The organism is Paludisphaera soli (assembly GCF_011064595.1).
GTDB lineage: Bacteria > Planctomycetota > Planctomycetia > Isosphaerales > Isosphaeraceae > Paludisphaera > Paludisphaera soli.
The window spans coordinates 1-57,671 of the sequence record NZ_JAALJI010000025.1 but is presented as its reverse complement, the minus strand read 5'-3'; the positions used below and the strand labels follow the sequence as shown (position 1 = coordinate 57,671).

At 71.0% G+C, this 57,671-nt stretch carries 38 protein-coding genes (1 of these 38 running past the window's edge); 22 read left to right on the top strand and 16 right to left on the bottom strand.

Annotated elements, in window-relative coordinates; all coding sequences use genetic code 11:
- The 5 genes from G6O68_RS24670 to G6O68_RS24650 all read right to left on the bottom strand — a co-directional run.
- Positions 1 to 439: the 5' portion of a fasciclin domain-containing protein gene (locus G6O68_RS24670; protein ID WP_165251324.1), read on the bottom strand. Its footprint begins 44 nt before the window's first position; the window shows 439 of its 483 coding nt (coding positions 1–439); the start codon lies at positions 437 to 439; its stop codon lies beyond the left edge, outside the window.
- 274 nt (positions 440 to 713) lie between these two features.
- The gene (locus tag G6O68_RS24665; RefSeq protein ID WP_165251323.1) at positions 714 to 1,796 is read right to left on the bottom strand and encodes a hypothetical protein; all 1,083 of its coding nucleotides are present in this window, start codon (positions 1,794 to 1,796) and stop codon (positions 714 to 716) included.
- 99 nt (positions 1,797 to 1,895) lie between these two features.
- Positions 1,896 to 3,167 carry an alpha/beta hydrolase-fold protein gene (locus tag G6O68_RS24660; RefSeq protein WP_165251322.1) on the bottom strand — a complete coding sequence of 424 codons (1,272 nt, stop codon included), beginning with the start codon at positions 3,165 to 3,167 and terminating at the stop codon, positions 1,896 to 1,898.
- Between the two features lie 31 nt (positions 3,168 to 3,198).
- The gene (locus tag G6O68_RS24655; protein WP_165251321.1) at positions 3,199 to 4,659 is read right to left on the bottom strand and encodes an MFS transporter; all 1,461 of its coding nucleotides are present in this window, start codon (positions 4,657 to 4,659) and stop codon (positions 3,199 to 3,201) included.
- A gap of 1 nt (position 4,660) precedes the next feature.
- Complete coding sequence (locus G6O68_RS24650) at positions 4,661 to 5,134, bottom strand: flavin reductase family protein (protein ID WP_165251320.1); 474 nt, start codon at positions 5,132 to 5,134, stop codon at positions 4,661 to 4,663.
- Positions 5,135 to 5,428: 294 nt separating this feature from the next.
- Here G6O68_RS24650 and G6O68_RS24645 point away from each other — a divergent pair, with 294 nt between their 5' ends.
- Positions 5,429 to 6,046, top strand: coding sequence for an RNA polymerase sigma factor (locus G6O68_RS24645; RefSeq protein WP_165251319.1), 618 nt, complete (start codon positions 5,429 to 5,431; stop codon positions 6,044 to 6,046).
- Complete coding sequence (locus G6O68_RS24640) at positions 6,021 to 6,245, top strand: hypothetical protein (RefSeq protein ID WP_165251318.1); 225 nt, start codon at positions 6,021 to 6,023, stop codon at positions 6,243 to 6,245. Before G6O68_RS24645 ends, G6O68_RS24640 begins: the two co-directional genes overlap by 26 nt.
- A gap of 82 nt (positions 6,246 to 6,327) precedes the next feature.
- On the opposite strand, the gene G6O68_RS33455 is transcribed toward G6O68_RS24640, so the two are convergent.
- The gene (locus tag G6O68_RS33455) at positions 6,328 to 7,800 is read right to left on the bottom strand and encodes a hypothetical protein (RefSeq protein ID WP_315852140.1); all 1,473 of its coding nucleotides are present in this window, start codon (positions 7,798 to 7,800) and stop codon (positions 6,328 to 6,330) included.
- A 275-nt stretch (positions 7,801 to 8,075) separates the two neighbouring features.
- Here G6O68_RS33455 and G6O68_RS24630 point away from each other — a divergent pair, with 275 nt between their 5' ends.
- Positions 8,076 to 9,185 (top strand): tetratricopeptide repeat-containing glycosyltransferase, encoded by a 1,110-nt coding sequence (locus G6O68_RS24630; RefSeq protein ID WP_165251317.1) that lies wholly within the window; start codon positions 8,076 to 8,078, stop codon positions 9,183 to 9,185.
- 231 nt (positions 9,186 to 9,416) lie between these two features.
- Here G6O68_RS24630 and G6O68_RS24625 read toward each other — a convergent pair whose 3' ends face one another.
- Positions 9,417 to 10,526 (bottom strand): tRNA adenylyltransferase, encoded by a 1,110-nt coding sequence (locus G6O68_RS24625; RefSeq protein ID WP_165251316.1) that lies wholly within the window; start codon positions 10,524 to 10,526, stop codon positions 9,417 to 9,419.
- 431 nt (positions 10,527 to 10,957) lie between these two features.
- Here G6O68_RS24625 and G6O68_RS24620 point away from each other — a divergent pair, with 431 nt between their 5' ends.
- Both G6O68_RS24620 and G6O68_RS24615 read left to right on the top strand, forming a co-directional pair.
- Positions 10,958 to 11,605, top strand: coding sequence for a DKNYY domain-containing protein (locus G6O68_RS24620; protein WP_165251315.1), 648 nt, complete (start codon positions 10,958 to 10,960; stop codon positions 11,603 to 11,605).
- Between the two features lie 318 nt (positions 11,606 to 11,923).
- Positions 11,924 to 14,728: a hypothetical protein gene (locus G6O68_RS24615; protein ID WP_165251314.1), complete on the top strand. Its 2,805-nt coding sequence runs from the start codon at positions 11,924 to 11,926 to the stop codon at positions 14,726 to 14,728.
- A gap of 11 nt (positions 14,729 to 14,739) precedes the next feature.
- Here G6O68_RS24615 and G6O68_RS24610 read toward each other — a convergent pair whose 3' ends face one another.
- The 4 genes from G6O68_RS24610 to G6O68_RS24595 form a co-directional block, all read right to left on the bottom strand.
- The gene (locus G6O68_RS24610) at positions 14,740 to 15,435 is read right to left on the bottom strand and encodes an endonuclease III domain-containing protein (protein WP_165251313.1); all 696 of its coding nucleotides are present in this window, start codon (positions 15,433 to 15,435) and stop codon (positions 14,740 to 14,742) included.
- Positions 15,436 to 15,531: 96 nt separating this feature from the next.
- Positions 15,532 to 17,073 carry a sialate O-acetylesterase gene (locus tag G6O68_RS24605; protein WP_165251312.1) on the bottom strand — a complete coding sequence of 514 codons (1,542 nt, stop codon included), beginning with the start codon at positions 17,071 to 17,073 and terminating at the stop codon, positions 15,532 to 15,534.
- Between the two features lie 285 nt (positions 17,074 to 17,358).
- Positions 17,359 to 19,014: an ankyrin repeat domain-containing protein gene (locus tag G6O68_RS24600; protein ID WP_165251311.1), complete on the bottom strand. Its 1,656-nt coding sequence runs from the start codon at positions 19,012 to 19,014 to the stop codon at positions 17,359 to 17,361.
- 64 nt (positions 19,015 to 19,078) lie between these two features.
- Positions 19,079 to 19,723, bottom strand: a complete 645-nt coding sequence (locus tag G6O68_RS24595; RefSeq protein WP_165251310.1) for a PEP-CTERM sorting domain-containing protein — start codon at positions 19,721 to 19,723, stop codon at positions 19,079 to 19,081.
- Between the two features lie 477 nt (positions 19,724 to 20,200).
- Here G6O68_RS24595 and G6O68_RS24590 point away from each other — a divergent pair, with 477 nt between their 5' ends.
- Positions 20,201 to 20,404 carry a hypothetical protein gene (locus tag G6O68_RS24590; RefSeq protein ID WP_165251309.1) on the top strand — a complete coding sequence of 68 codons (204 nt, stop codon included), beginning with the start codon at positions 20,201 to 20,203 and terminating at the stop codon, positions 20,402 to 20,404.
- A gap of 85 nt (positions 20,405 to 20,489) precedes the next feature.
- Positions 20,490 to 21,578, top strand: a complete 1,089-nt coding sequence (locus G6O68_RS24585) for a DUF1559 domain-containing protein (protein ID WP_165251308.1) — start codon at positions 20,490 to 20,492, stop codon at positions 21,576 to 21,578.
- Positions 21,579 to 21,627: 49 nt separating this feature from the next.
- On the opposite strand, the gene G6O68_RS24580 is transcribed toward G6O68_RS24585, so the two are convergent.
- Positions 21,628 to 22,377 carry an SDR family oxidoreductase gene (locus G6O68_RS24580; RefSeq protein WP_165251307.1) on the bottom strand — a complete coding sequence of 250 codons (750 nt, stop codon included), beginning with the start codon at positions 22,375 to 22,377 and terminating at the stop codon, positions 21,628 to 21,630.
- A gap of 221 nt (positions 22,378 to 22,598) precedes the next feature.
- Here G6O68_RS24580 and G6O68_RS24575 point away from each other — a divergent pair, with 221 nt between their 5' ends.
- From G6O68_RS24575 to G6O68_RS24560, 4 genes are all read left to right on the top strand, one after another.
- Complete coding sequence (locus G6O68_RS24575; RefSeq protein ID WP_165251306.1) at positions 22,599 to 23,492, top strand: AraC family transcriptional regulator; 894 nt, start codon at positions 22,599 to 22,601, stop codon at positions 23,490 to 23,492.
- Positions 23,493 to 23,587: 95 nt separating this feature from the next.
- A complete protein-coding gene (locus tag G6O68_RS24570; protein ID WP_165251305.1) occupies positions 23,588 to 24,925 on the top strand; it encodes a Gfo/Idh/MocA family protein in 1,338 nt (445 codons plus the stop codon).
- Positions 24,926 to 25,311: 386 nt separating this feature from the next.
- Positions 25,312 to 25,644 carry a hypothetical protein gene (locus G6O68_RS24565; RefSeq protein ID WP_165251304.1) on the top strand — a complete coding sequence of 111 codons (333 nt, stop codon included), beginning with the start codon at positions 25,312 to 25,314 and terminating at the stop codon, positions 25,642 to 25,644.
- A 665-nt stretch (positions 25,645 to 26,309) separates the two neighbouring features.
- A complete protein-coding gene (locus G6O68_RS24560) occupies positions 26,310 to 27,968 on the top strand; it encodes a hypothetical protein (RefSeq protein ID WP_165251303.1) in 1,659 nt (552 codons plus the stop codon).
- A gap of 211 nt (positions 27,969 to 28,179) precedes the next feature.
- Here the strand turns inward: G6O68_RS24560 and G6O68_RS24555 are convergent, their stop codons facing one another.
- Complete coding sequence (locus G6O68_RS24555; RefSeq protein ID WP_165251302.1) at positions 28,180 to 29,652, bottom strand: phytoene desaturase family protein; 1,473 nt, start codon at positions 29,650 to 29,652, stop codon at positions 28,180 to 28,182.
- Between the two features lie 181 nt (positions 29,653 to 29,833).
- Here G6O68_RS24555 and G6O68_RS24550 point away from each other — a divergent pair, with 181 nt between their 5' ends.
- Positions 29,834 to 31,015 (top strand): hypothetical protein, encoded by a 1,182-nt coding sequence (locus G6O68_RS24550; protein ID WP_165251301.1) that lies wholly within the window; start codon positions 29,834 to 29,836, stop codon positions 31,013 to 31,015.
- Positions 31,016 to 31,109: 94 nt separating this feature from the next.
- Entirely contained in the window at positions 31,110 to 31,802 is a 693-nt protein-coding gene (locus G6O68_RS24545; protein ID WP_165251300.1) for a hypothetical protein, read from the top strand.
- A gap of 139 nt (positions 31,803 to 31,941) precedes the next feature.
- Here G6O68_RS24545 and G6O68_RS24540 read toward each other — a convergent pair whose 3' ends face one another.
- Positions 31,942 to 32,157, bottom strand: coding sequence for a hypothetical protein (locus G6O68_RS24540; RefSeq protein WP_165251299.1), 216 nt, complete (start codon positions 32,155 to 32,157; stop codon positions 31,942 to 31,944).
- Positions 32,158 to 32,257: 100 nt separating this feature from the next.
- On the bottom strand, positions 32,258 to 35,233 hold the full coding sequence (locus tag G6O68_RS24535) for a M61 family metallopeptidase (RefSeq protein WP_165251298.1): 2,976 nt from the start codon (positions 35,231 to 35,233) through the stop codon (positions 32,258 to 32,260).
- Between the two features lie 272 nt (positions 35,234 to 35,505).
- Here G6O68_RS24535 and G6O68_RS24530 point away from each other — a divergent pair, with 272 nt between their 5' ends.
- The 4 genes from G6O68_RS24530 (at position 35,506) to G6O68_RS24515 (ending at position 40,831) form a co-directional block, all read left to right on the top strand.
- Positions 35,506 to 37,779, top strand: a complete 2,274-nt coding sequence (locus G6O68_RS24530; protein WP_165251297.1) for a M48 family metallopeptidase — start codon at positions 35,506 to 35,508, stop codon at positions 37,777 to 37,779.
- A gap of 30 nt (positions 37,780 to 37,809) precedes the next feature.
- On the top strand, positions 37,810 to 38,838 hold the full coding sequence (locus G6O68_RS24525) for a Gfo/Idh/MocA family protein (RefSeq protein ID WP_165251296.1): 1,029 nt from the start codon (positions 37,810 to 37,812) through the stop codon (positions 38,836 to 38,838).
- 241 nt (positions 38,839 to 39,079) lie between these two features.
- Positions 39,080 to 40,411 (top strand): MFS transporter, encoded by a 1,332-nt coding sequence (locus tag G6O68_RS24520; protein ID WP_165251295.1) that lies wholly within the window; start codon positions 39,080 to 39,082, stop codon positions 40,409 to 40,411.
- Positions 40,412 to 40,420: 9 nt separating this feature from the next.
- Positions 40,421 to 40,831, top strand: a complete 411-nt coding sequence (locus tag G6O68_RS24515; RefSeq protein ID WP_165251294.1) for a hypothetical protein — start codon at positions 40,421 to 40,423, stop codon at positions 40,829 to 40,831.
- Positions 40,832 to 40,850: 19 nt separating this feature from the next.
- Here G6O68_RS24515 and G6O68_RS24510 read toward each other — a convergent pair whose 3' ends face one another.
- Positions 40,851 to 42,779, bottom strand: a complete 1,929-nt coding sequence (locus G6O68_RS24510; protein WP_240911495.1) for an ABC transporter ATP-binding protein — start codon at positions 42,777 to 42,779, stop codon at positions 40,851 to 40,853.
- Positions 42,780 to 42,898: 119 nt separating this feature from the next.
- Here G6O68_RS24510 and G6O68_RS24505 point away from each other — a divergent pair, with 119 nt between their 5' ends.
- The 5 genes from G6O68_RS24505 to G6O68_RS24485 all read left to right on the top strand — a co-directional run bounded on the left by G6O68_RS24505 (position 42,899) and on the right by G6O68_RS24485 (position 57,514).
- A complete protein-coding gene (locus tag G6O68_RS24505; protein ID WP_165251293.1) occupies positions 42,899 to 45,118 on the top strand; it encodes a fused MFS/spermidine synthase in 2,220 nt (739 codons plus the stop codon).
- Positions 45,119 to 45,807: 689 nt separating this feature from the next.
- The gene (locus G6O68_RS24500; protein WP_165251292.1) at positions 45,808 to 48,336 is read left to right on the top strand and encodes a PSD1 and planctomycete cytochrome C domain-containing protein; all 2,529 of its coding nucleotides are present in this window, start codon (positions 45,808 to 45,810) and stop codon (positions 48,334 to 48,336) included.
- Between the two features lie 403 nt (positions 48,337 to 48,739).
- Positions 48,740 to 50,203 carry a DUF1501 domain-containing protein gene (locus G6O68_RS24495; protein ID WP_165251291.1) on the top strand — a complete coding sequence of 488 codons (1,464 nt, stop codon included), beginning with the start codon at positions 48,740 to 48,742 and terminating at the stop codon, positions 50,201 to 50,203.
- Between the two features lie 155 nt (positions 50,204 to 50,358).
- Positions 50,359 to 52,932 carry a spermine/spermidine synthase domain-containing protein gene (locus G6O68_RS24490; protein ID WP_165251290.1) on the top strand — a complete coding sequence of 858 codons (2,574 nt, stop codon included), beginning with the start codon at positions 50,359 to 50,361 and terminating at the stop codon, positions 52,930 to 52,932.
- Between the two features lie 148 nt (positions 52,933 to 53,080).
- Positions 53,081 to 57,514: a PVC-type heme-binding CxxCH protein gene (locus G6O68_RS24485; protein ID WP_165251289.1), complete on the top strand. Its 4,434-nt coding sequence runs from the start codon at positions 53,081 to 53,083 to the stop codon at positions 57,512 to 57,514.
- Positions 57,515 to 57,671: the final 157 nt, after the last annotated feature.

Below are 57,671 nucleotides of genomic sequence, written 5' to 3'. Positions count from 1 at the left end.
CGCCGTTGCTGCAGGCGATGTCGGCCTTGATGACCTTGGCGTCGTTGATCATGACGGTCTTGCCGTCGACCGAGACCTTGACGGCCCCGCCCTGGACGCTCTTGACGGACTTGCCGTCGAGCTTCACCACGTCGGCGGCCATGGCCTTCGAGGGGATGACGTGGTAGGTCAGGACCGCGATCAGCTTGTCCTTGTTCTCGGGCTTCAGCAGGGACTCGACGGTCCCCTCGGGCAGCTTGGCGAACGCCTCGTCGGTGGGGGCCAGGACCGTGAACGGGCCGTCGCCCTTGAGGGTCTCGACGAGCCCGGCCGCTTTGACGGCGGCGACGAGCGTCTTGAAACTGCCGGCACCGACCGCCGTATCGACGATGTCCTTCTCGGCGGCGAACGCCGGGGTAGCCAGGGCGAGGAGGGCGACCGATGCGAAGAACTTGTTCATAACGTTGCCTCTAATAGGTGTCCTGCGGGATGACTCAGACGGTGGAACTATACGGGTCGGTCGCGACAAGAAAAGGGGTTTCGACGAAAATGACCGAAATTCCCGTAATAACTAGCATTCCGTATGCGCATTAAGATCCTTTTATGGATCTAAGTTTCGGTGCGCGAGCGGTTTGCGGTCGTTTCGCAGGGGTTCGCTCGCGGCGCGAAAGGTGCACGTCTGCGACCCTCTAAGGGGGGCGACGCGTCGGCTCGAGGTGAGGGAGAGTCCGGGCTCAGTCGCGGCGGGCGAACTCGCCGGATTCGAGGCCCCAGTCCTCGCCGAAATAGCCGGCGGCCACGGCGCGGGGGGGGCGGTCGGCGTCGCCGGCGCGGAGGAGGGTCAGGTCGGGGAACCCGGTGCCGGAGACGAAGTACGGGAGCGTGGCGGTGAGGCGGAGGCCCTTCATGCCGGTGCCCGCGACGACGCCGACGGAGGCGACGTCGCTGCCGGGGCGAGGGCGGACGAACAGGCAGGCGAGGTCGTCGCCCGCGACCTCGCGGTCGCCGATCCGCGCGACGCCTCGGCCGACCCGCACGGGCCCGTCGCCGAGGAGCGGGCCCCAGGCGGCGTGGCTCTCGGCGTGGCCGTAGAGGATCACGCTCCGGTCGCGGAATTCGTCGGCCCGAGCCGGGTCGAGGAACGCGACGTCGGCGATCACGTCGACCGAGCCGTTGCCGCGATACCAGAAGGTCTCGGCGTCGAAGCGGGCGCGCGCCAGCGACCAGGCGTTCTCCTCGGGCGTCCCGGCCGTGCCGTACACGAGCAGGAACCGATGGTGGAACGCCTCCTTGAACGGCCCGGCGCGGTGCGGCCCCTTGTGCGCCAGCGGCGACGGCGCGTCCTGGATCGACCAGGCGCCGTCCTTCGATCGCGCGAGCCGCAGCCGGCCGCCGTCGGGGGTCGCGCCGGCCACCGCCTGGCCGTCGAGCGCGACCTCGAACGGGCCCGACGCGCCGGGGGCCGCCGCCGCGACGTCCAGGGTCAGGCGGGCGACGTTCTCGGTCGCGCCTTCGAACCGGCGCTTCTCCGGGTCGAAGGCCAGGTGGATCGCGGTCGGCTTCATGGCCTGCGTCTGGGCCTCGATCGTCGCCCAGTCCGAGCGGGCGGAGACGGCGGGGCTCATCGTGACGAAGTCGACGCGGCGGAGTTGGTCGAGGGGCTTCGTCGCATGTTCGCGCAGGAAGGCGAACAGGGGGGGCCAGTCGACGCACTCGTTCCCCCACCAGTGGCCCGCCCCAGGGCGCTCGTAGTAGGCGAAGTCGGGGTGAAACGTCGCGAGCTGCTCGCGCATGGTGCGGGCCTGGGCGACCGGCACGTTGTCGTCGGCGTCGCCGTGCAGGACGTAGACGCCCCGCCCTTCCAGGTTGCGGACCAGGGCGAGGGTGTCGCTCGGGTTGACCGCGCGGGCGATCAGCTAGTCCACCAGGTCGGGCGCCTCGGCGCGCGCGGCGCCGGCGTAGCTGAACATGCTGACCCATCCGGCGCTGGGGGCGACGGCGGCGAAGCGGTCGGGGAAGGTCACGCCCAGGTGCCAGGTGCCATGGCCTCCCATCGAGTGGCCCGTCAGGTAGGTCCGCGCGGGGTCGACGCCGAGCGTCGCGGAGGCCTTCTCCAGCACCTCGATCGCGTCCTTGCGGCCCCAGTCTTCCCAGTCGAAGCCGTAGGGCCGGCGGTTGGTGGGGGCGACGACGGCCAGCCCCGCCTTGGGCCGATACGCCGCCGCCTGGCCGATCGCCTCGACCGACGCGCCGTGGAGCGAGAGGACGATCCCGGGGCGGGCGCCCGAGGGGTCGGGAGCGGCCGGGACGAGGCCGTAATACTGCACGGAGCCGTCGATGTCGCTGACGAACGTGACCTTGCGCTCCTGGTCGGGGCGTCGGTTCCGCAGCGGGATCGTCGCTACGTCGAGCGTCGTCCCCCGGGCGTCGACGAGCCGGACCTCCAGCGGACGGTCATCCGAGCCGACTTTCGCCTCGGCGCGGATCGCGAACCGGGCCTTGCGGGTGGCGAGCGGCGGCAAGGTCGGGACGGGCGTGCGGACCTCCGCGCCGCCGTCCACGCGGGCGAGGACGGCCAGGCCCTCGGCGGGCGCGTCGGTCGTGTTGAGGACGATCAGGGCCGCGTCGGCCTCGGCCCCCTGCCCTTCGATCAGGTCGGGCGCGGTGACGTCGCCCGCGTTCAGCTCGGCGGCGGCCTTCGGCTCGGCCAGCCTGACCGGGATCGGTCGCCCCCGGCCGCCGAGGAACAGGATCGGGTTCGACCCCTTGCGGAGCCGGATCGGGAGGCGGACGTAGCCGTTGGCGTAGACGTCGCCCGCGCGGGGCTCGTCGCCCACGTAGGCCGCGCCGTGGCCCGTGGCCTCGAGGATCGCCGTCCGGTCCTCGGGCGAGGCGGCGTCGACGACGAGGTACGAGCCCGGCGCCGCGCGGAAGCCGCCGTCGCCGGCCTGGATCGGCTCCCATTTGCGCTCGCGGCCGTCGCCGAGGTCCGCCGCCTCGCCGGCCTTCGGTAAGGCCCACGTCCCGGCGACGATCCGCGCGACGATCGGGTCGGCGGGGATCGCCTCGCGACGGCCGCGACGGCCGCCGGGGAGGACCAGGCCCTCGCGAATGACGAGGGGCTCGGCGGCCGAGACGGCGACGGTCGCGATCAGGAACAGGAGCGACGCCGGGAGCGGGCGGATCATGGGCGAGTCTCCTCGGTTCGGTCGGCTCGGATCAATCGGGCAAGGGCCGGCCTCGGGTCTCGGCGGCGAACGGGACGACGACCAGGCCGAAGACGTAGATGAACGACATGAGGATCGCCGCGCGGGAGTATCCGCCGGCGCCGATCGCCAGCCTCCCCAGCAGGACCGGGGCCCCGGCGGTCAGGTAGCGGGCCATGTTGTAGCAGAAGCCCATGCCGGTCGTCCGCAGGCGGGTCGGGTAAAGCTCGGGGAGATACAGGACGATGACGCCGAAGATCCCGCAGGTGCAGAAGCCCAGCAGCGGCAGCATCCAGTAGACGTCGCGGCCCTGCGACATGCCGCCGAAGACCAGCCAGACCGAGGCCATCGCCATGGCGTAGGCCGTCGCGAACGCGCGCCTTCGGCCGTAACGGACGGCGATCCAGGTGCAGAAGGGGGCGCCGAAGAGCGAGCCGACGTCTTGCAGGAGCGTCCCCCAGCCGACGTAGCCGTCGGCCTCGGCCTTCCATCGGGCGACGAGCGCGGCGGGGTCGGCCCCGGTGCTCGCGGCCGACTCGCGGGCCAGGGCGTCGAGGCCGCCGGCCGTCGCCGCCGAGGCGGCCCCTCCCCTCCCCGCCAGCTCCGCCGCGACGGCGGCGCGGCGCTCCAGGAAGAGGGCGTCGCGGACGAGTTCCGGCGTATAAAGGCCGATGCTCCAGAGGCCGACCTGGCCGACCATGCCCAGGGTCATGCCGATGAGGGTGCGACGGCGCAGGACGGGGTCGGCGAAGATCGCGCGGACGTCGCCCAGCTTGCGGCCGGGCTCGGGGTTCTGAAGGGCCTCGTCGCGGGCGCGGAGCCAGCGGTCGGGCTCGGGGACCCGGAATCGCAGCAGGACGAGCAAGACGCTGGGGATCACGCCGAAGAAGAAGAGGACCCGCCATCCCGCGTAGCCGCCGACGCGCGACTGGGGGCCGATCAGCACGCTCAGGCCCGAGCCGATCATGGCGCCGACCGAGGAGGCCGCCTGGACGAGCCCCAGCGCGAAGGCGCGGGAGCGGGCGGGCATGGCCTCGGCCACCAGGGCGACGCCCGCGGCGTACTCGCCGCCGATGCCCATGCCGCAGAGGAAGCGGTAGGCCGCGAACTCCGGCCAGCTCCGCGCCAGGCCCGAGAGCCCGGTGAACACGGAGTACATCAGGATCGTCAGCCCCATCGTCCGCACCCGGCCGAAGCGGTCGCCCACCAGGCCGAAGGCCAGTCCGCCGGTGGCCCAGCCGGCGATGAACAGGGCCGTGGCCCAGCCGGCGAGCGTCGGCAGGTCGGCCGGGTCGGTCCCGGGGGCGAGGTCGCGGAGGGCCGGGGTCCGGGCCAGGATGAACAGGCGTTGATCCATGGCGTCGAACATCCAGCCGAGCGCGGCGGCCGCCAGGATCCACCAGTGGGACCGGGAGAAGCCGAGCCCTCGGGGCGACGCCTCGGGCTGTTCGGGGGGCGTCGTCGTCGCGGCCACGTCAGCCGCCCAGCCTTCGATAGCCGCCGGCGAAGTAAAGCAGCGGCTCGCCATCGTGCGCCGCGCCGCCGACGACCTCGCCGACGAAGATCTCGTGGTCGCCGCCGGGGAGGACGTCGTGGAGCCGGCAGTCGACGTAGGCGAGGCAGCCGGCGATGATCGGGGCGTCGGTGGCGTCGGTGGTCAGGTCGAGGCCGAGGAAGTCCTTGGGCCCGGGCCGGGCGAACCTCTGGGAGATCTCCTCCTGATCGAGCCGGAGGATGTTGACGGCGAAGCAGCGGTTGGCCTTGATGAATTCCAGGGTCTGCGACCGCCTGTCCACGGCGACGAGGATCAGGGGCGGGTCGAGCGAGAGCGAGGTCACCGCGTTGGCCGTCAGCCCGTGCAGGCCCATCGAGCCGCCGGTGGTCACCACCGTCACCCCGGTCGCGAACCGCCCCATCACCTTGCGCTGGATCAACGCGTCGATCGCCATGCTCGGCCTCCGGCCCCTCGCCACCCCGCCCCGTCGCGCGGCCCCATCGGGCCGGCGTCCCATTCTACCGGCGTAATCGAGGGATTCCGACCCCGCGGTGTAAGGTCGAGGCGAGGTCGGCGTATCCGGGGTTGGCCGGTGTGCGGGGCGGCTCAAGGTTGCGAACGCGGTGGAGAACATTCCCGGATTTTTTCGTGCCGCACCCAATGGTTGTTGGTATCTTGTCGGCTGGAACGGAACGTGGGGCCAATGGGAAACGTCGGAACATTCCCCTGTTACAGCCGGACTCACATCATGGCCAGTACCGACACGCCGACCAGATTCTCGATCATCGAGGGGGTGCGGGACCGGGACCCGGACCGCTGGCGGGAGTTCTACCTCATCTACAAGCCCATGCTGATGGGGTTCTTCCGCAAGCAGGGGCTCTCCGAGGGGGACGCGAACGACCTCGTGCAGGACGTCTTCCTCAAGCTGCTGAAGAAGATCCAGACCTACGACCGCTCCCAGACGCGGTTCCGGACCTGGCTCTTCACCGTGGCCCGCAACGCGCTGATCGACCGGGTTCGCCGGGAGCACTCGCAGCGCAAGGCTCGCGACGGCTGGGCGAGGCGTGTGCTGGAGATCACCTCGGACGAGGAGGCGGAGCAGCGCCGGGAGTTCGAGCAGGACCACCGCCGCCAGATCCTCCGGTTCGCCTTCGACAAGGTGAAGCGGCGGAGCTCGGAGCGGGTGTGGAACTGCTTCGAGTTCTCGGTGATCCAGGGGCGCCCCGGCGGCGAAGTGGCCGCCGAACTGGGCCTGACTGCGAACGCCGTGTACGTGAACTCGTGGCGGGTCCTCAAGGCGGTCAAGGACCTCTGCCGTCGCTACGACGAGGACCTCAAACATGACCCGGACGATCGCCTGCCCTGAGAACACCGATCTCCTGGCCTTCGCCGCCGGCGACCACGCCTCCCCGGTCGTGCGATCCCACGTCGACGCCTGCCCGAGATGCCTCCGGGCCGTCCGGCGGCTCCGGGTGGAGATCGGCTGCCTGCGCTCCAGCCTGGGGCCCGAGCCTCGCGGGCCGTCGCCGGCCCTCGCCCTGCCGAAGGCCTCGTCGGGGGGCTGAGCCCCCCCGGCGCGACGAGGCGGGCGCCCCGGCCGCACTCGCGACCGGACCGCCCGCCCGCCGATGATCCCGCGGCCGACCGTCAGGGCGTCGGCGCCGCGTCCGCCAGGAACGCCGTCAGCATGCTGTTCGTCGGCGACACCGCGCCGAGGAGCCCGTAGAAGAAGACGCTGACGTAGTAGTCGCCCGCCGCCAGGTTCGTGAAGACGCCGTTGAGCGAGAAGGCGTTCCTGGCCTGGTCGGCGTCGATCCTCACCTCGCTCAACGTGTCCACGGCGTTCGGCGAAGTGGAGACCGTCACGCCGACGCTGACCAGCAAGCTGCTCGAGAGCGTCACGTCCCACATCACGACGATCTCGTCGTCGAGGCTGTCGACCGTGAACGGGGTCGCGATGTTCGCCGTGGTGTAGGAGGTCCCTCCGAGGGTCACCGCGACGACCTCGCCGCCCGCCCTCTGGAACCCGACCTCCGTGACGCCGCCCTCGCCGGTGGCACCCGTCGCCCCGGTGGCCCCGGTGGCTCCGGTGGCCCCCGTGGCACCCGTGGCCCCGGTCTCGCCCGTCGCTCCGGTGGCGCCCGTGGCCCCGGTGGCCCCCGTGGCACCCGTCTCGCCCGTGGCCCCGGTGGCGCCCGTGGCCCCCGTCGCTCCGGTGGCGCCCGTGGCCCCGGTGGCCCCCGTGGCACCCGTGGCCCCGGTCTCGCCCGTCGCTCCGGTGGCGCCCGTGGCCCCGGTGGCACCCGTCGCGCCCGTGGCTCCGGTGGCCCCCGTCGCGCCCGTCTGGCCGATAGCGCCGGTCTCGCCCGTGGCCCCGGTGGCGCCCGTGGCCCCCGCGCCGGTGGCTCCGGTGGCTCCGGTGGCTCCCGTAGCTCCCGTAGCTCCCGTAGCTCCATCGGCCCCCGTGGCGCCGGTGGCCCCGTTCAGGCCGTCGAGCCCCGGGTCGCCTTGCGCGCCGGCGGGGCCGGTGGCTCCCGTGGCTCCCGTGGTGCCGGTCGCCCCGGTGGCGCCGGGGGCCCCGTCCTCGCCCCGAGGGCCGGGGATGTTCATGAACGACAGGCCGATCGGCTGGAGCCGGCCGGTGCCGCTGGGTCGCGAGGAGCCGAGTCGGGTGTAGGTGACGTACCGCGACTGGCCGCTGGCGAAGACCTCGGCCGGGAGCCCGCCGGGCGTGGCGGCGCCGAGCGAGACGTTGAAGGTCCGCGAGCTGACCACCACGGTCTGCGTCTCTTCAAAAATCACGTTGCCCCGAGGGCGGTCGTAGACCCGGAACGTCAGCGTGACCTCGCCGTTGGACACGCCGGTGATCCGGCCCCGGAATCCGGCGACCGGGATGCCCGTGGCGGACGGGTTCGAGCTCAGGGCGGCCGTCGAGGCCCCCGGATCGGCCGACGGGGCCTCGATCATGTTCCGCACCTGGCGGTGCCTCGCCATCCAGGGGCGGACCTCGGCCGCCAGCAGCCCCGACTCCGCGAGCGGGTTGGAGGCGTTCAGCACCATCCGCTGCTCCAGCACGTCGTTCAGGGTCGCACGATACTTCATGCTGCGTCGCTTCTTCATCGTATCGCTCTCAGGTGGTGTGTGTCATGAAGGTGGCACGCCGACGATGCGGCCGGATCAACTGGTGTAAACCTTAGAACGAAAAATCCGCCGGTCGGACCCGGGCGGCTGAATTTTGTTTTCTTCATGAAGCACCCTCGTTGGACGAATCGGGCGTAGCTTGTCCTCGATCGGCCCCGCCGCGTCGTATGGTCTTCCTCGGACGTGCGATCGTGAGGGTCCGCGAGGCGGACTCGCGGCGTGGCGATCTCTCGGAGGCTCGACAGGAGACGGCGATGAACGCCCAGGATTCGACCATCTGCCTCGGCATGATCGTGAAGGACGAGGCCCCGGTGATCCGGCGCTGCCTGGAGTCGGTCCGCCCCTTCATCGACACCTGGGTGATCGCCGACACCGGCTCGACCGACGGCACCCAGGAGCTGATCCGCGAGACGCTCGGCGACCTGCCGGGGACGCTCCTGCAACGCCCGTGGGTGGACTTCTCCCACAACCGCAACGAGGTCCTCGACGCGGCCCGCGACCGCGCCGCGTACACCTTCACGATCGACGCCGACGAGACCCTGGCGTTCGACGACGGCTTCGCCCGGCCGAGGCTCGGGGCCGACTCGTACGACGTGTCGGTCCACTACGGGTCCACCTGCTATCACCGCAAGCAGGTCGTCCGCTCGGCCCTCCCCTGGCGGTACAAGGGGGTGCTGCACGAGTACCTGACCTGCCCCGAGGCGCGGACCTCGGACTTCCTCCCCGGCCTCCGCACGGTCGTCACCCACGACGGCGCCCGCGCGCACGACCCGCTGACCTACCGCCGCGACGCCCTCCTGCTGGAGAGGGCGCTGCTGGAAGACCCCGACGACGCCCGCAACGTCTTCTACCTGGCCCAGAGCTACCGCGACGCCGGCGACCTGGACCTGGCCATCCGCAACTACTCGCGACGGCTGACGATGGGGGGCTGGGCCGAGGAGGTCTGGTGCTCGCTCTTCCAGATCGCCGTCCTGAAGGAGCGCCGCGGCGACGCCTGGCCCGAGGTGCTGGCCGCCTACCTGACCGCGTTCGAACGCTCGCCCGATCGCGCCGAGCCGCTGTACAAGATCGGCATGCACTACCAGGCCGCGCGGGAGTTCCACACGGCCCGGATGTTCTTCCGACGCGCCCTGGACGTCCCGCGTCCCGACCCCCGCCGGCTGTTCGTCTGGCGGACGGTCTACGACTACCTGCTGGAGCTGGAATACGGCGTCTCGCTCTACTACACAGACGGCCACGCCGAGGCCGTCGCCGTCGCCGACCGCCTGCTGGCTCGCGGGAACCTCCCCCCCGACCTCGCCCAGAAGGTCGCCGCCAACCGCCGGTTGAGCCTCGACAAGCTCCCGGCGGTCATCCGGGTCTGATCCGAGAGCCTGTAGGGCCGGATGTAGGGGGAAGACCAGCACGGGCGCGGTCGGAGAGATCGAGCCGGCCGTCGCGAATCGTCCTTCTCCCCTCGTGGGAGAAGGTGGCCGAAGGCCGGATGGGGGGGGGAAGAGCCGTCGCTCCCCTGCGAAGTCCGCCTTGACGGTCCCCCTCATCCGCCCCTACGGGGCACCTTCCCCCACCAGGGGGGAAGGGAAGACACGCGACGCTCAGCCCTCGTTCTCCTCGGCGAGATCGCGGAGGAAGTCCAGGGCCTCGTCCAGCTCGCAGACGATCGCGCCGGGCTGGCGGCCGCGGGTGTCCAGCTCGCGGAGGAGCATCAGGTCCTCGAACTCCTCGGACTGCTCCAGCCGCAGCCGGGCGCGGGCGCCGAGGGTCCCCTGGCGATAGGCGAGGGCGTCCATGTGCAGGGCGATCAGGGTCTCGGTGCGGGGGGTGATCGTCCCTTCGAGCGCCTGGAGCCCGGCGCCGACGTGGTCCGACGGGTCGATCGCCTTGCCGACGTCGTGCAGCAGCGCGGCGAGGAGGAACTCCTCGTCGTAGGCTCGGTCGTCGCGGGCCAGCTCGAAGACCTGGAGGCTGTGGTACAGCGCGTCCCCCTCCGGGTGGTATTTGGGGTTCTGCTTCACCGACTCCAGCGGGCGGAGCAGGAGCCGGTACAGCTCGAAGCGGTCGACGTGGTCCTCGACGCGCTCGACCTCGAAGTCCAGGTCGATCTCCGGGTCCTCGGCCTTCAGGAACGCCTCCAGCTCGGCGATCGAGGCGCGCTCGATGGCCTTGCCGGTGATGGAGCTTTTGAAGACGTACGAGAGCTTGTCCTCGGGGTAGAGGGTCAGCTCGAAGGGGTGGCGGTCGTCGACGTGGACGTGGGTGAAGACCCGCTCCTCGCCGAACTTGACGATCCGCTTGTGCTGGACCTCGTACGCCAGGCCGTGCTCGTCGAGGACGTCGGTCACCAGGGCGAGCGAGTCGGAGAAGACGTGCAGGTCGATGTCGGAGCCCTGGCGGACGTGGCCCGTCCAGACGCTGCCGATCAGCCGGGGCCGGAACCGCGCGAGCTTGCGCATCATGCGGAGGGCCTCCAGCCTCATGGCGCGGAGGTTGTCGAGCCGCTTGGGCCCCTCGTGCATCCGGGCCATGGCCTGGATCTGGTCGCGGATCTCGGAGTTGGAGGGGAGGTCGCCGGGCCGGAATCGATGCTCGACCCCGAGCTGCTTGGCGGCCTTGCGCTTGGCGGTGAAATACTCGGACTCGGTCCGATTGTACATCAGCTGGGCGGCGAGGAAGGCGATCTGCCGCCGGAGGCGTTCGTCGGCCATGGGGGGAAGGTGCGTCGATTCAGGCCCATCGAGGCGACGCCGGGCATGGAGAGTCGCGTCGCCGCGGTCGGATCGACCGTCGGACGCGGCGCGGCTCGGGAAAGGAGTCGGGAAAACCGGAGGGATCATAGGCCCGGCGCCCCCTCCCGGTCAAGTCGCGAGCTCCAAAGAAGGCGGTCCGGGGCTCCCGACGGCTTCGAGACGAGGCCCACGTCCCGAATCGGCTCGATTTCCCGCGGCAACGCCGCGTCGATGACCCAGAATCCTTGAGAGGGACCTGGCCCGCGTGCTCGGCGGCCGCGGGGCGGGCCGTCCTCCACGCCGCCGGGCCGGGGACGGCGGGAGCCGTCGTGAGCGTGGGGCCCACGATGCAGCGAGACGGGTTTCGCAGCAGTCACACGACGCCGATCGCGAGAGGGCGAGGATCCGCCATGCCACTCAGGCTTTCCGTCTGGTCCACCTTGGCCCTGGCGTGCGCCGCGTCGTCCGGATGCGGCACCGGTTACACGAAAAGCGGCGGGGAGTGGTCGTACGTCATCCTCAACGAGTCCGTGGGGCGTGAGGTGCGGAAGGTCGACGCCGACGTGGCGACGTTCCGCGTCCTGGAAGACCCGAAATACGCTCGCGACAAGAACCACGTCTACCGCAGCGGCCTCGTCCTCGAAGGCTTCGACGGCGGCAGCTTCGAGTTCCTGCCGGGCTGCAACTACGCCCGAGATAGGAACCACGTCTACTACCGCGATTCGATCGTCGTCGACGCCGACCGGGATACGTTCCGCGTCCTCGGCTTCCCCTACGGCCGCGACGCGAAGAACGTCTACTGCGGCAGCCTCCGCATGAACGTCGAACGGCCGGCGGACTTCCGGGTCCTCCAGGAGGGCGACCCCTTCGGGACGTCCTACTTCGATTCGACGGACGACCTCGTGCTTCGGCTCGGCGAGGAATTCTCGGGGCGTCGGGTGGAGTATGAGGCGAAGGGGGGGGACGACCGCTACCGCATCGCCGCGACTTGCTCCGGGGCCGCGACCGACGGCGTCTGGATCTTCGACGGGCCGAAGCGATCGCGCCGCGTCCCGTGACCTCGCGTCCGATCCGACGAGCGAGGAGGCGGATCGGCCCGCGAAAGCGGCCCGGGTCGTTCCGCTGCCCCGCCGTGCGGCGAAACGACCTCCGGGGAGCCCGGAGGCTCCGCCGGGCGGGATGGGCGTTTCTCGGCGTCCGGGGGCGTCCCGCAGGCCGAGTCCGGGGCGTCGGGGCCCGCTCCGGCCCCGGTCCGCGTCCGATCGATCGCTCTTGATTTCCCCGGGCTCCTGACGCATTGTGGGGGTCCATTCGAACACGAACTCGGCAGGGACGCCGACGTCGCGGGAACGCTTGAAGTTAAGGACGGCCGGAGCATGGCGGACGCCGCATCGACGACGCAGGAGCGCCCGTGGCGCGGGGACGGCTGGGGCTTGCGCATGGCGGGCCTGGCCTGGATCATCATGGCCCTCGCGCCGTTCTACCTGGCGTACTGCCTGTCGTTCGCCGCGGAGGGCTCCGGGGGGGGCCCCCGGACGAAGGTGGACCCGCAGAAGCTCCTGAGCGTGGCGCGCGGGGGCGCGAGCGGGGCCGATTCCAACCTGCCGACGGTGGCGCGGATCTTCCTGGACTCGCAGTGGACGATCCTGACGCTGGTGCTGGGCCTGACGGCGGTCTCGACGTGGCGGCTGTACCCGATCCTCTGGCGGCTCGTCCACACGGGGCTGGCGAACCACATCCTGCTGCTGGGGGTGGCGCTCCTGCTCTGGCTGGTCTACGGCGGGCTCTCGGGCATGGGGATGCCGGGGCTCTTCTGGAGCCCCGAGCCCAGCGACCAGTTCACGGCCGCCCTGGGCGTGACCCTGTTCATGTTCTGGATGCTGTACCTGCTGTTCGTCAGCGACTACGAGGCCCATCGCGAGGACCCGGAGCATCGGGCCTGGGACAGCCTGGCGCCGACGATTCGGCACTTCCTGCCGCCGGTGCTCGACCGGTTCGTCCCGACGGAGCCCTCGGCCAGCGAGCAGATGGGCTGGTTCGTCTTCTTCGCGGCCTCGCCGATCATCACGGTGCTGGCGCTGCCGGCGGTCCTCCCCACGATCCGCGCCGGCGCCGTGCAGGAGATCGTGGCGAAGCCCTGGCTGCTGGGCCTGGCGGCGGGCGTGGCGACGGCCCTGGTGGTGGTCGTCACCCGGATCCCGACCCGGCTCAACGAGCTGCGGCGGCAGCTGATCCACCGACGGATCGACTTCGCCCAGCTCTGGCGGCTGGACTCGGACCGGCTGGACCCGGAGGGCAACGCCAAGAACATGCTGATCATCGTCGGGATCCTGTACCTGGTGGCCTGGATCTTCCCCGGGACCACGCAGCGGATCTTCCCCCCCGCGTTCTCGCTCTGCATCCTGCTGGGGGTGCTGACGACGTTCGTGGTCTGGCTGGGGGTGCGGCAGCACCGCAAGTCGCGGGTGATCGCCGCGGTCTCGATCGTGACCCTGGTGGCCGCGTCGGGGATGCTGGACTACGACGTGGAGGTCCGCGACCTGGCCGGCGTGACCCCCGGCTCGCCCGACCTCTACCCGCCGTTGCGGGAGCAGTATCGATACCACCTGAGCCTCAGCCAGTCCAAGCCGGAATCGTACGGCAAGGTGGTGGACCTGACGAAGTTCCAGAAGTCCCGGGCGCTGGCCGACGTCGCGGCGGACTTCGCGGCTCGCCAGAAGCTGCTGGACCGCTGGCTGGCCGGCATGCGCTGGGGGGGCTCCGACTCCGCCGGGCCGGGCGCGGGGGGGCGGGGCAAGCCGATCGTCGTGGTGGTGACGACCAGCGGCGGCGCGCTCCGCGCGGGGGTCTGGACCCAGGCCGTGCTCCGCCGGCTCGACGAGACGTTCCCCGGCTTCCACCGCCACGCCCGGCTGATCACCGGCGCCTCCGGCGGCATGCTCGGCGCGGCGCGCTACGTGGCGCTGCACGCCGAGAGCCCGGACGATCAGGTCATGCCCGGCGGCGGCGACCACCCGGACTTCCTCGGCCCCATCGCCTGGCAGATCGCCTTCCGCGACTTCCTCCCCAACGCCCTCATCCCGTTCCCGGTCTACAACCGGGGCGACAAGCTGGAGGACGTCTGGCTCCGGTACGCGCCCGAGCTGGCGCGGACGTTCGGCGACCTGGCGGAGAAGGAGCGGGCCGGGATGATCCCCTCGATCGTCTTCTCGCCCATGCTCGTGGAGGACGGCCGCCGGGTCCTGATCGGCAACCTCCCGCTGGCCGACCTGACCGTCCACCTCAACGGCGTCCTGCTCGACGAGAGCCGCGAAGCCCTCGTCAAGCGCTACATGGCGACCAAGCCCAAGAAGGACGGCCGCCTCAAGACGGTGGACGAGGTCGACGACTACGACCTGGAATACCCCGCCCTCAGCTCGTTCTCGTCGATGGAGTTCTCCAAGCTGTTCGCCGAGCATCAGGCCCTGGAGCACCTCCGCCTGGCCTCGGCCGTGCGGATGAGCGCCACGTTCCCGTTCATCACCTCGGTCGTCACCCTCCCCACGTTCCCGGCGCGCCACGTCGTGGACGCCGGCTACTACGACAACTACGGCGTGAACCTGGGCTCGGCCTGGATCAACAGCCACAAGGACTGGCTCCGCCGCAACACGGGGGGCGTCCTCGTCGTCCAGATCCGCGCGTTCCGGAACGAGAAGCGGCTGAAGATCCTGGACCAGGAGGTCTACGCCCCGGCCAAGCCCGCGGCTGAGACGACCGTCGGCCTGTACGACTGGGTGGCCTGGGGCGTCGGCCTCGTCCCCCAGTTCCTCACCCTGATCCACGACGGCGCGCGCTCGGTGGCGATCCCGGCACAGGGGGTCGCCATGGCCCGCGAATCGTCCATGTTCTTCCGCAACGACGAGAACCTGGCGGTCCTGCACGACGTCTTCAAACGCCTGACCGGCGACGACGAGTTCTTCCGCACCGTCGTCTTCACCTGCGACACCATTCAGGTCGGTCAGGCGGCCCAGAACGTCGAGACCCTCAACTGGTACATCGACCCCGTCGAGTACGACCAGATCGAGCGCAACATGGACCGCTTCGACGCCGCGACCCAGTCCGGCCGCGAGCGCAACTACCTCCGCCTCGAACGCCTCAAGCAGTGGTGGCGGTCGCGCGGCGGCGTCGTCGCGCCCGACTGATCCGACCGGGGCTATCGGCTCGCCGTCACCCCGACCCGTCGGCACATCGACAGGAGCCGGCACGTCGAGCACCGGGGGGCGACCCCCGTGCAGACGAACTTGCCGAACGGGACGAGCCGCTCGTTGGCCTCGATCCAGTAGCGCTCCGGCAGGGCCGCCTCCAGCGCCGCCTGAGTCGCCTCGGGGGTCCGGGTCGCGACCAGGCCCCAGCGGTTGGCGATGCGATGGACGTGGACGTCCACCGGCACGATCGGCGTGCCGAAGGCCACGGCCAGCGTCAGCGCGGCGATCTTCGGCCCCACCCCGCGGTACGCCGTCAGCCCCTCGATGGTGGCCGGGACCTGGCCCCCCTGCTCCTCCACGATCCGTCGGGAGATCTCCAGGATGTCGCGCGCCTTGGGCTCGGGGAACGTCGCCGGGCGGATCAACTCGGCCAGCCGGGCCTCTCCCAGCGCCAGCGTCGCCTCGGGGGTCGGCGCGATCGGGAACAAACGGAGGCCGACGGCGAGCGTCGTCTCGTCGCGGGTTCGGGCCGAGATCAGGCTGGCGACCAGCACCTGGAAGGGGCTGTCGAACCCTCGGTCGCGGAGGTCGAAGACCGCCGCCTTGGGGTACTCTCGCACCGCCTCCCGAAGCCGCCGGAACGCCTCGTCGGCGTCCCAGGGCTCGGTTCCGGCCAGGGCCTTCGGGTCGCTGGCGGTCGGCATGGGAGGGAAGTCCCCCGAGGCGGCGCGCCGGCGCCGCCCGGGAGTCGGGCGGGTCGCGGCGTCGAGGGGATCGACGCCGCAACTCGGGCGCCGATCTCAGCGGGTGTTCTTCTCGGTCACGCCCGGCCAGTCGTCGGTGCGGAACGGGGTGGCGGGGAGGCCGGCGGCGCTGTAGAGGTTGCAGACCGGGTTGTCGGCCCAGGCGTAGCGGACGGCCTCGGGCTGGGGGACCTCGTCGGACCAGACCTCGACCTTGTCCGGGCCGACGACCTTGGCCTTCGCCCAGACGAACTTCTTATCCGCGCCGGCGATCGCGAAGCCGCTCAGCTCGGGCACGTCGAACGGCCGGAAGCCGCCGGCGACGTGGTCGAACGTCAGCACGACCTTGCCGTCGTGCTTCTCCATCGCCTTGTAGGTCGGGCTCTGGTAGGGGACGCTCACGCCGTAGTCGCGGGCCAGGGCCCACCGGGCCAGCCGCTTGCCGACGTCCGCCTTGTTCTTCGGGTGGATGTCCTTGACCTCGCCGATGTCGATGATGACGGCCTCGCCGGTGTTGGGCAGGCGCTTCATGGTCTGGGTCTGGGCCTCGCGCAGCTCGGCCCAGGCGCTGTCGCCCGGCTCGGGCTTTTCGGCCATGAAGTCGGCGAGCTGGACCCAGTAGAACGAGAAGTCGCCCTGGCCCCACAGCTCGCGCCAGGTCTGGATCATCAGCGGGAAGAGGTCGCGGTACTGGTACGCGCGGCCGGCGTTGGACTCGCCCTGGTACCAGATCACCCCCTTGATGCCGTAGCCGATCGTGGGCAGCAGGACGCCGTTGAAGATGTTGCCGGGGCGGTAGTTCCCGCGCATCTGGGCCGCGGGGTCCTCGTTCGGACGGGGGCCGGGCTTGCCCTCGGCCTTGGCCGTCTCCTTGGCGTCCTCGTAGGCCTTCTTGGCGGCCTCGTAGCCGTCCTCGCGCTCCTTCCACGAGGCGAGCAGGTCCGCGTACCTGGCGTCGGCGGCGAGCTTCTCGCGCGGGACCCAGGCCTCGCAGGCCGAGCCGCCCCAGGCGTCGTTGATCAGGCCGACGGGGACACCCAGCGTCTCCTGCAACTGCTTGCCGAAGAAGTAGCCGACCCCGGAGAACGGCGCCACGGCCTCGGGCGAGCAGACCTTCCACTCCCCCTTGAAATCGTTCTGCGGCTCCTGCGTGCCGACCTGCGGCACCGAGATCAGCCGGATGTTCGGGTTCTTCGCGGCGGCGATCTCCAGGTCGCCGTCGAACGAGTTCGCCAGCGACCACTGCATGTTCGACTGTCCCGAGCAGATCCAGACCTCGCCGACGAGCACGTCGTTGAACGTGATCGAGTTCTTGCCCGAGACCACCATCTCGAACGGCCCGCCGGCCCCGACCGGGTCCAGCACGACCTTCCACTTGCCGTCGTCGCCCGCCTTGGCGGCCTTCTCCTGGCCGTGGAACTTGACCGTCACGTCCTCGCCCGGCTCGGCCCAGCCCCAGACGTTGAGCTTCAGGTCGCGCTGGAGGACCATGTGGTCGCCGAAGATCGCCGGCATCTTGACGTCCGCCCGGGCCGTCCCGAGCGCCGCCAGCGCCGCGGCCAGTCCCGCCGCCGCCCGGAGTTTCCCCATTCGAAGCATCGCGCCGCCCTCTCCTCGCATCGACATGCGATGGAATCCCTCGATGACGCCGGGAGCCACGCCGCCCCGGCCCAAGGCCTGCACTATACGACGCGCCGGGCCCGGTTTGAAGACGCCGCCGGGCCGCAGCCGCCCCCCCTCCCCCGCCCGTTGGGAGAAGGCGGCCGAAGGCCCGACGAGGGGGACCCTCAAGGCGGACATGCAAGAAGGCGACGACTTTCGGGGGCGCCCCTCCCCTACGCTGCCGCGCGGCGCCTTGCCCCGCCGGGGGAAGGGACGGCCTTTTCAGTAGTCCCACCGCAGACGTTCGTCCGCCTCTACGCGCCTGGCGTGCAGGAACTCGGCGATGCAGGCGTGGCCTTCGCGCTCGGCCAGGTCGACCGGGAGCAGGCCGTCGTAGCGGGGCTGGAACGGATCGGAGCCATGGTCGATCAGGAGCTTGACGACCTCCAGTCGGCCCGAACTCACGGCCTCGAAGAGGAGGCTGCCGGCCAGGGGGCTCGGCTCCAGCCCTCGCCTCCGTCTGGGCAGGGACTCCAGGACCATGCGGAGGATGTCCAGGTTCGCCGTCCGGACGGCCAGGTCCAGCAGTTCAAGCTCTTGTTCCGGCGCATGCTCATGCGAATCCAGGAAACCGGCCACGGCGGCCGCATCGCCCAGGACGATGGAATCCAGCAGGCCCCGGCGGGCCCCCCGGTCGATCAGCAGGCGGACGACTTCCGCGCGCCCGTGCTCGGCGGCTAGCGCCAGCGGCGTGCAGCCGGGCAGGACTTCGTGGTCGAGCGCGGCGCCACGGTCCAACAGCAGGCGGACGACCTCGTCGCGCCCGTGCTCGGCGGCGAGCGCCAGCGGCGTTCGCCCGGTCAGGTCCTCGTAGTCGATCGCGGCACCCCGGTCCAGCAGAAGGGCGACCACGTCCGCCCGCCCTTCGAGCGCCGCGACCGACAGGGCCGTCCACCCGAAGTCGAACTCGGGCTCACACGCTTCGAGGTCCGCGCCCGCGTCGAGCAAATAGCGGGCCATGTCGGGGTGCCCGTGCATGGCGGCGACCTTGAGGAAGGTCATATCGGAGATGTAGCGGGCGTCGCCGGAGAGGTCGATCGAGGGATCCTCGTCGAGGAGCTTCCGAGCCAGGTCCACGTCCCCGAGGATCACGGCCTCACGCATGCCGAGCCGGCCGCCGGCCGCCAGGAGCATCTCCAGAGGCCGGGGATCGGGTGCATGCTCCCCCGCACAGTCCGCCGCCCGGGACGCCGCGGCGGTCGTCGGCGTACGTGTCTGCCAACCGGGGGCGTTCGGGTCCGCCCCGCGATCGAGCAGGAGTTGCATCATCGCCAGGTCGCCGTCCCTCGTCGACCTCGCCAGGGCGGTGAAACGGGCCCGGTCCCCGGCGTCGGGGCGGACGCCCCGATCGAGCAGGTCGCGGACGGCGTCCACGTCCCCGCGTTCGACGGCCGGCCACCATTCCCGCATCAGCGGGATGCGGTCCAGCGTTCCCGCGTCGATCCGAGGGGAGACGCCCCGGAGGACGTCCTCGACGGCTTTCGCCAGGTCGACCGCGAACAGCTCGTCGTCGAGCCAGAGGTGGTCCCCGACGTCCCAGTGGGTCGCCCTCACCGCAGCCATCGTCTCGTAGAAGACGCGGCCGTGAGAAGGTGCGGCCGAGGTTTTCGACACCTCGTCGTCCAACTCGTGGACCACGGCTTCCAGGTCGGCCAGCAGGAGGTCGAGCGTCGCCTCGTCCGCGACGATCCGCGAGACGGGGAACACCGCCAGCGTACTGTCCCAGGACGTATCCAGGATCGCCGCCGCATCGGGGCGTTTCCTCGCCTCCGCCAGGCTGCGGAACGCCTCGTACTCCACGCGATCCGCACTGTGCTCGGCGGCCCAGCGGCGGAGCTGGTTGTGGTGCTGCGGGATCTCGCCGGTCTCGTCGTTCATAGCCGTGCCCTCCCCGGGCGCCGATCGTATCGCGGCGGCGCCGGGGGGGGAAGTCGGCCGGGGTTCAGGCGGCGAGGCGGCGACGCCGGGCCAGGCCGAGCGCGGCGAGGCCGCCGAGGCCCAGCAGGGCGAGGCTCGACGGCTCTGGGACGGCGACGGCCGTCGTGTCGATCGTCCCGGTGAAGATGTCGAAGACGTTCCCCACCGTGTTGTTGGAGAAGCGGAGCTGGCCGTCGGTGAACCAGGATGCGTCGAGGCTGGTCGGCAGGTCGGTCGAGCCGAGGGCGGTGCCCGTGCTGTCGACCAGGATGAGATCGATCGTCGGATTCAAGGCGCCGGCCCCCGGGCTCGCCGCCGACGCCTGGGCGAGGAAGGCGTCCGGGTACGCCGGGTTCGACGCCAGGTCGTTCTGGATCGTCGCCAGCATGCCCCCGGTGTAGCGGGCGTCGATGGTCACGCCGTTGAGCGTGAAGGAGATCCCCAGCGGCGAGGCGAACGGCGGGGTGGACGCGCCCGTGTCCAGGTACTGCGCCGGGTTGGAGCCCGGGGTGCCGATGGCGGCGGTGGTGTCGTAGACCACCGTGCCCGTGAACGTATCGCCGACCGCCGCGCCGGCGAAGACGCCGGTCGGGTCGGGGATCGACGTGACCGTCCCGGTGAATCCGACCGTCACGAGCCCCGCCTGGGCCGTGAAAGCCGGGACGAGCATCGCGAGAGTCGCCAGAGCCCCCCGGACGATCCTTCCTTGATCACGCGTTATCACGATCTCCCGCGTTAAGTCATATGTGCTAACGAAGCGAGGGTTCACAATTGGATCGCTGTGATGCAAGCGGAGATTGTGCGGCGGCCATGCCGGCGTGTCAACGGTCACCCATGTTGCTCCTCGAGAATCATCCCTCGCACTCGGATGAACCGCGAGGGGGAAGTCGTGAACCACGCCCCCCTCCTTCGCCGAGGCACGGCTCTCGAACGCGACGAAGAGTCGCACGAGAATGCGGGTAGGTTTTCACGAATCCGAATCTTCGCGCTGGATATCCGTCGAGGGGTCGGGTATGAATCGAGCCTACATATGCGAGATACGGCGATCAGTGGCGGCCTCGGATGCGTCCGCCCGCGTGGAACCGTAACGCCGTTCGGCGGACCGCATCGCCCCTCACGCCCAGTCGACCTATTGGAGCTGACACCCATGCGTCATGGATCCCGGCCGATCCCGTGCCGAGTCCCCCTCTTGCTAGGGACCCTCGGCCTGCTCGTCACGCTCGGCCCCGGCTGCGGCGAGGTGCCGCCAAGCGGCGACGCGCCCGCCGGCGTCGACCCCGCGCTCAAGAAGTCGAACGACCAGATGGAGAACTTCATGAAGTCGCAGATGGAGGCCAAGAAGAAGCGGTGAGCCGGGCGACGCGCCCGGAGCGCCTCGAACCGGCCTCGCCGAACGTCCCGATCCGTCCTTCGCCCCTTTCCCGAGGAGGATTCCCTTGCGACATGCGACCAAGAGAGGCTTCACGCTGATCGAGCTTCTGGTGGTGATCGCGATCATCGCCGTCCTCATCGCCCTCTTACTGCCCGCCGTGCAGTCGGCGCGCGAGGCGGCCCGCCGCGCCCAGTGCCTGAACAACCTGAAGCAGATCGGGCTGGCGATGCACAACTACCACTCGGCGCTCAACTCGTTCCCGCTGGGGGCGAGCCTGAACCCTTACACGACGAACCCCAACGACCTGCCGATGTGGAACAACTGGAGCGCCCAGGCCCTGTTGCTGGGCTACATCGAGGGGGGGACGATCTACTCGGCCTGCAACTTCAGCTTCGCGCCGGAGTGGGCGAACAACTACGGGTTCCTCGCCAATTCGACGGCGACGTACACGAAGATCAACGCGTTCCTCTGCCCCTCGGACGGCAACGCCGGCAAGCAGACGACCGGCGAGTCGTTCGGGGCCAACAACAGCTACGCGGCGAGCATGGGGACCTCGACGATCGGCTACCCGGAGGCGACGCCGAACGCGACCAACGCCCAGGTCAGCTCCGGCCTGTTCGCGTACCAGCGCTCGTACGGGGTGCAGGACGTGACCGACGGCACGTCGAACACGATCGCCTTCTCCGAGTGCATCGCCGACGACAGCGACGGCAACTACTCGAAGCGGCCCGGCAAGGGAACCGGCGGGGCGGGCAACCTGACGGCCGTCTACCAGATCGACGTCAACAGGGTCGGCCTCCCCGCCGTGATGGCCGACATCCAGGCCTGCACGCTCAAGTACCAGACCGACGGCGGCGGCACCCAGGGGGCGGGCTTCCGGTGGTCCACCGGCGCGATGGGCTACACGATGTTCAACACGGTCGTCCCGCCCAATGGCGGCGGCTCCGTCCGGTGGGGCGCCTGCCGCAACAACTGCTGCCCGCAGGCCCGCCACGCCGACTACGTCAACGCGTCGAGCTTCCATTCCGGCGGCGTCAACGCGGCGATGGGCGACGGCAGCGTGAGGTTCATCAAGACCTCGGTGTCGATGCCCGTCTGGTGGGCGATCGGCACCCGCGCCGGCGGCGAGGTCATCAGCTCGGACTCGTACTGACCGCGACCCGGCGCGCGGCCCCGGGGGGGGCCCCGGGGCCGGCGTCGGTTCAGAGCGTTTGCGCCGTCGGCCGGACGATGATCTCGTTGACGTCGACGGTCGCCGGCTGGCGGATCGCGTACAGGACCGCCTGGGCGATCGACTCGGCCGGGATGGCGATCGACTCGAACGACCTGATCGTCTCGCGGAGGCCGGCGTCGGTGATGTGGGACGCCAGCTCGCTCTCCACGGCGCCGGGGCAGATGATGGTGCTGCGGATGTTCGGCCCGGACTCCTGGCGGAAGCCCTCGGAGATCGCCCGGACGGCGAACTTGGTCGCGCAGTAGACCGTCGCGCCGGGGAAGACGACGTGGCCGGCCACCGACGACACGTTGACGAGGTGACCCCGGCCCTGCTCTCGAAACCGGGGGTAGACGGCCGAGATCCCGTGCAGCACCCCCATCACGTTGACCGAGACCATCTGCCGCCACTCGTCGACCTTGCCGGCCGCGAGCGGCGAGAGCGGCATCACGCCGGCGTTGTTGACCAGGACGTCGACGCCGCCGAAGTGCGCGACCGTCGCGTCGACGAGCGCCTGGAAGTCCTCGGGTTTCGTCACGTCGACCGCGTGCGCCAGGGCCTGGCCGCCGGCCTCGCGGATCTCGGCGACGATCTTCTCCAGGCGGTCGACCCGGCGCGCGGCCAGGACGACGCGGGCCCCTTCCTTCGCGAGCGTCCGGGCGACGGCCTCGCCGATGCCGCTGCTGGCCCCGGTGACGACGACGACCTTCTCCTCGACCTTCTCATTCCAGTCGGACATTGCCGGATCCTCCGAGACGGGCGTGCGACCGATGCGAGGCCTCCCCGCATCCCGGGGGGATTCTAGGCGGGACGCCCGCCGCATCGGTAACCCGATCCTCGGCGGTTCTTGCCCGATCCTCCGGCGGTTTCCGGCTTCGCCGTAGCCGCGCCGGGGCGGCGTCCCTAGACTTGTCCGGGGACCACGGCCTGTCGGACTTGAGCGAGAGGAGCGGAGGGGAGATGCCCGCGAACGAACTGGCGGCCTTGATCGGCCGGATCGCCGCGACGGACGGCGTGCACCCGACGGCGATCGGGCCGGTCACGCTGTATCGCTCGTCGATGGCGAGCGAACCGTGCGACTGCGTGTATGAGCCGGCGCTCTGCGTCGTGGCCCAGGGGAGCAAGCGTGTGCTGCTGGGGGAGGAGGCCTACGTCTACGACCCCTCGCACTTCCTGCTGGTCTCGGTCGGCCTGCCGGTCGTGGGACAGGTCACGACGGCCTCCTCGGAGGAGCCCTACCTGGCGGCGAAGATCGACCTGGATCTGGGGCAGGTCGGCGAGCTGATGGCCGACGCGCCGGTCGCGATCGACGCCGAGCCGCCGGGCCGCGGGCTGACGGTGAGCACGCTCGACCCGCCCCTGCTCGACGCCGTCTCGCGCCTGGTCGGCCTGCTGGAGACGCCCCGGGACGTCCCCGCGCTGGCCCCGCTGGTGCTGCGGGAGATCGCCTATCGGCTGCTCACCGGCGAGCAAGGTGGGCGGCTGCGTCGGATCGCCGCCGAGGGGGGGCTGTCGCAGCGGGTCGCGCGGGCGATCGAGTGGATCCGCCGCCGCTACGCCGAGCCCTTCCGCATCGAGGACGTGGCGAAGGCCGCGCGCATGAGCCCTTCGACGCTGCACCAGCACTTCAAGGCCGTGACGGCGATGAGCCCGCTCCAGTACCAGAAGCGGCTGCGGCTGCAGGAGGCGCGGCGGCTGATGCTGGTGGGCGGCCTCGACGCGGCGGAGGCCGCCTACCGCGTGGGCTACGAGAGCCCCTCGCAGTTCAGCCGCGAGTACCGGCGGGCCTTCGGCGAGCCCCCCGCTCGCGACCTCGCCCGGCTGCGGGCGGCCCCCTCCCCCGCCGGCGCCTGATCGGGCGGGCCGCCCCTGCCGAGTTGCACGGGAGGGCGGCGGCCCTTAGGATGGCTCCATCCCGCCTTCCCGTTCCAACGCACGGAGATGTGTTCATGCCCGCCCCCGCCCACCAGATCACCCGCCGCTCCGCCCTCCGGGGCCTCGCCGCCGGCGCCGCCGCCCTCGCCGCGCCGGGCGTCTTCCGCAAGCACGCCCTCGCCGCCCCCAGCGAGACGCTCCGCCACGCCAGCTTCGGCGCCTCGGGCATGGCCCTGGCCGACGTCCGCAGCCTGGCCGCCAGCCCGCACTTCAAGCTGGTCGCCGTGGCCGACGTCGACCTCTCGCGCACGGGCGAGATCAAGAGCCTGTTCCCGGACGTGACGGTCTACCAGGACTGGCGCGAGCTGCTGGACAAGGAGAAGGGGCTGGACTCCGTCAACGTCTCCACCCCCGACCACATGCACGCCCCGATCGCCATGAGCGCCCTCCAGCGCGGGCTGCACGTCTATGGCCAGAAGCCCCTGACCCAGACGATTCATGAGGCCCGCCGGCTCACCGAGGCCGCGGCGCGCGAGACCAAGCTGGTCACCCAGATGGGCATCCAGATCCACTCGCACCCGGTCCATCGCCAGGTCGTCGCCACGATCAAGTCGGGGGCCATCGGCAAGGTGAAGGAGGTCCACAGCTGGAGCGGCAAGGATTGGGGCGATCGCAACCCCCGCCCGGACCGCACCGACCCCGTTCCGGCCGGCCTGAGCTGGGACGGCTGGCTGGGCGTGGCCGCCGAGCGGCCGTTCCTCGACGGCTACTATCACCCCGGCAACTGGCGCAAGCGGCTCGACTTCGGCACCGGCACCTTCGGCGACATGGGCTGCCACATCCTCGACCCGGTGTATGAGGCCCTCGCTCTGACCGCGCCGAAGTCCGTCCGCTCCGACGGCGACACCCCCGGCGCCGACAGCTGGGGCCTGGACAACCGCGTCCACTACGTCTTCCCCGCCACCCCCCACACCGCCGAGGAGCTTTCGCTCCACTGGTACAACGGCGCCCACCGCCCCTCCGACGAGATCAAGGCGCTGCTTGGCGGCCGCGAGATGGCGGGCCAGGGCTCGATCTACATCGGCTCCGAAGGGGTCCTTTACTCCCCCTACATCGACGCCCCGGTGCTGCTGCCCGAGGACAAGTTCAAGGAGACCAAGCTCCCCGAGGTCCAGGGCGCGGACCACTACGTCCAGTTTCTCGACGCCTGCCGCGGCGAGGGCCAGGCCTCGGCCCCCTTCGCCTACGCCGGGCCGCTGACCGAGATGGTGCTCCTGGGCTGCCTCGCCACCCGGTTCCCCCAGACGACCCTCGAATGGGACGCCCCGTCCCTCAAGGTCGTCAATTCCCCCGAGGCCACGGCGCTGGTCCGCAAGAAGTATCGCAGCGGCTGGGAAGTCGAGGGGCTCTGAGCCGGTCGACGCCGTCCGCAATCTGTGGTCGCGTCACGCGTGGCGACCGGAAGATTGGAGGGAATGGGACGCTCATTTGGTCTTGTCGATGAGAAGTTGGCGGAAGCCGACCCTTTCTTGAGAAGCTGCCGAGCGTCCGATTCCATCTCACCGAGGGCTGTTTCGATCTCAGCTCGTCCGAGGCAGTCGCAAGGACGTTTCCATTGCGCCGCAAGCGGTCCTGGCGCTATCACCCCGGTCCCGTAGCGAACCCTATCACCGCGTGCTGACGACCTCGAGCATGTTCGTGAATCAGGCGCGGCCGATCGACCCGGTGCGCCTGGACGGGGCCTGGGTTTGGCGCGGAGTTCTGCGGCAGCGCCGCCGTCGCCCGGGCGTACGAGCGGATGTCCCGCCAGATCGCGTTCATCGGGCGCGAGGCCGACGGGGGCCTAGTCGGCTATTGGCTGCGGCGCGAGGGGGGGGCGGTCGAGGAATCGCCGATCGTCGTCCTGGACAACGACGGGCAGTTCCAGTGCACCGCCACCACGTTGCAGGACCACTTCGTCCAGTCCGCCAACGACACGGAGGCGGTCGCCTCGATCCGTCGCTGGTTCCAGAGACGGGGTATCGAGACGAGGCGGTCACCGGAGGCGGTATGGGAAGCCATCGGCGGGCTGCCCGATCCGAACGAGCTGTCCTGGCGGTGTCAGAGCGAGGAGGCGGCCGGAAGTCCGTGAGGCCGGATCGGCGGTTCATCAAGAACGAGAGCCCCGTTTCGCACCGGTAACCAAGTACCGGCTTCCTTTACCTAGCCTCGTCCCGCTTCGTAGCGAGTTGCCAGGACGATTCTGCGCTCTATGGTTACAGCCAGACGGAGGCGTCGAAGACGCCGTGGTCGAGGCTCTCGGCATATCCCAGGTAACTTGGAGACCGTCTCAGAAGGTCGGTGACCAGCCGAAGCGAGCCTTCCCCTCCTTTCGGGGGGAAGCTGGCCGCCAAGCGGCCGGATGAGGGGGCGATCGATGTCGGGTTCTCGCCATGTTCGCGAAGCCGGAACCCTCCGTGCATCCCCCCGTCATCCGACCTTCCGGGCAAACTATTCGGCAAGAGCTTCGGACGGCGACCGGCCGTTGCGTCAAGCGCCCGGCAAATCGTGCCGAACAGGATTGTCCTACGGGCCAACCTCCCCCGCGAGATGGATGGCTCAATCGGGCCCGCCTATGGATAGATGGGTTGGATTTTTGGCGTTGGCATGGCCCATCCATCTCGTGTTGAGCGATAGACGTCGATGAGAGCATTTTTCGGTCCGTCGTCGATCCGGGACGAACGAACTCGCGGGCGAACGCGTCCCGTCGCCCTCACGCGGCGTCGGGCGGAGATGGAGGTCCTCGAAGGGCGGCTGATGCTTTGCGCGTCGCCTTCGCCCTTGGCCTTGCCGGGCGTCGGCTCGCAGGCGCGGGAGGCCGTGATCCGGACCTATGAGACGCTTGTGAGCGAGTCGCCGAGCCTCGCCGAGCAGAACCGACTCCTCCGCATCGAAGCCAGGTCGGGCCAGAATGCGCTCGTGCCCGCCATCGTCGCCACGCCCGCCTTCTACAACAGGACCGCCAAGGGGGACCCTGTCGGCTATGTGACGTTGGCTGCGGCGACGCTCGACCAATTCCCCTCCCAGGCCGAGATCGATCGGCTGTCCGGGCGGATCCTCGTCCAAGGCGCCCGCCCCCAGGTCTTGAATCGCGTGGTGCTGAGCCTGAATCCCCCCGGATCGAAGTCGCCTCAGCCCGCCGGCCCGACCAATCCGTTGTACAGGTCCCTTCAGCAAGACGTCCTCATCAACGCCGACTACTATGGCGATACGCCGAGCATCCTCGGCGCATCGCTCGGGTTCACGAACATCCTGGGCGTCCCCGGGCTGGGCGTCAGCTCCACATACGGCCAGGCGCTGGCGCGCAGGGCCGGCGGGTCGTGGGAGACCCTGAGCAGTTCGTCCGCCGGCGCCGCCTCCTTGCGAGCCTACACGTCGGACGCCGCGGTGAGCGGCATCGCGACGAATTACGGCTACCCGGTGAAGTACACCGATGGCTTCCCGATCGAGTTCAGTTGGCCCGTACTCCCGAGTTCGGTCTCGGGCGACGACTTCCGCGTGGTGCTCAACACCGGCCAGGTGGTCACGCCGCTGGCGGCCTCGATCACGCCGAACTTCGAGTACAACGAGCGCAGTACGGTCGTGATCCTGGGCTATTTCGGCAACCGAATCGCCCCCGGGCGGCCGGGCGCGATCTATCCCGTGAAGCTGGAAGTCGCGCGATCACACGATCCGCTGAAGCTGGTCGGGCCGGGGGGCGTCGTGGTCTCGGCGGCGGGGCTCGCGTATGGAGACGGCAGCACGCCGATGACCGCCTACAACCCGGGATCGGGGCCGAAGCTGGTCGGGGCGAAGCTGAGCGTCATGTCGACCGCCGGTGAATCGGCTCCCGCAGCCTTCTCCGGCTCCCTCCCCAACGACGGCGTCTCGCTCTACGGCTCGGCCGCGCAGTACCGGCTGCGAGTCTTCACGAGCGGCGGCTTCTCGCCGGATGGGGTGCGATCGGTCTACCCGACGGACTTCTCGCGATTCTTCCGGATCGAGACCGTCGACGCCGACGGCGAGGTCCGATGGCTCACCCAGACGGGCGTCCCCTACCAGCTGCCGAGCGGCACGATCACGGTGGTGGGCCTGGCGGACCTGGGGCCGGTTCAAGCCAGTTACGACGACTCCTACGTCGAGGACCACGACAACCAGATCGACATCGTCCTCTCCGGCGACGAGGCGGCCATCGCCACGATCAAGGCCGTGCAGATCCCCGCGTCCGGGGCTTATTCCCCGTTCTACAACCCTGGCGGCCCGGGGAACGACCCGACGCCGGGCGTCGTCTACAGCCAACCGGGGCCGAGCCTGACCCAACCGGTGATCCAGGCGCTCGTCGATCCGATGACGGTCACCTACATCGCTCCTCGCGCGGCCGCCAAGTACGCACTTCACTCTCGTTCGGGGTCGCCAGGAACCGGAACATCCTCGTAGACGAGTGCAGCGGCGGCAGTGGCTTCCGACGAGGTTCCGTTCCCCCAGCGGCTGTTCACCGGCCGTTCGAGCGAATTCGCGACGAGTCCTGGGAGGCGGAGCTGATATGCGTTCCGTCTTTCTCGCTCGACCCCGCACGGGACGGGGCGATGAGAGGAGACGAGACGAGCAAGCGAGTGGACCGCGATTGATCTTGAGATCGCCGCGACTCTCACCGCCGGCCGGTCACGTCGTCGGCGATGATGCGGCTGCCGAGGCAGCAGGCGACGGTGCCGAGGCCGGGCCAGGTGCCGTCGCCGGCGAGCCAGACTCCGCGGACGCCCACGTCGTGGGGCACGGCCTTCTGGTTGGCGTTGGCCAGGCTCAGCTTCGCGCCGCCGACGGCCCCCCGGGGACGCCGCGTGAAGCGTTCGTAGGTCCGGGGCGTGGCGAACTCGCGGACCAGGGCGTCGCGCGTCAGGTCGGGATAGACGCGGCGGGCCAGGCCGATCAGCCGCTCGCCGGCCGCGTCCTTCTTCGCCTCGTACGCCTCGGGCGAGAGCCCCTCCCACGGCGCCAGCTCGCAGTGGGTGGAGATCACGACCGTGCGACAGCCTTCCGGGGCGCTCGCCAGGTCCCCCGCGCCGGAGACGGAGATGAACATGTTGTTGCCGTCGCCCAGGGGCTTGTCGTAGTCCTCCAGGACCAGGTGATGCTGGAAGACCTGGCCGGCGACCTCGGACTCCGGAACGCCCAGGTAGGCGACCACCGCCCCGCCCACCGCCTCGTCGTCGCGCCTGCGATAGGGTGCAACGGCCTCAGCCAGGCCCGGCGGGCCGATCCTCGCCGCGGCCGGGATCGGGACGGCCAGGACGACCCGCGCGGCCTCGACCGTCTCCTTGCGGGTGACGACACGGAAAGCCCCCTCCCGCCCCTCGACGCGCTCGACCGCGCGGCCGACGCGCAGCTCGCCGCCTAGCTCCCGATACCGCGCCGCGAGCCCCTGCCAGAACCCGCGCATGCCCCCCTTCGCCCGGCTCTGGCCGGCGCCCCAGATGGTCACGCCGAGGGCGGCGTTCACCAGCGGGGCGTCCTTCACCGTGCTGTGGACGGCGTTCTCGATCAGCATGCCGAGGATCGCCGTCAGCGGCTTGTCGTCCTCCAGCCCGGCCCGTTTGAGGGCGTCGGCCAGCGTCCAGTTCAGGTAGCGGGCCAGGCCGAGGTTCCGCAGCCCCAGCGACCGCACGGCCTGGATCGCGTCGGCCGGGCCCCGGATGGGGAGCCTCACGCCGCGACGGCTCGCCTGCCAGAAGGCCGACGCCAGGTGGTCCAGCAACGCCCAGAACTCGCGGTGCGCCGGGGTGTCGCCGAACGCCCGGGCGCGCTCGACGGCCCAGGCCGCCGGGTCGCGGTCCAGCGTGACCACGCGGTCGGGCATCCAGGCGACGTATCCCTGCAGTTCCTCGCGCTCCAGCGGCGGCGCGCCGATCTCCTCCAGCAGCTCGCCCCCCACGCCTCCGGGGCCGAAGTCGACGAGCGTCGTGGCGCCGACGTCGAACGAGAACCCCTTCCGGCGGTAGAACCCCGCGCACCCGCCGGGCTGGCCGTGGGCCTCCAGCACGACCGTCGAGAGCCCCCGCCGCTGCAACCGAGCCGCCGTTGCCACCCCGGCGATCCCCCCGCCGACGATCGCCGCGTCAAACATCCCCTGACTCCGAAGCCCCGAACCGGCCGCGACGCTCGCAGGCCGCGTCGTATTCTATGCGGGCGGGGAAATCGGCAAGGCCTTTCGTGGGCCCGCCGCCGCACGCCCCGTGATTCGACGGCCGGATCGTTGTACGATCGGCCCGGTTGCGACGCGATGACGGTCGGTGGGAGACTGGGACATGGCCTGGCGAATCGTGCTGGCGGCGGCCTTGCTGACGACGTGGAATCCCTCCTACGCCGAGGACGCGTTCTTCCCCCTGATGGCCTGGGGGCACTCGCCGAACGACCCGGCGGTGCTGAAGCGGATGAGCGAGTGCGGGATCACGGTGGCCGGGTTCGTCGAGCCGGCGGCGCTGGACGCCTGTCGGGACGCCGGCTTGAAGGCGATCGTCAGCGACGCCCGGACGGCCGGCTACGACTGGTCGAAGGTCGACCCGGCCGTCGCGCGGCCGAGGGTCGAGTCGCTGGTGAAGGAGGTGAGGGAGCACCCGGCGGTCTTCGGCTACCTGCTCCGCGACGAGCCCTCGGCGGCGGTTTTTCCGGGGCTGGCGGTGGTGGCGGACGCGATCCGGGAACTCCACCCCGGCGCCTGGCCGTACATCAACCTCCTCCCCAACTACGCCGACCCGGAGCAACTCGGGACGCCGGACTACGAGTCGCACCTGAAGGCGTTCGTCGAGGCCTGCCGCCCGCCGATCCTGAGCTACGACCACTACGCCCTGTTCGACGGCGGCGGGCTGCGAGCAGGCTACTTCGCCAACCTGGAGTCCATGCGTCGGGCCGGGCTGGAGCACCAGATCCCGTTCTGGAACATCGTGCTGACCACGGCCCACTTCCATTATCGCGAGTCGACCCCGGCGGACATCCGCTTCCAGGTCTACACCTCGCTGGCCTACGGGGCGCGCGGGATCGCCTACTTCACCTACTTCAGCCCGCCCATCGGCAACTTTCGGATGGGCCCGATCGACCAGTTCGGGAACGAGACGCCGACCTGGGGGATGCTCCGGAACGTCAACCTCCAGGTCGCCCGCCTGGCCCCGACGCTCCTGAAGCTGCGCTCCGATTCCGTCTACCACTTCGGCGAGGTTCCGGCCGGCGCGAAGGCACCCGACGAAGCTTCCCTGGTCGAGTCGATCGAGGGCCCGATGCTCGTCGGCGACTTCACCCACGAGGACGGCACGCGCTACGTCCTGATCGTGGACAAGAGCTTCACCGCATCGACCCCGTGCCAGCCGAAATTCCGCACCCCGCCTTCGAAGGTGGAGCGCGTCTCGCCCTACGACGGCGCCCTGCAACCTTACGGCGGCGAGGACATCTGGCTCGCCCCGGGCCAGGGGGTGCTGCTGCGGCTGACCCTCTGATCGAGAGCCGTGAACTTGGCAGCCCCTCTGAGGTCGAGCCCTCCGGACCAGGGTAGCAATTCTCATGGCCGACGATTTCGGAAGGTACGAGTCGATGCGAGCCGGAGGTGCCTCGCCGCAGGCCGTCTCCCGGGAGGCCCGGCGTGAAGGGCTCGACGCGATAGCCCGCATCCGACTCCTGCGGTCGGTCTACGCGATGCCTTTTCGCGAGGCGGTCGAGCTTGATGCGTTGGCCGCGGCTGAGGAGGCAGCCATCTTGGCGGCCGGCCTGGAACGGCGTCATGTCGCATCGCACACCCCGACCGCCGTGTTGACGAGGGAGCTTGACGATTCCGACTTCCGGCCGATGAGCGAGTTCCCCTGGGCCTGGATGTGGACCGATCCGAGGTGGAACGTGATCCCGCCGGAGCGATTGTCGAGGATCCGCCCCCTGGCCGAATCGCGCGCGATCCCGCTGCACGACCGGGCCCTGGCGTTCTTCCACGCGCTTCACCTGCGCAGCGACCTGTTCTCGCAGATCGCGAGGTGCGACGATCCAGGCGACGATCGGTCGGAGGCGGCCAAGGGCTGGCTGCGGGGCTTGCCCCCGGCCGAGGAAGAGGCGGTGATCGTCCACTTCGGCCGGGAGGGCGTCGTCCTCACGGATTGGGCGACGGTCTGCGACTACTGGGACGATCTCAACTACGCGACGCCTCATCTAATCGCGTGGCCGATCTCCGAGGAGTGGACCCTGCATCACCACGACGATCGCCTGACCTTCGGGATGCGAGCCGGGCTGGAATCGTAGCCTCGACGATCGGGCGGACTGCCCCCGCGTGATCCGCAGCCGGCCCCAAGGAGCGGCGTGTCTACGGGGATCGCAGGCGAACCCGCGACCGACCGCCTCGGTCCGTCCGTCGAGGCCGACACATTCGCTCGCGACCGACTCAGTCGTCGAATCGCCGCTCCTGGCGGGTGCGCTCGCCGAGGTGGCGGCGGGGGTTGCCGCACATCCAGCAGGAGCAGGGCTTGCGGTCGACCGCGTAGGCGAGAGCCACGCGAGGGGGATCCAGGGAGAGGCCGAGCAGCCGGACGAGCCGGACGGCCCGGGCCTTGGCCCTCTGCCACTGTTGACGGCGATAGGCGCGGCCTCGTTCGATCATCGTCGACCCTCCTTTTAGCCTGTGCTGTAAAGGAGACATAGCCCCGGAACGCCCGATCGGCAAGGCCGGGAGGCGGGCGACCGGGGCGAGGGCGCCGGATTTATGGCTTGCGTCGGAGTCGCGAGTCCTGACGCACGGTCCAGGTCTGAGGTTCGCCATCCTCGGGGGTGAACGCGATCGCGGCCTCGTAGCCGTCGTCGGTGCGGGTCAGCGTCGCGGCGGGGACGCCGGCGGGAGACGCGGGGAGGTCCAGCGGGTCGAGGCGGTCGGACCAGGCGCCGTTGTTCCGCTTGTAGGCGTTCTGGGCGTGGTAGACCTGCATCAGCCGCCGGCGGACGGGCTCGGCCGGGTCGGGGCGGAAGGCGACGGGCTCGCCGCCGGGCTCGGACTTCGCGAACTGGACGTAGCCCCAGGTCTCGGGCCGGTGCATGTCGACCACCCCCTGCGGCGACCAGACCCAGTTGGCCTCGGGCGTCTTGGGGACCTTCCTGTACTGGCCGTCGACGACCTCGTGGAGCCACTCGACGCGCGAGAAGTTCACGCGCCACTGGTCGCCGTCGGCCGGGGGCGCGGGGCGGTTGGCGTGCTCGGCCAGGACCTTCCAAGGGAAGGCCAGCTCCACGGTCCACGACTCGTCGGCGTCGGCCGGCGCGTTGAGGGTCCCCTGCACCGCCACGCCGGTCTTCAGGCCGGGGATCTCCCACGAGTTGTCGGCCGGGCCGCCGTCGCGATAGGGCTTGGGGAGGAACAGGTCCCAGCCGGTGTTCAGGGCGTTGATCTCGAACTCGTAATACTCGTGGTTGTCGCCGTCGGGGTCGAGGAAGACCTCGAAGTCGTTGTCGTGGAAGATGACCGCGTCGTGGTCGGTCAGGGTCCCCCAGACGTGGGGCTCGTCGAGCTTCGCGGCGATGTAGAAGAACTCGTCGTCCCAGAGCATCCTGGCGCGGGTCGCGAACCGAGGGGCCGGCTTGCGGTCCCCCTCGATGTCGACGAAGAGGTCGGTCCAGGGGGCGTCCTTCCAGGCCTCGTCGTCGAGCTTGCCGTCGACGACGATCGGCCCGGGCGCGCGGTAGGCGACGTAGCCCTTCGGATGCTCCGGGCCGGGCGCGGGGGCGGCCTTGACTTCGCCGGCCGTCGCCTCGGGCTTGGCCTCGGCGGTCCTGTCGCGGGGCTTGAGGATCTCGCCGAGGAGGTCCGGCTTCGACTCGTCGCGGACGAGGGCCAGGTTCTTGACGCCGTCGCGGTAGGCCAGCGAGAGGGGCTTGAGGCGGCCGCCTTCGGTCAGCAGCAGCTCCACTTTGCCGCGTTCGACGCTCTCGGTCAGGGCGTCGCGCAGGGCGTCGGGGCTGAAGAGGCGGTCGTTGATCGCGACGACCTTCCGGCCCTTGACGAGTCCCGCCTTCTCGGCGAGCGAGTCGATGGCGACGTCGACGATCGTGCCGTCGTCGCCGAACGTCAGCCCGAGCGAGTGCCGGGCCGACGCCCCGCCCCCGCCGCCGCGACGCCCGCGCGAGGTCGCCTGCGGCCCCGCGCCGAACTCCAGGCGATAGCCCAGCCTGGCCGCGAAGTCCAGCGGCAGCGATTCCAGCGGCTTCGTCACGCGGTCTTCCAGGAACGTCTTCCAGTCGTGCTCGGCCACGCCGTTCAGGGCCGCGACGACGTCCTCGAAGGTGTACGGGTCGACCTTCTCGGGCTTCGTCGGGCCGCCGAGGAACGCCTTGCAGAAGTCGTCGAGCGACCTCGCGCCGGCGGTCTTCTCGCGGATCATGGCGTCGATCTCCATCCAGATCAGGGCCCCCTCCAGGTAGTAGTCCTGGCTGCGGCGGAGGACGTTCCAGTTGGGGCTCGGGGCGCGGAGGAACGACGTGGCGGCGGCCGTGTCGTCGAGCGGACGCCAGCGCCGGCCGGCCTGGAACATGAGCCCCTCGATCTGGGCCGTGAGCGTCTTCTTGTAGTCGTCCGGGCTCACCAGCCCCGAGCGGACCATGAGGACCTCGCCCAGGTACTCGGTCAGCCCCTCGTAGACCCAGAGGAGCCGCGTGGCCATCGGCTGGTGGTAGCTCTGCGTCGCCATGCCGGCGGGGAGGCGGTACTTGCCGCACCAGGAGTGGACGTACTCGTGCGGGAGCAGGTTCGCCACCCATCCCACGCGCCGGGCGTCGTCGATCAGGTCGCGCTCCTTGACGCCGTTGATGCTCGACGCCAGGTGCTCCAGGCCCAGGTAGCCCAGCTCGTCGCTCAGGGTGGTCAGGAACTGGAAGTCGTCATAGTGGAACGAGCCGAACAGGGCCCCGGCCTCGCGGACCACGCGGGAGTACTTGCCGATGGTTTCCGGCGACAGCTCCAGCGCCTCGGGGTTCTCGGACGTGACGTGGAAGAACGCCGGGGGGTACGGCCCGACGTCGAGCTTCGTCGTCTTGAGGTGCGTCCCGCCGATCAGGGGGGAGTCGATCAGTTCGACGAGCGAGACGGGCTCGAAGCGGACCAGACCGCCCTCGTTCGATTTCGCCTTCAGGGCCGTGGCGTGCTTCCAGCCCTCCGGGAGCCGGGCCGAGAGGGCGACGATGGTCTCGGCGGCGGTCGCGCCTTCGGGGTAGAGGATGCAGGTGGACCAGTTGACGACGCCGACCTTGTCGTTGCCGAAGGTCAGGTGGCCGCTGGCCTCGACGGTGGCCTCGTTGCAGATCGTGTCGAGCGCGACGCGGACCCGGGAGGCGCCCTCGGGGACCTGGCAGATGATCCGGTAGAGTTCCAGGTCGTCGCGGCGCCAGGGGACGACCGCGCCGTCGGGGGTGGTGATCCGCAGGCCGGCGACGGCCTCGTTGGCGCCGCAGGGGGCGTGCGTGCCGGGGATCCACTTGGGATGCCAGAGGGCCAGCTCGGCGCCCGGCGTGCAGGGCACGTCGAGCGTCGCGTGGACGATCCGTTTCGGCAGGTCGCGCAGGTCGACCTCGGCCGTCATCGACGGCTCGCCGGCCCGCGCGGCGGCCGGAGACCAGGCCGAGACCGCCGCCAGCAGCATCGCCGTGGCCCATCGCCGGGCCGATCCGAGGGAGAGAGAAACGCTCAAGGACATGAACCGCTCCGTGCATGAGGCGTCGAGGCCCGCGCCCTGGCGCGCGGGGACGCTTCATCGTAGGAGAATCCCCGCCGGGTTGAGAACGGGGCGGCCGATTTTGCGGCGTAACGCCTCGCGGCTGCCGGCCCGAATGGGGATGATCGTAAGAACATGGCCGAATCCATCATTGAGTCGACCGCTCCGGCCCGGTAATCTGTCGTCGCGGTGCGTCGCGACGGCGTCGGGGAGGCGACGGCGCGGGCGCCCCGGGCCGAGGGGGCGGACCTGCGATGAGCGAGACGGAGCCTGATCGTCCGGAATTCCACGGGGGCGTCGCGACCGCGGCGTCCTCCCCCGAGGCGGGCGTGACCGACGCCGGCCGCGTCTTCACCCCCGAGGAGGTCCGCGCCGCGTTCCGGGGGGCGATCCCCCCCAAGAAATTGCCGGCCTCGTACCGGGTCTGGGCGCTGATCGTGGCCTGCGTGATGGTGGCCCTGCCGCTGATCTACGTGGGGATCGTGACGGCGGCCGGCTACGCGATGTACTGGCACGCCACACACAACCACGTCGTCTTCCAGACCATGCGCGGCAAGGCGGCGGCGCTCTCCTACTTCGGCCCGCTGCTGGTCCTGGGGATCGTCGTCCTCTTCCTGGCCAAGCCACTGTTCGCCCGCCGGGGGAGGTCGGCGGCGGGGATGTCGGTCACGCGGGAGGAGGAGCCGGCGCTCTTCGCGCTGGTGGACGGCGTCTGCGAGGCGGTGGGCTCGCCCCGGCCGGTCCGGGTCGACGTGGACTGCCGGGTGAACGCGTCGGCCGGGGCGGAGCACGGCCTGGTCTCGCTGCTGCGGAGGAGGCTGGTCCTGACGGTCGGGCTGCCGCTGGTCGCGGCGACCGAGGCCGACCAGTTCGCGGGCGTGCTGGCGCACGAGTTCGGCCACTTCGCGCAGTCGGCGGGCATGGGGCTGACGTACGTGGTCAACTCGGTCAACCACTGGTTCGCCCGGGTCGTCTACGAGCGGGACGCCTGGGACGAGAGCCTGAACGAGTGGGCGACCGCGGGGAACCTCTACTCGATGCTGCTGGTGAACCTGGCCCGGCTGATGGTCTGGGCCTCGCGGCGGGTCCTGTGGGTCCTGATGCAGGTGGGCCACGCGGCGAGCTGCACGATGTCGCGGCAGATGGAGTTCGACGCCGACCGCTGCCAGGCGATGCTGGCCGGCTCGCCGATCGTGGCGTCGACCATGCGGAGGATCCGGGCCGCCGCGATGGCCGAGGGGGGCGCCATGAGCGACGTCTCCGAAAGCTGGAAGGACGGCAAGCTCCCCGACGACCTGCCCCGGCTGATCGAGGCCAACGTCCCCCAGATTCCGCCGGCGGCGCTGCGGGCGATGGACGAGTCGCTCGCGGCCGAGAAGACGGGGGTCTTCGACACCCACCCCGCCGACAAGGACCGGATCGCGGCCGCCTCGCGGCTGGACGCCCCGGGCGTGTTCCACCTGGAAGGGCCGGCGACCGGCCTCTTCCGCGACTTCGAGGCCGTCTCCCGCGCGGCGACGGCCGAGCACTACCGCGGCCTGCTGGGGGGGCCGGTCGAGCCCGGCCGGCTCGTCCCCTACCGCGAGGTCGTGCGCGGGGTCGAGGACCGGCAGGCCGACTACCAGGCCTTCAACCGGGTCTATCCCGGCACGATGGTCTTCCACCGCCCCATCCCGATCCCGGAGGCCCTGCCGCCGACGCCCGACGACGTCGACGCGGCGAGGGCCGAGCTGGAGCGGATCCGCGCCGAGCAGGCCGCGACCCGCGCCGAGCACGATGCCCGCGCCGAGGCCGACCGCGAGGGCTTCGCCGCCCGCGCGAAGGCCCAGGCGGCGGCCGTGCTGATGAACGCCGGCTATCGGCTCCGGCCGGCCGCCTTCGGCATCGAGGCCGCCACGCTCGACGCGTCGCGGTCGGCGCTCGAAGCCGCCGAGGCGGCCGGACGCGAGCGGACGCCGGCCCTCGACCGCTTCGACGGGCTGTGCACCCGCCGCATGGCCGTGGCGCTCGGGCTGCTCGGCCGGGACGACGTGGCCGGGGCGATCGAGGGGGGCGAGGCGGCCCGCGCCGAGGTGGTCGCCCTGCTCCCCGCCGCCTCCGCGCTCGCGGGCCCGTCCTGGCGGGCGCTGGCCAAGGCCCTCCAGGCGCGAGCCGTACTCTTCTCGGTCCTGGGCGAATACCAGGGGAACGAGAGCGACGAGAAGCTCCGCAAGGCGATCTTCGAGGCCGCCTCGGACCTGCACGGCCGCCTCGTCGGCCTGAGCGCGGCGCTCGGCGGGACGCCGTACCCGTTCGACCGCGGCGGCCAGGGGAAGACGCTCGTCGACATGGCCGTGCCGGCCGTGCCGGACGAGGACGACGTCGGCCCCTTGCTGCAGGCGGCCGAGCACGCGAGCGAGCGGCTGGTGTCGGTGTACGTGCGCTGCCTGGGCCGGCTCTCGGCGGTGGTGGAGCGAGTGGAGGCTCATCTGGGGCTCCCGGCGCTGGCCTTCGATGACGAATCCGGGGATAATCGCGCCCTCGGATGAGTTCGTCTGGTTCGGTCCAAAGGAAGCATCATGAACGTTCGGATCGCCTCGTCGGTCGCGCTGTGCCTCTCGTTCCTCGCCGCGTCGGCGACCGTCGCGCAGGAGGAAGCCCCGGCGGAGAAGCCGCTGCGGGCGGGGATCATCGGCCTCGACACCTCGCACGTCGTCGCCTTCACCAAGCTGTTGAACGACCCCAAGGCGCCGCCCGAGGTCGCCGGCGTGAGCGTCGTCGCGGCCTATCCCGGCGGCAGCCCGGACGTGCCTTCCAGCATCAATCGCGTGCCGGAGTACACGAAGACGCTGAAGGAGACCTACGGGGTCGAGATCGTCGACTCGATCGAGGCCCTGCTGGAGAAGGTCGACGTCGTGCTGCTGGAGAGCGTCGACGGCCGGCCCCACCTGGAGCAGGCGAGGCCGGTCTTCGCGGCCCGCAAGCCGATGTTCATCGACAAGCCGGTCGCCGGCAGCCTGGCCGACGCGATCGCGATCTACGAGCTGGCGCGGGAGACGGGCACGCCGGTCTTCTCCAGCTCGGCGCTGCGGTTCGGCCCCGGCATCGCCGCCATGCGGGCGGGCAAGCTGGGCGCGGTGGCCGGCTGCGACGCCTACGGCCCGTGCGAGCTGGAGGAGCACCACCCCGACCTGTTCTGGTACGGGATCCACGGCGTTGAGAGGCTTTACACGATCATGGGCGTGGGCTGCGACACGGTCGCCCGGTCGTCGACCGAGGGCTCCGATGTGGCCGTCGGCGTCTGGAAGGACGGCCGGATCGGCACCTTCCGCGGCATCCGCGCCGGTGCCCCGCACGACTTCGGCGCGACGGTGTTCGGCGCCAAGGGGATCGGCCCCAGCGGCGGCTACGCCGGCTACGCGCCGCTCGTCGCCGAGATCGTCAAGTTCTTCAGGACCGGCCAGGCCCCCGTCGCCCCGGAGGAGACGCTGGAGATCTTCGCCTTCATGGAGGCCGCCGACGAGAGCAAGCGCCAGGAAGGCCGCCCGGTGACCATCGAGAGCGTCATCGCCAAGGCCCGCGCCGAGGTGGCCTCGCGCGGCAAGTGAGGCGGGCCTGAGCGAAGTTGGAGACCCAGGCGGGCCGTCGCAATCGTCCTTCCCCCCTGGTGGGGGTAGGTGGCCGAAGGCCGGATGAGGGGGAGACGAGCACGAACACCGTCGCCCTCCCGTCACGTCCGCCTTGATGGTCCCCCTCATCCGGCCCTGCGGGCCACCTCCCCCCACCAGGGGGAAGGGGTGGAGCGAGGACGTTCGTCGATGAAACAGATTATGAGGAGCCCCTGATCCGATGATGGATACCCACGAGGCTCCGACGCGCGTACGGTTCGGCGTGCTGGCGTTCCTGGCGGCGATGACGTTCGTGCTGTACCTGGACCGGGTCTGCATCGGCCAGGCCGCGCCGGCGATGCAGGAGGAGCTGGGGATCTCGGACACGCGGATGGGCTGGGTGTTCTCGGCCTTCAGCCTGTCTTACGTCCTGTTCGAAGTCCCGACGGGGCGCTGGGGCGACCGCTACGGCTCGCGCGGGGTGCTGACGCGGATCGTGGTCTGGTGGTCGGTCTTCACGGCCTTGACGGGCGTGGCGGGCGGCTTGATGACCCTGCTGGCGGTGCGCTTCCTGTTCGGGGCGGGCGAGGCCGGGGCCCTGCCCAACTCGGCGAGGGTGCTGCGGGTCTGGTTCTCCGACGCCGACCGGGGCCGGGCTCAGGGGATCGTGGCGACTTCGATGATGCTCGGCGGGACCTTCGCGCCGGTGGTCAGCCAGCGGCTCATCGACCAACTCGGCTGGCGGGGGACGTTCTGGGCCTTCGGCCTGGTCGGCCTGGCCTGGGCGGCGGCCTTTTACTGGTGGTTCCGGGACGATCCCGGTTCGCACCCGGCGGCGAACGAGGCCGAGCGTCGCCTGATCGCCGAGGGGCGGAAGGGCGAGGACGTCTCGACGACCCACGCGCCGATCCCCTGGCCGCTCGTCTTCCGCTCGCCCGACGTCTGGCTGCTGGGGCTGGCGATGGTCACGATGGCGGGGATCTACAACCTCTTGATCTCGTGGTATCCCAAGTACCTCCAGCAGGCGCGCGGGGTCTCGGCGGGGGATTCGGCGTGGTACTCCAGCCTCGTGCTGGGGGCGGGGGCCGTGGGCTGCCTGCTGGGCGGCTGGCTGACCGACCGCCTGACGCGCGGGCCCGCCGGCCGCCGCTGGGGGCGGACGCTCCAGGCCGTTCTGGGCGCGGCGCTCGCCGCCGGGGCGCTGGCGGGGAGCCTCTCGGTCGACTCGCCGAGGCTCTCGGCCTGGCTCGTGGCCCTGGCGCTGTTCGGCGTGCAGGTCCAGGTCCCCGCCTGGTGGGCGGCCGCCACGCAGGTCAGCGGCCGGCACGTCGGCGCGCTGTTCGGACTCATGAACATGATCGGGAACGTCGGCGGGATCATCTCCCCCACGTTCCTGGGCTGGTTCGTCGACTCCATGAAGGCCGCCGGCCGCAGCGGCCGAGCCCAGTGGGACCCCGGCTTCTGGATTTACGTCGGCGTGGCCCTCGTCGGGATGGTCCTGTGGCTGCTCATCGACCCGCGACGGGCGGTCGAGCCCAAGCCCAAGCCCGAGGTCGAGGCCGATTTCGCATGAGGTCCGCCCATGTCGGCATCGAGTCGGCGCGCCTGGCGGGGCCTCGGGGCTGCGACCATCCTCGTCGCCGCGGCCCTGCTGACGGCGCCCTGGATCTCGGCGACGTCCTGGCTGTTCGACGGGCCCGATCGGAGATTCCGCGGGCTTTCCCGGGTCGCATCCCTCGGCCTGTCGCTCCTGCTCGCGATCGAGGCGGGCCGGCTCGCGATCGCACGCCTCCGGGGAGGGCGGCGGGCCGATCGCGCGGCCGGCCTCGTGCTGGCGGCCGGGGCGGCCGGCCTCCTCGCCGTGCACCTGAGGATTCACGGCGAGGAGTTCCGGGAGGCTTCGTCGTGGGCCCTGGCGGCGTGCGCGGGGTTCTTCGGCCTACTCTGGGCCGCCTCGATCCTGGCCCCGGCGAGCCGGCGGCCCGAAGGATGAACCGCCGACAGGCTCACCGCTACCCGCCGAGGCTCTGCAGCTCGACCATGTCGCGGTAGGGGCCGGCGGCGGCCATGAGGTCCTCGTGGGCTCCGGCCTCGACGACGACGCCGTCCTCCAGGACGAGGATGCGGTCGGCGCTCTTGATGGTGCTGAGGCGGTGGGCGATGACGAACGAGGTCCGGCCCTTCAGCAGGCGCGCCAGGCTCTGCTGGATGAGGCGTTCGCTCTCGCTGTCGAGGTTGCTGGTGGCCTCGTCCAGGATGAAGATCCGGGGGTCGGCCAGGATGGCGCGGGCGATCGCGAGCCGCTGGCGCTGGCCGCCGCTGAGGCGGACGCCGCGCTCGCCGATGAAGGTGTCGTAGCCGTCGGGGAGGCGTTCGATGAACTCGGCGGCGTTGGCGGCCTCGGCGGCCTCGATGATCCTCGCCATCGAGGCGGAGCGGTCGCCGTAGCTGATGTTCTCGGCGATGGAGCCGTCGAACAGGAAGACGTCCTGCTCGACCACGCCCAGCAGCCGGCGGTAGCTCTCCACGTCGTACTCCGGCAGCGGCACGCCGTCGAGCCGGACGGTACCCGAGGTGGGGTCGTAGAACCGCGCGACGAGGTTGCAGAGCGTGGTCTTGCCCGACCCGCTGCGGCCCACCAGGGCGATCGTCTCCCCCGGCTCCACGTCCAGGTCCACGTCGCGGAGGACCAGGCGGTCGGAGTTGGGGTAGGCGAACGAGACGTCCTGCAGGGTGATCCGGCCTTCGATGCGGGCCTTCTCGACCTTGCGGGTGCCGGGGCGGTCGGCCATCTCGCGAGGCTCGGCCAGCAGGTCGAGCACCCGGTCGAAGCCGGAGAGCTGGTTCTGGAACTGGGTGACGCTCGTCGCCAGGACGGCCATCGGCTCCAGCAGCATGGTCAGGTAGACCAGGAACATCATCATGTCGCCCAGTGAGAGCTTGCCCGCCAGGACCTGCGTCCCGCCGTAGTACAGCAGGCCCACCGAAGCCAGCGGCACCAGCAGCTCCCAGACCAGCTCCACCACCCGCGAGACCCACCAGACGAACAGCTCCAGGCGGGCCATCAGGTGGTTCTCGATCATGAACCGGGTCGACTCGGACTTCTGGCGGCCGAAGGCCCGGACGACCCGCATGCCGCCGAAGACCTCGGTGGCCTCGGAATCGATCTGCTGGCGCTTCTTGCGGACCTCGCGGTAGATCGGCCGGATCCGGCGGTTCCAGAAGCGGTCCGACAGGTAGAGCCCCGGCAGCAGGACCAGGGCCCCGGAGAGGAGCCGCCAGTCCACCCAGGCCAGCACGATCAGGCCGCCAATGAACTGGACCACGGCGCGCCAGGGGTTGTAGATCATGCTGAAGAGCAGCTCGCCGACCCCCCCCGCGTCCTCGCGCAGGAGGCTCGACGCCCCGCCCGACTTCAGGGCGTAGACCCGGTGCAGCGGCAGCCGCATGGCGTGGTCGTAGACCTTGCGGCGGACGTCGATCTGGACCCGCTTGGTCGTCTTGGTGGCGATCCAGCGGCTCCAGAGGCTGGCGGCCGTGGCCAGCAGCGTCACCGCCGCCACGGCGGCGACCAGCAGCTGCAGCCGGACCCGGGGCGATTCCGGGATCGTCACGGGGGACGACCGGACGATCGCCTCGGGGATCGGGTTCCCCAGCAGGACGTAGTCGATCGCGGCCTTGGTGGCGGCCGGCGGCACGAGCTTGAGCACCGTGGCGAACGAGAGCATCAGGAGCGCCAGTCCGATCGCGGCGCGGCGGCCCTTCAAGATCCCGTACAGCTCGCGATAAAGCTCGGCCAGCGAGCGGTGCCGCAGGGCCGGGTGATTGCGGTTCCGGTCGTCGAGCGGGGCGTCCTGGGGCTTGCGCCTCAGGGCCTCGCGCTGGGAGCGGAGGAACGACCGGAATCCCCGGCGGCTGCCGGGCCAGTGGTGGTGGGACAACTTCGGTGGCTTCCTTATCCTGTCGGGGCGCCGCGGCGCGTTGATCCTGGGCGGGTCCGGGGGCGATACTGGCCCTTCCGCTCTTATTGTAGGAACCGGACGGCCGACGGCGAGGGGTCATGAAGACGAAGGGCTTGATCGGGCTGTTCGGGGCTGCCGTGCTGGGGGCCTCGGCGCTCCTGTTCGCGGTCCAGCCGATGGTGGGCAAGATGCTGCTGCCGGCCTTCGGCGGGACGCCGGGGGTCTGGAACGCGTGCATGCTGTTCTTCCAGGCCGCGCTCCTGGCCGGCTACGCCTACGCACACGCCAGCACATCCCGGCTGGGCGTCCGGGGCCAGGCCGCGCTGCACGGGCTGCTCACGGTCGCGGCCCTCGCCTTCCTGCCGATCCGGCTCCCGGTCGAGGGCCCTTCGACCTCGGACGCCGGCGCGGGGCCGGGGCTCTGGCTGTTCGCCAGGCTGGCCGCCTCGGCCGGGCTGCCGCTGGTGCTGATCGCGGCGACCTCCCCCCTGCTCCAGCGCTGGTTCTCACTGACGGCCGACGCCGAAGGCCGGCCCGCGCGCGACCCGTTCGCCCTCTACGCCGCGAGCTGCGCCGGGAACCTGGCGGCGCTGGCGGCGTACCCGCTCCTGATCGAGCCGCTGTCGACGCTGGCCTGGCAGACGCGGGCCTGGGCGGTCGGGTTCGGGGCCTCGTCGGCGTTGACGCTCGCCTGCGCCGCGACCGCCTGGCGGTCCGGCGGGCCGGCGGTCGAACGTCGCGCCCCCCCCGTCGCGGCCGGCGACCTCCTCCGCTGGGTGGCCCTGGCGGCGCTCCCCGCGCTCTGGCTCCTGGCCCTGACGACCCACCTGACGACCGACCTGGCCCCGATGCCGCTCCTCTGGACGATCCCGCTGGGGGTGTACCTGGTCACCTACATCCTGGCGTTCGCGGGCGTGGGAGGGCGCTGGACCAGGACGCTGGGGCCGACCTTCCCCTGGCTGGCGGCGGCCCTGGCGCTGGTGCTGGGGGCGGGGTTCGTCCACCTGGCCTGGGCCCCGCTGCACCTGGCGACGTTCTTCGTCGGGGCCCTGATCGCCCACCATCGGCTGGCGGAGTCGCGCCCGGACGCCCGTCGGCTGACGGCGTTCTACCTGGCGATCGGCCTGGGTGGGGTCCTGGGGAGCCTGTTTTGCGCGATCCTGGCCCCCCTGCTGTTCGACCGGATGGTGGAGTATCCCCTGGCCCTGTTCCTCGCCTGCCTGGCGTTCGCGGCGCGGCCGGGGGGCGAGCGGGGACGGAGCCCGGCCCGCGAGGCGGCGATCCCGGCGGTCGTGGCGGGGACGGGCGGGCTGCTGACCCGGCTGGACCTGGGGGAATCGGCCCTGGGCGCGATCGCTTTGGTCCTGGCGACGGGGCTGGGGGTCCTGGCGGTCTGGAAGGCCGGGGCCCGCCCCTTGCGGTTCGCCCTGACGATCGGCGCCGTGCTGCTGGCCGGGGGCCTGGCGCCCGACCGGGGGGGCGAGGTCGTCCGCCGAGGCCGGAACTTCTTCGGGGCGCTCCGGGTCCTGGAGGACGCCGGGAGTCGTTCCCGTCGCCTGATGCACGGCAGCACCCTGCACGGCCAGCAGAGCCTGGACCCGATTCTCCGCGAGGAGCCCTCGACCTATTTCACGCGGTCGGGGCCGATCGGCGGGCTGCTGAATTCCGGCGCGTTCGGCCTGGACCGTCCCGAGGCGAAGGTGGCGGTCGTCGGCCTGGGCACGGGGACCCTGGCCTGCTACGCCCGGCCGGGGCAGGACTGGACGTTCTACGAGATCGACCCCGCCGTGGCCCGGGTCGCCGAGGACCCCTCCTGTTTCACCTACCTGGCCGACGCCCGCCGCCGAGGGGCCGAGGTGTCGGTCGTCGAGGGGGACGCCCGCCTCCGCCTGGCCGCCGGGGCGCAGGGGGGCTTCGCCCTGATCGTGCTGGACGCCTTCAGCTCCGACGCCGTGCCCGTCCATCTGCTCTCCCGCGAGGCCCTCGCCCTGTACCGGAGCCGCCTGGCCCCGGGGGGCTTGCTGGCCTTCAACATCACCAACCGCTACCTGGACCTGGAACCCCTGATGGCCCGCCAGGCCGCCGACGCCGGCCTCGCCTGCCGGGTCCGGTACGACCTGGACGCCCCCCCTGACGCCCGAGCGATCGGCTGGCAGCCCTCGATCTGGGCCGTGATGATCGAGCCCGGGACCGAACCTCCTCCGGAGCCCTGGCTGGCCTCCCGAATCCGTGCCGGATCCTCCCCCTGGACCGATGACTACTCCGACCTCGCCTCCTACCTGATCCTGGGCCGCCGCCGCTCGGCCCCAACCCCATGAGGGCCACAAACCGCCCCGCCGGAGATCGGCTTCGATTGGGTTCGTTCGCGCGCCGCGGCGAACGAGGCCGTCGGACGCAAGTCTCATCTTGGTAATGCTTTGGAGTTGGATTGTGCGGCTGGGAGATTGGGTTCGTTCGGCGCGCTTCGTGGTGGTTTTCTTGACCCTCCTCCCTCAATACCAACGGCACGGGATCTCTAGGAGAGGGCCGAACTCGGGTGCCACGGGTTCGAGAACCCGTGGATCGGCGTCGGGCCGCTCCCGAGCCTTCGCCGAGATCCCCGGCCGGTCCACGGGCTCGGAGAACCCGTGGCACCCGAAGGTCCCGCCTCGCGATCTGGTGGCGTTGAGTGAGGAGTGTCGTTTTCTTCGCCGCTGGATCCTGGGAAGGCTTGCCGGTCCAGTCGACGCTAGGGTCGTCCAGCGCGGAGCCTCCCCTACCCCCACAATGCGACATTTCGCGCGGTTTCGTCGGCGGACGGGGACGTGACGGTCGCGAGCCTGGGTGACGGCCGGATTCTCCGGGATTCGGTCACGATTCGGTTTGCGAACGATCGAAGTAGCTTCGGGATCGGGCATGGGCTAGGATGGACCCCATTGAACAGGTGTTGGACATCGCATCGAAACCGGCCGGACCTCTCCCTCCGGGCGCCGGGATCGTCGGAAATCTCCCCGGGGGCTTTCGCCGCATGGGTGCCGTTCCGAGGACGCTGACGCGTGGGCTGGGGCTGGGGGCGATCGCGGCCCTGATGGTCGCGATCTCGACCCCGCCGGGGCGCGCGGGCGAGGGGGACGCCGCCGACCCCCGGGCCGAGGCCGATCGGGTCCGGTTCTTCGAGCAGGAAGTCCGGCCGCTCCTGGTCGCCAAGTGCCAGTCGTGCCACGGCTCCGAAAAGCAGAAGGGGGGCCTGCGGCTGGACTCGCGCGAGGCCCTGCTGCACGGCGGCGAGACCGGCCCCGTGGTCGAGCCCGGCAAGCCCGACGAGAGCCCGCTGGTCGAGGCCGTACGCTACGAAGGGCTGGAGATGCCCCCCTCGGGCAAGCTGGAGGCCGCCGAGATCGCCGCGCTGACGCGCTGGGTCGAGGCCGGCGCACCCTGGCCGGCCGGTGCCGGTGCCGACGCCGCGAAGGCCGACGCCCCCCGCCCCAAGGTCGAGAAGGCCGACGCCTCGTTCTGGTCGTTCCAGCCCCTGAAGCACGTGGCCCCGCCCGACCTGACGGGTCTCGACGGCACCCCCTGGGAATCCTGGGCGCGGAACCCGATCGACGCCTTCGTCCTGAAAGGGCTGCTCGAAGCCGGGCTGACCCCCGCGCCCGAGGCGTCGAAGGGATCACTCATCCGCCGCCTGACGTTCGACCTGACCGGTCTGCCGCCGACCCCCGAGGAGGTCGACGCGTTCCTCGCCGACGACGCGGCCGACGCGTATGAGAAGCTCGTCGACCGGCTGCTGGCCTCGCCGCGATACGCCGAGCGCTGGGCCCGGCACTGGCTGGACGTGGTCCGCTACGCCGAGTCCGACGGCCACAACGCCGACGCCTACCGCCCCGAGGCCTGGCGCTACCGCGACTACGTCGTCCGCTCGTTCGACGCCGACAAGCCCTACGACCGCTTCCTGGCCGAGCAGATCGCCGGCGACGAGCTGGCGCCGGGCGACCCTGAGGCCGCGATCGCCACCGGGTTCCTGCGGCTCGGCCCTTATGAGGCCAACCAGCGGAACGTCCGGGGCCAGTGGGCCGACATCCTCAACGAGATCACCGACGTGGCGGGCGAGGCGTTCCTGGGCCTGAGCGTCGGCTGCGCCCGCTGCCACGACCACAAGTTCGACCCGATCGCCCAGGCGGATTACTACCGACTCCAGGCCTTCTTCGCCCCCATCCTGCCGGTCGACGAGGCACCGCTTTACTCCGCCGAATTCAAGGCCGATCACGACGCGAAGCTCGCCGCCTGGGAGCGGGCCACGGCCGACGTCCGCGCGAAGCTCGCCGAGCTGGAGAAGCCGGCCCGCGACAAGCTGGAGCGCGACATCGTCTCCAAGTTCACGCCCGACCTCCAGGCGATGCTGTTCCAGCCCGACTCCGAGCTGTCCCCCTACGACGTCCAGATCAAGGCCCTGGCCTACCGCCAGCTTGCCCTGGAGCAGACGAAGGTGACTGAGGCGACGATCGCCAAGGACGACCGCCCGCGCTGGAAGGAGCTGACCGCCGAGCTGAAGAAGCACGACGCGATCAAGCCCGCGCCGCTGCCGGTCGCCCTGGGCGTCCGGGACGTGGGGCCCGAACCGCCGCCGACCGCGATCCCCGGCGGCCGCAAGACGCCGACGGTCGTCCAGCCGGGCTTCCCGTCGGTCCTCGACCCGTCGCCGGCGGCCATCGAGCGTCCCGCCGCCGCGCCGGGGTCGACCGGCAGGCGGCTGGCGCTGGCCGCCTGGCTGAACCGCCCGGACAACCCGCTCTCGACGCGGGTGGTGGTGAACCGGGTCTGGCAGGACCATTTCGGCCGGGGGCTGGTGGCGACCTCGAACGACTTCGGCAAGCTCGGCGAGGCCCCGTCGCACCCCGAGCTGCTGGACTGGCTGGCGCGCCGGTTCGTGGCCGACGGCCGCCGGTTCAAGGCCTTGCATCGGCTGATGGTGACGTCGACGACCTACCGCCAGTCGGCCTTCCGGCCCGAGAGCGAGGTCGAGGCCGCGCGGCTGGTCGACCCGGCGAACCGCCTGTTGTGGAAGCGTCCGGTGATGCGGCTGGAGGCCGAGGAGGTCCGCGACGCGATGCTCGCCGCCTCGGGCGAGCTGGCCCCGACGCGCGGCGGGCCGGCCGCCGACGCCGCCGCGACTCCCCGACGGTCGATTGACTGCAAGGTGGTCCGCAACCGCCGCGACCCGATCCTCGACGCCTTCGACGCCCCCGACGGCTTCAACAGCACGGGCCTGCGCAACACCACCACGACCGTCACCCAGACGCTCCAGATGATCAACGGCCCCTGGGCCCTCGCCCGCGCGAAGGCCTTCGCCGCCCGCCTCGACCGCCTCACGGTTGACGGCGAGACCCGCGATCGGGACCGGATCGCCCTGGCCTACCGCCTGGCCGCCGGCCGCGAGCCCGAGGCCGACGAACTGGCCGACGCCCTGGCGTTCCTCGGGCGGGCCGACAAGACGGAGGCCCTCGCGGACTTCTGCCACGTGTTGTTGAATTCCAGCGAGTTTTTGTATGTGGATTGAATCCTGGTGAGCGAGGAGGCGACGGTTTGCGTTTCTTCCCTTCCCCCCTGGTGGGGGAAGGTGGCCCGTAGGGCCGGATGAGGGGGACCATCAAGGCGGACGGCGCGAGGACGCGACGACCCTTCGATCCGCCTCCCCATCCGCCGGCGGGGCGTCTGACTTCAGGGGAGAAGGACGGTAAGCGACCGAACATCGAGGAAGAGCACGAGGGCGAGCGACGGCTTTCCCAGGCACCCCCCTCATCCGGCCTTCGGCCACCTTCCCCCACGAGGGGGGAAGGACGATTCGCGACGGCCGGCCTGGTCGATTCTCCGGCGGTGCTTGTGCTCGTCCCCCCCTCATCCGGCCCTTCGGGCCACCTTCCCCCGCCAGGGGGGAAGGAATTTTTGGAGACGGAACCATCATGACCCCGCGCGACCCGAGCCCGATCGTCCCGCACAGCACGACGCCCCTCTCGCGGCGGGACTGGCTGCTCCAGGCCGCCGGGGGGTTCGGCGCGCTGCCGTTGCTGGACCTGCTGGCGCGGGAGTCGAACGCGGGAGCGGCGGCGGCGAACGTCGCCATCCCCGGCGCGCCGGCGAGCGCCCCCTGGACGCACGAGCCGAAGGCCAAGAGCGTCATCTTCCTGTTCATGGAAGGGGGGCCGAGCCAGATGGACCTGTTCGACCCCAAGCCGCTCCTGAACGAGCTGGCCGGCAAGCCGATCCCCGCCAGCTTCAAGCCGGTCATCACGCCGATGGGCGAGTTCTACTCGCCGATCCTCCCCTCGAAGCGCAAGTGGAAGCGCCACGGCGAGAGCGGCGCGTGGGTCAGCGACTGGCTGCCGCACACCGCCGAGTGCGTGGACGACCTGGCGATCATCCGGTCGTGCTGGGCCGACGGCCTGAACCACGTCAACGGCGTCTGCCAGATGAACACCGGGTCCACCCGCAGCGGCCGGCCCTCGCTGGGGAGCTGGGTCAGCTACGGCCTGGGGACCGAGAATCAGGACCTCCCCGGGTACGTCGTCCTGCAGGACTACCCCAAGTCGCTCGTCGCCGGCGGCCCCCGCAACTGGGGCACCGGCTTCATGCCCGCGCTCTACCAGGGGACGCGGATCAACAGTGGCGACGAGCCGATCGCCCACCTCCGCCCCCCTTCGACCATCGACGACGCCCGCCAGCGGGCGAAGCTCGGGCTCCTGGAACGCCTGAACCGCCGCCACCAGGACGCCCGCCCCGACCAGACCGAGCTGGACGCCCGCATCAAGAGCTACGAGCTGGCCTTTCGCATGCAGGCCGAGGCCCCCGAGGCCGTCGACCTGGCGCGGGAGTCGGCCGAGACGCTGGCCCTCTACGGCGTGGACGACCCGGTCACGGAGAGCATGGGCCGCAACTGCCTTCTCGCCCGCCGACTGGTCGAGCGCGGGGTGCGGTTCGTGCAGCTCTACTGCGGCGCCGGCTCCAAGTGGGACGCCCACCAGGACATCGAGGGGAACCACGGCAAGAACTGCCTGGCCAGCGACAAGCCGGTCGCCGGCCTGCTGAAGGACCTCAAGCGGCGCGGGCTGCTGGATTCCACCCTGGTCGTCTGGGGGGGCGAGTTCGGCCGCACGCCGATGTCCGAGAAGGGGGACGGCCGCGACCACAACGCCAACGGCTTCACGATGTGGATGGCCGGCGGCGGGATCAAGCCCGGGATCACCCTGGGCAAGACCGACGAGGCCGGCCTGCACGCGATCGAGGACCGGCTGCACGTCCACGACCTGCACGCCACGATCCTCCACTGCCTGGGCGCCGACCACACGCGGCTCATCTACCGCCACCAGGGCCGCCCCGAACGGCCGACCGTCAACGAAGGCCAGGTCTGCACCAAGCTGCTGGCCTGACCCGACCCGGCCAGGTGAAGTCAAGCCGGCGAGACGCGTCGCGCCTCGCCGCCGGCCGCCGGAAGTGGAATCCGGCCCGACTCGTCCCCAGTCAACGGAGTGCACCGGCGGGACCGACTCGCGGCGCTCCCCCTCGTTTCGGAGTCGACCGCGCGATGTCGCTCACGGCCACCGCTCTCTCTCCCGCTCCCGATCCCGCCGTCGCGGGGTCGTCGTCCCGGCGGTCCCTCCCCGCGATGCTCCTGCTGTTCGTCGCCAGCGGCTGCGCGGCGATGATTTACGAGGTCGTCTGGCTCCAACTGCTCCAGCTGGTGATCGGCTCCACGGCGGTCTCGCTCGGCGTCCTGCTGGGGACGTTCATGGGGGGCATGGGCGCGGGGAGCCTGCTGCTGCCGCGCCTGGTGTCTCCCCGCCGCGACCCCTTGAAGGTCTACGCGGCGTTGGAGCTGGCCATCGGCGCGATGGGGCTGCTGGTGCTGCTCGGCCTGCCGCACGTCGAGCGGCTCTATCTCCTCTACACCGGATACGGCGCGCCCGACGTCCTGCTGCGCGGGGTCGTGGCCGGGATCTGCCTGCTGCCGCCGACGCTCTTGATGGGCGCGACGCTGCCGGCCGTGGCGCGGCGGGTGAAGTCGGACCCTGAGGGGGTGGCCTGGCTCGGCTTCTTCTACGGCGGCAACCTCGCCGGGGCCGTCTTCGGCTGCCTGCTGGCCGGCTTCTACCTGCTCCGCGTGCACGACGCGGCGACGGCCACCTACGTCGCCGTCGCCCTCAACGCGGCCGTGGCCTTGATCGCGCTGGCGCTGCCTTCCTCAACGCGCGCGAACGAGGCCGAGGTCGAAGTCGAAGAGGAGGCCGGCCCGGCCGTCGGCGTGCGGTCGGTCTACCTGGCGATCGGGCTTTCGGGGGCGTCGGCGCTGGGGGCCGAGGTGGCCTGGACGCGCCTGCTCTCCTTGATGCTGGGGGCGACGGTCTACACGTTCTCGCTGATCCTGGCGGTCTTCCTGATCGGCCTGGGGATCGGCAGCGCCGCGGGGGCTGTGGCGGCGCGTCGGGCGTCGTCGGCGAGGGTCGCGCTGGGGGTCTGCCAGTGGATGCTGGCGGCGGCGATCGCCTGGGCGGCGTTCATGATCTCGGGGTCGTTGCCGTACTGGCCGGTGATGCCAGAGCTGGCGCCGAGCCCCTGGTACATGTTCCAGCTCGACATGGCTCGCTGCCTGTGGGCCGTCCTGCCGCCGGCCTGCCTGTGGGGGGCGAGCTTCCCCCTGGCGCTGGCGGCGGCGGCCTCGCCGGGGCAGGACGCCGGCCGGCTGGTGGGACGGGTCTACGCGGCGAATACGGTCGGCGCCCTGCTCGGCGCGCTGGCCTTCAGCCTGCTGATGGTCCCCGCCGTCGGGACGGCCGGCGCGGAGCGCGTGCTCGTCGGCCTGGCGGCGGCGTCCGGACTGGTGGTCCTGGCGCCGCTGGTGCGTCCGACCGGCGGGGCGCTTCGGCCGGGGCTGGCGGCGGGCCTGGCGTTGGCGACGGCCGGGGCCGGGCTGGCGGCCTGGGCGTTGCCGCCGGTGCCCTGGCAGGTCGTCGCGTTCGGCCGGCAGACCACCAGCGTGCTCTCGCAGGCCGCGCCGGGGATCGTCAGCGAGGTCCCCGAGGAGCGCGGCGAGCACGACATCTTCTGCACCTACGTCGGCGAGGGGGCGAACGTCTCGGTCGCCGTCACCACCTCGCCCGACGGCGAGCGCAGCTTCCACGGCGCGGGGAAGGTGCAGGCCTCCACCCGCGCTGTCGACATGCGACTCCAGCGGATGCTCGGCCACCTGCCGCCGCTCCTGCACAAGAAGCCGGAATCGGTCCTGGTCGTGGCGTGCGGCGCGGGGGTGACCGCCGGGTCGTTCGTGCTCCACCCGGACGTGAAGCGGATCGTCATCTGCGACATCGAGCCCCTGGTGCCGACCGTCGTGGCCCCCATGTTCGGCGCGGAGAACTACCACGTCGTCGACGGCATCGCCCGCCAGAACCCGCACATGGTCAACGGCAAGGAGGTCGAGGTCGTCTACGACGACGGCCGCCACTTCCTCAACACCACCCGCGAGAAGTTCGACGTCATCACGTCCGACCCGATCGACCCCTGGGTCAAGGGCTGCGCCGCGCTCAACACGGTGGAATATTATCAGATGTGCCGCGATCACCTGAATCCGGGCGGCAGCGTGAGCCTCTGGATCCCGCTGTACGAGAGCGACGTGGAGACGGCCAGGAGCGTCATCGCCACATTCTTCCAGGTCTTCCCCAACGGCATCCTCTGGAGCAACGACCGCGAGGGGATCACCTACGACGCCGTGCTCTACGGCCAGGTGGAACCCACCGTCGTGGACCTCGACGAACTCCAGGCGAAGCTCGACCGCCCGGACCACGCGCCGGTGAAGCTCTCGCTCCGCGAGGTCGGCTTCGGCCAGGGCCGCGTGGACGGCCTGGAGGAAGGCGTCGACCTGATCTCCCGCTACGCCGGCCAGGCCCCGATGCTGAAGGAATGGATGGAAGGCGCCCAGATCAACACCGACCGCAACCTGCGCCTCCAGTACCTCGCCGGCATGTCGGTGAACTCGATGCTCGACCAGCGCATCCTCGGCGGAATCCGCAAATACTACCGCTTCCCCGACCAGACCTTCGTCGGCTCGCCCGAACGCATCGAGACGCTGAAGCAACTCCGCCTCAGCCCCACCCGCTGGGAGTGACGTCGCGGCGCTCGACCGCCGGGCGGGGGGCGGATCGTTGACGCGGGCCTGGGACGGGCGGAGAATCTTCGGGACTCTCCGCCCGGTCCGAGCGGAACCCGATCCGCGCGGAAATCCCCACCGCGACATCCCACCGGAGGCCTCCCCGATGCGGCCCTACCTCCTCGCCTGCCTCGCGATCCTGGCGACGGCCCTCGGCGCGGCTATCGCCGACGACGACGGCGCGCTGAGCGTCCACAAGCGGTCTCGAAAGCCGGCCGCGAGCGACCCGGCGGCCTTCGAGGTCGTCGCGTCGACGGCGTCATGGGACCCGTCGAAGACCGCGCTGATCGTCTGCGACATGTGGGACGACCACTGGTGCAAAGGGGCGACCCGACGCTGCGGCGAACTGGCGCCGGTGCTGAATCAGGTGGTCGCCGACGCTCGGGCCAAGGGCGTCCTCATCGTCCACTCCCCCAGCGGCTGCATGGACGCCTACAAGGACCATCCGGCCCGGCTGCGGGCGAAGGCCGCCCCGAAGGCGGACGACCTGCCGGCCGACATCGGCGCCTGGTGCTACAAAATCCCGGCCGAGGAGCGCGGCGCCTACCCCATCGACCAGTCCGACGGCGGCTGCGACTGCGGGCCCCGCTGCGTCGAGCGCAACGCCTGGAAGACCCAGGATCCCCGGATCGAGATCCGCGACGAGGACGCCATCAGCGACTCCGGCGAGGAGGTCTGGAACCTGCTGGCGAGCCGGGGCGTCGAGCACGTCATGCTGACGGGCGTTCATACGAACATGTGCGTCCTCGGTCGCCCGTTCGGCCTCCGCAACCTCGCGAAGAACGGCAAGGACGTGGTGCTGGTTCGCGACCTGACCGACACCATGTACAATTCGCGGCGGCCCCCCTACGTCTCCCACTTCGAAGGGACGAACCGGATCGTCGAGCACATCGAGAAGTTCGTCTGCCCGACGATCGTCTCGACCGACCTGACCGGCCGACCGGCCTTCGCGTTCCGGCCCGACGACCGCCCTCGCGCCGTGTTCGTGATCGGCGACGACGAGTACAAGACCGCCGAGACGCTCCCCACGTTCGCCGCGGCCGAGCTGGAGCCGAACGGCGTGCGCTGCACGTTCGTCATCGCCGACCCGAAGGCCCCGGACGATTTCCCCGGCGTCGAGGCGCTCGACGACGCCGACCTCCTGTTCGTAAGCGCCCGCCGCCGGGCCCCGACGGATGCTCAGATGAAGATCATCCGCGGCTACGTCGAGTCGGGGAGGCCGGTCGTCGGCATCCGCACGGCCAGCCACGCCTTCGACACGAAGGGCAAGGCCCCCGCCGGCCACGCCGAGTGGACGACGTTCGACCCCGACGTGCTCGGCGGCCACTACACGGGCCATCACGCGAACGGCGTGGAGCCGACCATCAGCCTCGCGCCCGAGGCGAAGGGGCACGCGATCCTCGATGGCGTGGAGCCCGGCTTCCGCAGCCCCGGATCGCTCTACAAGTCGAGCCCGCTCGCGGCGACGACCATCCCCATGCTCACCGGCGCGATCGAGGGCCACCCCGCCGAGCCGGTCGCCTGGATCAACCTGAAGGGGAATTCGCGCGTCTTCTACACGTCGCTCGGCGACCCCGGCGACTTCGAGACGCCCGCCTTCCGACGCCTCCTCCGCAACGCGGTCTTCTGGGCGCTGGACCGCCCCGCGCCCGGCGCCGAGGCCGCCCCTCGCACGTCGTTCGAGGTCCCCGACGACCTGGCCGTCGATCTGGTGATGTCCGAGCCGGCCGTCCGCCAACCCCTGAACCTGACCTTCGACGAGCGCGGACGGCTGTGGGTCGTGCAGTACGCCCAGTATCCCCACCCCGCCGGCTTGAAGATGCTCAGCCGCGACGGCGTCTGGCGGGTGGCGTACGACAAGGTCCCCACCGCGCCGCCCAACCACGTCCGCGGCCTCGATCGCATCACCATCCACGAGGACGTCGACGGCGACGGGACGTACGACCGCCAGAAGACCTTCGTCGAGGGCCTGAACCTGGCGACCGCCGTGGCGCGCGGCCGCGGCGGGGTTTGGATCCTGAACCCGCCCTATCTCCTGTTCTACCCCGATCGCGACGGCGACGACGCGCCCGACGGCGATCCCGAGGTGCACCTGCAAGGCTTCGGCCTGGAGGACACCCACTCGGTCGTCAACAGCCTGACCTGGGGCCCTGACGGTTGGCTCTACGCGGCGCAGGGGAGCACGGTGACGGGCCGGGTGTCGCGCCCGGGGAGTGACGACGAGCCGGTTCGCTCGCTGGGCCAGCAGATCTGGCGGTATCACCCCGAGCGGCGGCTTTATGAGGTCTTCGCCGAGGGGGGCGGCAACGCGTTCGGCGTCGAGGTCGACGCCAGGGGACGGATCTACTCCGGCCATAACGGCGGCGACACGCGAGGTTTCGCCTACGTCCAGGGGGGCTATTTCCAGAAGGGCTTCGACAAGCACGGGCCGCTCTCCAACCCCTACGCCTTTGGGTATTTCCCGGCCATGACCCACGGCCGCGTCCCCCGGTTCACGCACGACTTCGCCATCTATGAAGGGGGCCGGTTCCCGGAGAAGTACCGCGGGCTCCTGTTCGGCGTCGCGCCGATCCTCAATCATGTGGTCATGAGCGAGCTTTCGCCCGAAGGCTCGACGTTCAAGACCCGCGACGTCGGGTTCGCCATGGCGACGAAGGACGAGCGGTTCCGGCCGGTCGACGTCACCCTCGGCCCGGACGGCTTCCTCTACGTCGCCGACTGGCACGACTCCTACGTCAACCACCAGCGCAACAACGAGGGGCTTGTGGACGTGGACACCGGCCGGATCTACCGCATCCGCCCGGCCGACGCGAAGCCCGGCGGCTCGCTCCCGGACCTGGGTCGGATGACTTCGTCCGAGTTGGTCAGGAAGCTCGACGACCCCAACCGCTGGGTCCGCCAGACGGCGCTGCGGCTGATCGGCGATCGCAAGGATGCGAGCCTCGCACCGGGGCTTCGGCGTCGGATGGAGACGACGACCGGCCAGGCCGCGCTCGAATCGCTCTGGGCGTTGAACCTCGTCGGCGGGCTCGACGATCCGAGCACGCTGGCCGCCCTTCGTCACGACGACCCGTTCGTCCGCGCCTGGGCCGTCCGGCTGGCCTGCGACGACGGCGAGGTCGCGCCCGAGGTCGCCTCGGCCCTGGTGGCGATGGCCGGCGCCGAACCTCGGGTGGAGGTCCGCAGCCAACTCGCCTCGTCCGCGAGGCGCCTCCCCGCTCGGGACGCGTTGGCGATCGTGCGCAAGTTGATGGATCGCGCCGAGGACGTGTCCGATCCCCACTTCCCGCTCCTGATCTGGTGGGCGATCGAGGCGAAGGTGGGGAGCGACCCGGAGGCGGTCCTGGCGCTCTTCGGCGACCGAGCCGCGTGGGAGGCTCCGATCGCCGTCTCGACGATTCAGGAACGGCTGATGCGACGGTTCGCCGCCGCCGGGGGCCGCAAGGACCTGGACGCGTGCGTCCGGCTGCTGGAGGCCGCGCCGGGGCCGGAGCACGTCGCCCGGCTGATGACCGGGCTGGAGGCCGCTTACCTCGGGCGTTCGACCGCGGGCCTCCCCCCCGCGCTGGCCGATTCGCTGGAGAAGCACGGCGGCTCCTCGATCGTCCTGGGCCTCCGCCGCGCGAAGCCCGAGGCCGTCGCCGAGGCCCTCCGCACCCTGGCCGACCCAGGCGGCGACCGCGAGAAGCAGCTCCAGTACCTCCGCGTGCTGGGCGAGGTCCGCGTCGATTCGTGCCGGGAGGCCATCCTGGCCGTCGCCCGCGATTCGGCCGTCAATCCGCTGCGATCGGCGGCGCTGTCGGCGCTGGCGGTCTACGACGACCCGGCGATCGCCGAGGAAATCCTGAAGATGTACGCGACGCTCCCCGACGACGTGCTGGCCTCGGCCTGGAGCCTGCTGGCCACGCGCCGGCCCTGGGCGGCGACCTTCCTCGCCGCGGCGGCCGACGGCCGGGTCGACGCCCGCACCGTCCCGCGCGAGGTCGTCGCGCGGTTCCGCGACCTGAAGGATCCGAAGGTCGACGAGCTGGCCGCCCGCGCGTTCGGCCCGGCCCCTTCCGAATCGGCGTCGGGCGCGAAGGAGCGGATCGCCCGGCTGGCCGGCGTCGCCCGCGCCGGCGGCGGGACGCCCAAGGCGGGCCGGGCCGTGTTCCAGGAGCGCTGCGAGCGCTGCCACACGCTGTTCGGCAAAGGAGGGAACGTCGGCCCCGAGCTGACGACGTACCGCCGCGACGACCTCGATTCGATGCTGCTGGCCGTCGTCGACCCCTCGGCCGAGGTCCGCGAAGGGTACGTCGCCTACACCCTGGCCACCACCGACGGCCGCGTCCTGGCCGGCGTGCGCGCCGACGAGGACCCCCGCGTCATCGTCCTCCGCACGGCCGAAGGCGAGGAGCGCACGTTCGCCCGCGAGGACGTCGAGGCCTTCGAGCCCTCGAAGACCTCCATCATGCCCGCCGGACTGCTCGACGACCTCAGCGACGATCAGGTCCGCGACCTGTTCTCGTATCTGCGGGTGAGCCAGCCGATCATCGACTGAGATGGAGGCCCCGTTCTGGTCGGCTAAAGCGAGGCCGGTGCCATCGCCTGGCCGACTCGCCCTGACCTCTGCGGACCCAAGATCGGCCCCCGATTCCTCGAGTCATGCTGGAAACCAGAGTGGCCGAGGCGGAAGGCCGGCGGGACGCATGGGCCTA

Excerpts from the sequence above, each read along its gene's own strand:
- G6O68_RS24580 (WP_165251307.1), bottom strand. The coding sequence starts at position 22,377 with ATGTCCGACTGGAATGAGAAGGTCGAGGAGAAGGTCGTCGTCGTCACC.
- G6O68_RS24570 (WP_165251305.1), top strand. The coding sequence starts at position 23,588 with ATGCCCGCCCCCGCCCACCAGATCACCCGCCGCTCCGCCCTCCGGGGC.
- G6O68_RS24495 (WP_165251291.1), top strand. The coding sequence starts at position 48,740 with ATGACCCCGCGCGACCCGAGCCCGATCGTCCCGCACAGCACGACGCCC.
- G6O68_RS24595 (WP_165251310.1), bottom strand. The coding sequence starts at position 19,723 with ATGCTCGTCCCGGCTTTCACGGCCCAGGCGGGGCTCGTGACGGTCGGA.
- G6O68_RS24545 (WP_165251300.1), top strand. The coding sequence starts at position 31,110 with ATGCGAGCCGGAGGTGCCTCGCCGCAGGCCGTCTCCCGGGAGGCCCGG.
- G6O68_RS24590 (WP_165251309.1), top strand. The coding sequence starts at position 20,201 with ATGCGTCATGGATCCCGGCCGATCCCGTGCCGAGTCCCCCTCTTGCTA.
- G6O68_RS24610 (WP_165251313.1), bottom strand. The coding sequence starts at position 15,435 with ATGCCGACCGCCAGCGACCCGAAGGCCCTGGCCGGAACCGAGCCCTGG.
- G6O68_RS24645 (WP_165251319.1), top strand. The coding sequence starts at position 5,429 with ATGGCCAGTACCGACACGCCGACCAGATTCTCGATCATCGAGGGGGTG.
- G6O68_RS24650 (WP_165251320.1), bottom strand. The coding sequence starts at position 5,134 with ATGGCGATCGACGCGTTGATCCAGCGCAAGGTGATGGGGCGGTTCGCG.
- G6O68_RS24625 (WP_165251316.1), bottom strand. The coding sequence starts at position 10,526 with ATGGCCGACGAACGCCTCCGGCGGCAGATCGCCTTCCTCGCCGCCCAG.
- G6O68_RS24660 (WP_165251322.1), bottom strand. The coding sequence starts at position 3,167 with ATGATCCGCCCGCTCCCGGCGTCGCTCCTGTTCCTGATCGCGACCGTC.
- G6O68_RS24485 (WP_165251289.1), top strand. The coding sequence starts at position 53,081 with ATGCGGCCCTACCTCCTCGCCTGCCTCGCGATCCTGGCGACGGCCCTC.
- G6O68_RS33455 (WP_315852140.1), bottom strand. The coding sequence starts at position 7,800 with ATGAAGAAGCGACGCAGCATGAAGTATCGTGCGACCCTGAACGACGTG.
- G6O68_RS24575 (WP_165251306.1), top strand. The coding sequence starts at position 22,599 with ATGCCCGCGAACGAACTGGCGGCCTTGATCGGCCGGATCGCCGCGACG.
- G6O68_RS24550 (WP_165251301.1), top strand. The coding sequence starts at position 29,834 with ATGGCCTGGCGAATCGTGCTGGCGGCGGCCTTGCTGACGACGTGGAAT.
- G6O68_RS24555 (WP_165251302.1), bottom strand. The coding sequence starts at position 29,652 with ATGTTTGACGCGGCGATCGTCGGCGGGGGGATCGCCGGGGTGGCAACG.
- G6O68_RS24525 (WP_165251296.1), top strand. The coding sequence starts at position 37,810 with ATGAACGTTCGGATCGCCTCGTCGGTCGCGCTGTGCCTCTCGTTCCTC.
- G6O68_RS24620 (WP_165251315.1), top strand. The coding sequence starts at position 10,958 with ATGCCACTCAGGCTTTCCGTCTGGTCCACCTTGGCCCTGGCGTGCGCC.
- G6O68_RS24605 (WP_165251312.1), bottom strand. The coding sequence starts at position 17,073 with ATGCTTCGAATGGGGAAACTCCGGGCGGCGGCGGGACTGGCCGCGGCG.
- G6O68_RS24505 (WP_165251293.1), top strand. The coding sequence starts at position 42,899 with ATGAAGACGAAGGGCTTGATCGGGCTGTTCGGGGCTGCCGTGCTGGGG.
- G6O68_RS24490 (WP_165251290.1), top strand. The coding sequence starts at position 50,359 with ATGTCGCTCACGGCCACCGCTCTCTCTCCCGCTCCCGATCCCGCCGTC.
- G6O68_RS24540 (WP_165251299.1), bottom strand. The coding sequence starts at position 32,157 with ATGATCGAACGAGGCCGCGCCTATCGCCGTCAACAGTGGCAGAGGGCC.
- G6O68_RS24515 (WP_165251294.1), top strand. The coding sequence starts at position 40,421 with ATGTCGGCATCGAGTCGGCGCGCCTGGCGGGGCCTCGGGGCTGCGACC.
- G6O68_RS24565 (WP_165251304.1), top strand. The coding sequence starts at position 25,312 with ATGTCCCGCCAGATCGCGTTCATCGGGCGCGAGGCCGACGGGGGCCTA.
- G6O68_RS24560 (WP_165251303.1), top strand. The coding sequence starts at position 26,310 with ATGCTTTGCGCGTCGCCTTCGCCCTTGGCCTTGCCGGGCGTCGGCTCG.
- G6O68_RS24530 (WP_165251297.1), top strand. The coding sequence starts at position 35,506 with ATGAGCGAGACGGAGCCTGATCGTCCGGAATTCCACGGGGGCGTCGCG.
- G6O68_RS24520 (WP_165251295.1), top strand. The coding sequence starts at position 39,080 with ATGATGGATACCCACGAGGCTCCGACGCGCGTACGGTTCGGCGTGCTG.
- G6O68_RS24600 (WP_165251311.1), bottom strand. The coding sequence starts at position 19,014 with ATGAACGACGAGACCGGCGAGATCCCGCAGCACCACAACCAGCTCCGC.
- G6O68_RS24640 (WP_165251318.1), top strand. The coding sequence starts at position 6,021 with ATGACCCGGACGATCGCCTGCCCTGAGAACACCGATCTCCTGGCCTTC.
- G6O68_RS24535 (WP_165251298.1), bottom strand. The coding sequence starts at position 35,233 with ATGTCCTTGAGCGTTTCTCTCTCCCTCGGATCGGCCCGGCGATGGGCC.
- G6O68_RS24500 (WP_165251292.1), top strand. The coding sequence starts at position 45,808 with ATGGGTGCCGTTCCGAGGACGCTGACGCGTGGGCTGGGGCTGGGGGCG.
- G6O68_RS24615 (WP_165251314.1), top strand. The coding sequence starts at position 11,924 with ATGGCGGACGCCGCATCGACGACGCAGGAGCGCCCGTGGCGCGGGGAC.
- G6O68_RS24630 (WP_165251317.1), top strand. The coding sequence starts at position 8,076 with ATGAACGCCCAGGATTCGACCATCTGCCTCGGCATGATCGTGAAGGAC.